General features: G+C 68.0%; 50 protein-coding genes (1 of these 50 running past the window's edge). 17 read left to right on the top strand and 33 right to left on the bottom strand.

Annotation, left to right across the window (positions count from 1 at the left end; translation table 11 throughout):
• On the bottom strand, positions 1-1,255 hold the 5' portion of the coding sequence (locus ACW4E8_RS09645) for an AsmA family protein (RefSeq protein ID WP_456804289.1). It extends 1,067 nt beyond the left edge of the window; only the first 1,255 of its 2,322 coding nucleotides appear in the window; it begins with the start codon at positions 1,253-1,255; the stop codon falls past the left edge of the window.
• Between the two features lie 212 nt (positions 1,256-1,467).
• On the opposite strand from ACW4E8_RS09645, the gene tcdA reads away from it, so the two are divergent.
• Complete coding sequence (tcdA, locus tag ACW4E8_RS09640; RefSeq protein ID WP_456804288.1) at positions 1,468-2,337, top strand: tRNA cyclic N6-threonylcarbamoyladenosine(37) synthase TcdA; 870 nt, start codon at positions 1,468-1,470, stop codon at positions 2,335-2,337.
• Positions 2,338-2,351: 14 nt separating this feature from the next.
• On the opposite strand, the gene ACW4E8_RS09635 is transcribed toward tcdA, so the two are convergent.
• Positions 2,352-2,930, bottom strand: a complete 579-nt coding sequence (locus tag ACW4E8_RS09635; protein ID WP_456804287.1) for an AAA family ATPase — start codon at positions 2,928-2,930, stop codon at positions 2,352-2,354.
• A gap of 122 nt (positions 2,931-3,052) precedes the next feature.
• On the opposite strand from ACW4E8_RS09635, the gene ACW4E8_RS09630 reads away from it, so the two are divergent.
• Positions 3,053-3,493, top strand: coding sequence for a bacteriohemerythrin (locus ACW4E8_RS09630; RefSeq protein WP_456804286.1), 441 nt, complete (start codon positions 3,053-3,055; stop codon positions 3,491-3,493).
• A 6-nt stretch (positions 3,494-3,499) separates the two neighbouring features.
• Here ACW4E8_RS09630 and ACW4E8_RS09625 read toward each other — a convergent pair whose 3' ends face one another.
• Both ACW4E8_RS09625 and trxA read right to left on the bottom strand, forming a co-directional pair.
• On the bottom strand, positions 3,500-3,877 hold the full coding sequence (locus ACW4E8_RS09625; RefSeq protein ID WP_013957582.1) for a cupin domain-containing protein: 378 nt from the start codon (positions 3,875-3,877) through the stop codon (positions 3,500-3,502).
• 69 nt (positions 3,878-3,946) lie between these two features.
• The gene (gene trxA, locus ACW4E8_RS09620) at positions 3,947-4,792 is read right to left on the bottom strand and encodes a thioredoxin (RefSeq protein ID WP_456804285.1); all 846 of its coding nucleotides are present in this window, start codon (positions 4,790-4,792) and stop codon (positions 3,947-3,949) included.
• Between the two features lie 239 nt (positions 4,793-5,031).
• On the opposite strand from trxA, the gene ACW4E8_RS09615 reads away from it, so the two are divergent.
• The gene (locus ACW4E8_RS09615) at positions 5,032-6,747 is read left to right on the top strand and encodes a long-chain fatty acid--CoA ligase (RefSeq protein ID WP_456804284.1); all 1,716 of its coding nucleotides are present in this window, start codon (positions 5,032-5,034) and stop codon (positions 6,745-6,747) included.
• 81 nt (positions 6,748-6,828) lie between these two features.
• Here the strand turns inward: ACW4E8_RS09615 and ACW4E8_RS09610 are convergent, their stop codons facing one another.
• A complete protein-coding gene (locus ACW4E8_RS09610; protein ID WP_456804283.1) occupies positions 6,829-7,629 on the bottom strand; it encodes an ankyrin repeat domain-containing protein in 801 nt (266 codons plus the stop codon).
• A gap of 17 nt (positions 7,630-7,646) precedes the next feature.
• Entirely contained in the window at positions 7,647-8,453 is an 807-nt protein-coding gene (locus ACW4E8_RS09605; RefSeq protein ID WP_456804282.1) for a gamma-glutamylcyclotransferase, read from the bottom strand.
• Positions 8,454-8,659: 206 nt separating this feature from the next.
• Here ACW4E8_RS09605 and ACW4E8_RS09600 point away from each other — a divergent pair, with 206 nt between their 5' ends.
• Complete coding sequence (locus ACW4E8_RS09600) at positions 8,660-8,980, top strand: hypothetical protein (protein ID WP_013957577.1); 321 nt, start codon at positions 8,660-8,662, stop codon at positions 8,978-8,980.
• A gap of 80 nt (positions 8,981-9,060) precedes the next feature.
• On the opposite strand, the gene ACW4E8_RS09595 is transcribed toward ACW4E8_RS09600, so the two are convergent.
• From ACW4E8_RS09595 to ACW4E8_RS09565, 7 genes are all read right to left on the bottom strand, one after another.
• Positions 9,061-9,408: an FKBP-type peptidyl-prolyl cis-trans isomerase gene (locus tag ACW4E8_RS09595; protein ID WP_456804281.1), complete on the bottom strand. Its 348-nt coding sequence runs from the start codon at positions 9,406-9,408 to the stop codon at positions 9,061-9,063.
• Positions 9,409-9,467: 59 nt separating this feature from the next.
• On the bottom strand, positions 9,468-10,016 hold the full coding sequence (locus ACW4E8_RS09590; RefSeq protein WP_456804280.1) for a YaeQ family protein: 549 nt from the start codon (positions 10,014-10,016) through the stop codon (positions 9,468-9,470).
• A gap of 111 nt (positions 10,017-10,127) precedes the next feature.
• Complete coding sequence (locus ACW4E8_RS09585; protein WP_456804279.1) at positions 10,128-10,436, bottom strand: hypothetical protein; 309 nt, start codon at positions 10,434-10,436, stop codon at positions 10,128-10,130.
• 108 nt (positions 10,437-10,544) lie between these two features.
• A complete protein-coding gene (locus ACW4E8_RS09580) occupies positions 10,545-11,132 on the bottom strand; it encodes a YceI family protein (protein WP_456804278.1) in 588 nt (195 codons plus the stop codon).
• Positions 11,133-11,146: 14 nt separating this feature from the next.
• A complete protein-coding gene (locus ACW4E8_RS09575; protein WP_456804277.1) occupies positions 11,147-11,530 on the bottom strand; it encodes an MAPEG family protein in 384 nt (127 codons plus the stop codon).
• 66 nt (positions 11,531-11,596) lie between these two features.
• Positions 11,597-11,839 (bottom strand): RNA-binding S4 domain-containing protein, encoded by a 243-nt coding sequence (locus ACW4E8_RS09570; protein ID WP_010813694.1) that lies wholly within the window; start codon positions 11,837-11,839, stop codon positions 11,597-11,599.
• Positions 11,839-13,596: a glutamine--tRNA ligase/YqeY domain fusion protein gene (locus ACW4E8_RS09565; RefSeq protein ID WP_456804276.1), complete on the bottom strand. Its 1,758-nt coding sequence runs from the start codon at positions 13,594-13,596 to the stop codon at positions 11,839-11,841. Before ACW4E8_RS09565 ends, ACW4E8_RS09570 begins: the two co-directional genes overlap by 1 nt.
• A 254-nt stretch (positions 13,597-13,850) precedes the next feature.
• Here ACW4E8_RS09565 and ACW4E8_RS09560 point away from each other — a divergent pair, with 254 nt between their 5' ends.
• Positions 13,851-15,290, top strand: coding sequence for a CoA transferase (locus ACW4E8_RS09560; RefSeq protein ID WP_456804275.1), 1,440 nt, complete (start codon positions 13,851-13,853; stop codon positions 15,288-15,290).
• Here the strand turns inward: ACW4E8_RS09560 and ACW4E8_RS09555 are convergent.
• The 4 genes from ACW4E8_RS09555 to ACW4E8_RS09540 form a co-directional block, all read right to left on the bottom strand.
• Positions 15,287-15,904 carry a pyridoxamine 5'-phosphate oxidase family protein gene (locus tag ACW4E8_RS09555; protein ID WP_456804274.1) on the bottom strand — a complete coding sequence of 206 codons (618 nt, stop codon included), beginning with the start codon at positions 15,902-15,904 and terminating at the stop codon, positions 15,287-15,289. The genes ACW4E8_RS09560 and ACW4E8_RS09555 overlap by 4 nt on opposite strands.
• Before the next feature lie 56 nt (positions 15,905-15,960).
• Positions 15,961-16,845 carry a PhzF family phenazine biosynthesis protein gene (locus ACW4E8_RS09550; protein WP_456804273.1) on the bottom strand — a complete coding sequence of 295 codons (885 nt, stop codon included), beginning with the start codon at positions 16,843-16,845 and terminating at the stop codon, positions 15,961-15,963.
• Between the two features lie 174 nt (positions 16,846-17,019).
• On the bottom strand, positions 17,020-18,645 hold the full coding sequence (gene ggt, locus ACW4E8_RS09545; protein WP_456804272.1) for a gamma-glutamyltransferase: 1,626 nt from the start codon (positions 18,643-18,645) through the stop codon (positions 17,020-17,022).
• 52 nt (positions 18,646-18,697) lie between these two features.
• Positions 18,698-19,675 carry a Bug family tripartite tricarboxylate transporter substrate binding protein gene (locus tag ACW4E8_RS09540; RefSeq protein WP_456804271.1) on the bottom strand — a complete coding sequence of 326 codons (978 nt, stop codon included), beginning with the start codon at positions 19,673-19,675 and terminating at the stop codon, positions 18,698-18,700.
• 163 nt (positions 19,676-19,838) lie between these two features.
• On the opposite strand from ACW4E8_RS09540, the gene ACW4E8_RS09535 reads away from it, so the two are divergent.
• Together ACW4E8_RS09535 and katG are read left to right on the top strand one after the other, a co-directional pair.
• Positions 19,839-20,723: a LysR substrate-binding domain-containing protein gene (locus ACW4E8_RS09535; protein WP_456804270.1), complete on the top strand. Its 885-nt coding sequence runs from the start codon at positions 19,839-19,841 to the stop codon at positions 20,721-20,723.
• 228 nt (positions 20,724-20,951) lie between these two features.
• Positions 20,952-23,207, top strand: coding sequence for a catalase/peroxidase HPI (gene katG / locus ACW4E8_RS09530; protein ID WP_456804269.1), 2,256 nt, complete (start codon positions 20,952-20,954; stop codon positions 23,205-23,207).
• A gap of 144 nt (positions 23,208-23,351) precedes the next feature.
• On the opposite strand, the gene ACW4E8_RS09525 is transcribed toward katG, so the two are convergent.
• From ACW4E8_RS09525 to ACW4E8_RS09515, 3 genes are all read right to left on the bottom strand, one after another.
• Positions 23,352-23,825 carry an aminoacyl-tRNA deacylase gene (locus tag ACW4E8_RS09525; RefSeq protein WP_456804268.1) on the bottom strand — a complete coding sequence of 158 codons (474 nt, stop codon included), beginning with the start codon at positions 23,823-23,825 and terminating at the stop codon, positions 23,352-23,354.
• 179 nt (positions 23,826-24,004) lie between these two features.
• The gene (locus tag ACW4E8_RS09520) at positions 24,005-25,507 is read right to left on the bottom strand and encodes a tripartite tricarboxylate transporter permease (protein WP_456804267.1); all 1,503 of its coding nucleotides are present in this window, start codon (positions 25,505-25,507) and stop codon (positions 24,005-24,007) included.
• Positions 25,508-25,519: 12 nt separating this feature from the next.
• Entirely contained in the window at positions 25,520-25,981 is a 462-nt protein-coding gene (locus ACW4E8_RS09515) for a tripartite tricarboxylate transporter TctB family protein (protein ID WP_456804266.1), read from the bottom strand.
• A 352-nt stretch (positions 25,982-26,333) separates the two neighbouring features.
• On the opposite strand from ACW4E8_RS09515, the gene ACW4E8_RS09510 reads away from it, so the two are divergent.
• Positions 26,334-28,130: a potassium/proton antiporter gene (locus ACW4E8_RS09510; protein ID WP_456804265.1), complete on the top strand. Its 1,797-nt coding sequence runs from the start codon at positions 26,334-26,336 to the stop codon at positions 28,128-28,130.
• A gap of 33 nt (positions 28,131-28,163) precedes the next feature.
• On the opposite strand, the gene ACW4E8_RS09505 is transcribed toward ACW4E8_RS09510, so the two are convergent.
• The 3 genes from ACW4E8_RS09505 to ACW4E8_RS09495 form a co-directional block, all read right to left on the bottom strand.
• Positions 28,164-29,159, bottom strand: a complete 996-nt coding sequence (locus ACW4E8_RS09505; RefSeq protein WP_456804264.1) for a Bug family tripartite tricarboxylate transporter substrate binding protein — start codon at positions 29,157-29,159, stop codon at positions 28,164-28,166.
• A gap of 28 nt (positions 29,160-29,187) precedes the next feature.
• Positions 29,188-29,643 (bottom strand): DUF2214 family protein, encoded by a 456-nt coding sequence (locus ACW4E8_RS09500; RefSeq protein ID WP_456804263.1) that lies wholly within the window; start codon positions 29,641-29,643, stop codon positions 29,188-29,190.
• Positions 29,644-29,739: 96 nt separating this feature from the next.
• Positions 29,740-30,960, bottom strand: coding sequence for a CaiB/BaiF CoA transferase family protein (locus ACW4E8_RS09495; protein WP_456804262.1), 1,221 nt, complete (start codon positions 30,958-30,960; stop codon positions 29,740-29,742).
• Positions 30,961-31,253: 293 nt separating this feature from the next.
• On the opposite strand from ACW4E8_RS09495, the gene alaS reads away from it, so the two are divergent.
• A complete protein-coding gene (alaS, locus tag ACW4E8_RS09490) occupies positions 31,254-33,878 on the top strand; it encodes an alanine--tRNA ligase (protein ID WP_456804261.1) in 2,625 nt (874 codons plus the stop codon).
• Positions 33,879-33,942: 64 nt separating this feature from the next.
• Here the strand turns inward: alaS and ACW4E8_RS09485 are convergent, their stop codons facing one another.
• From ACW4E8_RS09485 to ACW4E8_RS09475, 3 genes are all read right to left on the bottom strand, one after another.
• Entirely contained in the window at positions 33,943-34,710 is a 768-nt protein-coding gene (locus ACW4E8_RS09485; RefSeq protein WP_035824280.1) for a slipin family protein, read from the bottom strand.
• Positions 34,711-34,712: 2 nt separating this feature from the next.
• Positions 34,713-36,212 carry an NfeD family protein gene (locus tag ACW4E8_RS09480; protein ID WP_456804260.1) on the bottom strand — a complete coding sequence of 500 codons (1,500 nt, stop codon included), beginning with the start codon at positions 36,210-36,212 and terminating at the stop codon, positions 34,713-34,715.
• A gap of 100 nt (positions 36,213-36,312) precedes the next feature.
• The gene (locus ACW4E8_RS09475; protein WP_456804259.1) at positions 36,313-37,206 is read right to left on the bottom strand and encodes a LysR substrate-binding domain-containing protein; all 894 of its coding nucleotides are present in this window, start codon (positions 37,204-37,206) and stop codon (positions 36,313-36,315) included.
• A 129-nt stretch (positions 37,207-37,335) separates the two neighbouring features.
• Here ACW4E8_RS09475 and ACW4E8_RS09470 point away from each other — a divergent pair, with 129 nt between their 5' ends.
• From ACW4E8_RS09470 to ACW4E8_RS09445, 6 genes are all read left to right on the top strand, one after another.
• Positions 37,336-38,595, top strand: a complete 1,260-nt coding sequence (locus tag ACW4E8_RS09470) for a YbfB/YjiJ family MFS transporter (RefSeq protein WP_456804258.1) — start codon at positions 37,336-37,338, stop codon at positions 38,593-38,595.
• Positions 38,596-38,746: 151 nt separating this feature from the next.
• Positions 38,747-39,523, top strand: a complete 777-nt coding sequence (locus ACW4E8_RS09465) for a class II aldolase/adducin family protein (RefSeq protein WP_456804257.1) — start codon at positions 38,747-38,749, stop codon at positions 39,521-39,523.
• A 52-nt stretch (positions 39,524-39,575) separates the two neighbouring features.
• Positions 39,576-39,764, top strand: a complete 189-nt coding sequence (locus tag ACW4E8_RS09460) for a 4-oxalocrotonate tautomerase (protein WP_010813672.1) — start codon at positions 39,576-39,578, stop codon at positions 39,762-39,764.
• 28 nt (positions 39,765-39,792) lie between these two features.
• Positions 39,793-40,824, top strand: coding sequence for a threonine aldolase family protein (locus ACW4E8_RS09455; RefSeq protein WP_456804256.1), 1,032 nt, complete (start codon positions 39,793-39,795; stop codon positions 40,822-40,824).
• 47 nt (positions 40,825-40,871) lie between these two features.
• Entirely contained in the window at positions 40,872-41,456 is a 585-nt protein-coding gene (locus tag ACW4E8_RS09450; protein WP_010813670.1) for an NUDIX domain-containing protein, read from the top strand.
• A gap of 50 nt (positions 41,457-41,506) precedes the next feature.
• Entirely contained in the window at positions 41,507-41,734 is a 228-nt protein-coding gene (locus ACW4E8_RS09445) for a sulfurtransferase TusA family protein (RefSeq protein WP_010813669.1), read from the top strand.
• An 87-nt stretch (positions 41,735-41,821) separates the two neighbouring features.
• Here the strand turns inward: ACW4E8_RS09445 and galU are convergent, their stop codons facing one another.
• Both galU and ACW4E8_RS09435 read right to left on the bottom strand, forming a co-directional pair.
• Positions 41,822-42,712: a UTP--glucose-1-phosphate uridylyltransferase GalU gene (gene galU, locus ACW4E8_RS09440; protein ID WP_456804255.1), complete on the bottom strand. Its 891-nt coding sequence runs from the start codon at positions 42,710-42,712 to the stop codon at positions 41,822-41,824.
• 129 nt (positions 42,713-42,841) lie between these two features.
• Complete coding sequence (locus ACW4E8_RS09435; RefSeq protein ID WP_456804254.1) at positions 42,842-45,709, bottom strand: valine--tRNA ligase; 2,868 nt, start codon at positions 45,707-45,709, stop codon at positions 42,842-42,844.
• A 219-nt stretch (positions 45,710-45,928) separates the two neighbouring features.
• Here ACW4E8_RS09435 and ACW4E8_RS09430 point away from each other — a divergent pair, with 219 nt between their 5' ends.
• A complete protein-coding gene (locus ACW4E8_RS09430; protein WP_456804253.1) occupies positions 45,929-48,277 on the top strand; it encodes a UvrD-helicase domain-containing protein in 2,349 nt (782 codons plus the stop codon).
• Between the two features lie 43 nt (positions 48,278-48,320).
• Here the strand turns inward: ACW4E8_RS09430 and ACW4E8_RS09425 are convergent, their stop codons facing one another.
• The 3 genes from ACW4E8_RS09425 to sauS all read right to left on the bottom strand — a co-directional run bounded on the left by ACW4E8_RS09425 (position 48,321) and on the right by sauS (position 52,836).
• Positions 48,321-49,613, bottom strand: a complete 1,293-nt coding sequence (locus ACW4E8_RS09425) for an MFS transporter (RefSeq protein WP_456804252.1) — start codon at positions 49,611-49,613, stop codon at positions 48,321-48,323.
• Positions 49,614-49,828: 215 nt separating this feature from the next.
• Positions 49,829-51,358: an acyl--CoA ligase gene (locus ACW4E8_RS09420; RefSeq protein ID WP_456804251.1), complete on the bottom strand. Its 1,530-nt coding sequence runs from the start codon at positions 51,356-51,358 to the stop codon at positions 49,829-49,831.
• Positions 51,355-52,836: an acylating sulfoacetaldehyde dehydrogenase gene (gene sauS, locus ACW4E8_RS09415; protein WP_456804250.1), complete on the bottom strand. Its 1,482-nt coding sequence runs from the start codon at positions 52,834-52,836 to the stop codon at positions 51,355-51,357. Before sauS ends, ACW4E8_RS09420 begins: the two co-directional genes overlap by 4 nt.
• A 207-nt stretch (positions 52,837-53,043) precedes the next feature.
• Here sauS and ACW4E8_RS09410 point away from each other — a divergent pair, with 207 nt between their 5' ends.
• Positions 53,044-53,802, top strand: a complete 759-nt coding sequence (locus ACW4E8_RS09410; protein ID WP_456804249.1) for an IclR family transcriptional regulator — start codon at positions 53,044-53,046, stop codon at positions 53,800-53,802.
• 117 nt (positions 53,803-53,919) lie between these two features.
• On the opposite strand, the gene ACW4E8_RS09405 is transcribed toward ACW4E8_RS09410, so the two are convergent.
• Positions 53,920-54,726 (bottom strand): BPSS1780 family membrane protein, encoded by an 807-nt coding sequence (locus ACW4E8_RS09405; RefSeq protein ID WP_456804248.1) that lies wholly within the window; start codon positions 54,724-54,726, stop codon positions 53,920-53,922.
• 5 nt (positions 54,727-54,731) lie between these two features.
• Positions 54,732-55,727 carry a homoserine kinase gene (locus ACW4E8_RS09400; protein ID WP_456804247.1) on the bottom strand — a complete coding sequence of 332 codons (996 nt, stop codon included), beginning with the start codon at positions 55,725-55,727 and terminating at the stop codon, positions 54,732-54,734.
• Positions 55,728-55,842 lie beyond the last annotated feature (115 nt).

The following is a 55,842-nucleotide window of genomic DNA, read 5'->3' as shown; positions in this document are numbered from 1 at the left end:
ACGGGGCCACCGGCAGCGCCTTGTCGGAGGGCTGGGCTACCGGGCTGTCCTTGGCGGGGCGGCCGGGTTTGGCATCGGCGCCGATCAGCGGGGCCAGGTCGACAAAGCGCAGCTGGTTCGACACCAGGTTGCCCGCCAGCAGCGGACGCGGGTCACGCTTGGTGAAGGTCAGCGTGCCGGACAGGTCGCTGCCGCCGACGCGGCCGGTGAACTTCTGGTACTCGTAGACCGAGCCTTGCTTGCGCAGCGTTGCCATCAGCCGGCCGCGGGTCTCATACGGCGGCGTGGACGGCAGCACCACGCCGGTCAGCGCATAGAGCCTGGCCATGCTGTCGCCGGCCAGCGTCAGGTGCACGTCCAGCGCGGCCAGGTGGGCGGGATTGGTCACCGTGCCTTCGATCACCGCGCGGGTGGTGCCCACGCGCACGTCGGCCTGGATCGGGAAGGGCGTGTTGGTATTGCGCAGGCTCAGCACCGTGCCGGCCTTGCCGCTGGCGTTGATGGTGGCATCGTTGTAGCGGCCGGTGGCTTTCCAGCGCACGCCGTAGCGGCCGTTGGCGGCGGTGGCCGAGGCCGGCGGACCGGAGGCGCCGGGTGCCGAAGCCGCCACCGCGCTGGCGGGCGGGCCTGGCGCCACCGCGGGCGCTTCCGGCGTCACCAGCGCGCCGTCGCGGGCCTTGTCATAGAGCGGGCGCTCGCCGATGGTGTCGAGCTCGGCCTGCAGTTCGATCTTCTCCAGCTGGTCCGACAGCGTCAGGTTGCCGCGCGCCAGCACCACCTCGCCGATATCGAGCTCCCACTCGGAGGTGCCCTGCTTGGGGCCAAATTCGAAGGTCCAGTTGTTGCGGGCGTCGGGCAGCCGCTCCAGCCACACCGCGGGGCTGTCGATGACGATGGTGGGTACCGCGATCTGGTGGGTCAGCAGCGGCACCGGGCGCAGCACGAAGATCAGCTCGCGCACGGTGGCGATACTGGGCTGCTTGGCCCAGTCGGGATTGCCGATGGTGATGTCGCGCGCCGACAGCCGCGGCCACGGCACAAGGGTGTGCCAGCCTTTCTCGCCCTCGCCGTGGCGCCAGGTCACGGTCAGGTCGCCGTTGATGGCAAAGGGCCGGCTGATGGCCTCCGAGACGCGGTCGTTGAGCCAGGGCTTGAGGCGGTTCCAGTCGAAGGTCAGGATCACGACCACCAGCAGCGCGATCAGCGCAACCGGTGTCAGCACACTCCACAGAACAACCTTGCGGCGCACGGGCATGAGGCGGGCTCTCCTGTCTGGCGGGGGGCAGGTCCGGGGCCGCCCACGCCAGCGCGGGGCGGCGAACGGACCACTGCACGTCTATTGTATAGTTGCGCGCTTCCTGTCTTTGTCGGGGATTGGCTGACATCGCCGCCGGAAAACGCCGGATTCTTGCCCCGGCGCAGCCGGGCGCCGACCCTGCCGATCTCCATCGACCCGATTCCTCCAGCATGAACGATGCCGCACACGACCTGGCCGGCCTGCCCGAGCCGCTGACCCACGAAAGCCCGGCCGAAGATGACTACCACCGCCGCTTCGGCGGCGTGGCACGGCTCTATGGCGCCGCCGGCCTGGCCCGCCTGGAGGCGGCCAGCGTGTGCGTGGTCGGCATTGGCGGCGTCGGCAGCTGGGCGGCCGAGGCACTGGCGCGCAATGCGGTCGGGCGCATCACGCTGATCGACCTGGACCATATCGCGCTGTCCAACACCAACCGCCAGATCCATGCGCTGGGCGATGCCTACGGGCGCGCCAAGGTCGAGGCGATGGCCGAGCGCATCGTGGCCATCAACCCGCGCTGCCAGGTGACGCAGGTCGATGATTTCGTCACGCCGGACAACGTGCCCGAGCTGCTCGGCGCCGGCTATGACTACGTGATCGACGCCATCGATGCGGTGCGCGTCAAGACCGGGATGCTCGGCTGGGCCCGGCGCCAGGGCGTGCCGGTGATCACCTGCGGCGGCGCGGGTGGCCAGCTCGACCCCACGCGCGTGCGTATCGACGACCTGGCGCGCACGATCCAGGACCCGCTGCTGTCCAAGGTGCGCGCCGGCCTGCGCAAGCAATGGGGCTTTACGCGCGACCCGAAGAAAAAGTTCGGCATTGCGGCGGTCTATTCGGACGAGCCGCTGCAATATCCCGAACCCGAGCAGCAGGCCTGCGAGATCGACGAGGCGCCGCCGGTGGACGGGCAGCCGGGCCAGACAGCCATGCGCGGCCCGCAGGGGCTGGCGTGCGCGGGCTTTGGCTCGTCGGTGGCGGTGACGGCGGTGTTCGGCTTTGTCGCGGCGTCGGCGGTGATCGGCGAGATCGCGCGCGGCTGAAGCCGCTCGGCCGCTCAGGCGCTCAGCGCGCGCAGCAGCCCGTCGATCTCGGCGTCGCCGGGTGCCTGGTTGTCGAAGAAGATCAGTTCCGGATAGTCCTCGGGTGCCGGCATGAAGCGCCGGGTGCGGTAGGCCTCCCAGTGGCCCAGCTTGTAGGCGTCGTTGGGATTGCCGCGCCGGACGATGCGCGCATGGGCCTCGTCTTCCGGCAGGTGGACCCAGACCGTGCGCGCCGTGGTGCCGGCGGGCACGTGCAGCCAGTCGGGGTCATGCAGCAGGTGGGCCTTGACCTCGCGCGACAGCGGGCCGATCACGATCACGCTGATGCCCAGCGCCAGGTTCTCGCGCGCGGTGTCGAGCAGGCCCTGGTATTCCGGGTCGCGCAGGTTGTCCAGGTAGGCCGGGCTGTCGCGGTCATTGGGGTCGCCGGTGATGGCCGCCATGGCCGCGGCGCTGTAGCGGCCGTAGAGGGTGTCCTTGTCGAGCAGGCAGAAGGGCTCGCCGGTGGCCTGCATCAGCGGGCCGATCAGGCGGTGGGCGAGGGTGGTCTTGCCGGTGCCGGCATGGCCGCAGAAGAAGATCAGTCGTGGCATGAGGGATAGGTGTAGCGGACAGGGCGCATCGCCCACAGCATACCCCTGGCTTGCGCCAGATCAGGCCCGGGCCGCGCCGATTCGGTATCCTTGCCGTTTTCCCCACGATTGCCGTCGATCCCATGGACGCCAAAGACCAGCTTTCCTCCGCCGCCCTGCCGGACCACCTCCATCTGGGCGAACCGGTCACCGACGCCACCCATGCCGAGTTCGTGCAGCTGCTGGCCGCGGTGGCCGGCGCCGACGACGCCGGCTTCCTGGCGGCGATGGACGAATGGATCGACCATACCCGCCATCATTTCGCCCAGGAAGAGCAGTGGATGGAGGCGATGGGCTTCGGCCCGCGCCATTGCCACGCGGGCGAGCACCAGCAGGTGCTGGCCGTGGCCGCCGCGGTGCGCGACAAGGTGCACACCGATGCCGAGTTCCAGCTGGGCCGCCGGCTGGTGGCCGAGCTCTCAGGCTGGTTCGACCATCACGTCAAGTCGATGGACGCGATGATGGTGGAGCATATGCGCGAGCACGGCTTCACGCTGGTCGAAGGCCCCGTCACCGCGGCCTGAGCGCAGTCAGGCCGGGTGGGCGGCGTCGCGGTCGATCACCACGAAATACTTGCGCACCGGTGCCAGCACCTCGAACAGCCCGGTAAAGCCAGCCGGGATCACGCAGGCGTCGCCGGGGCCGAAGTCGCTGGCCTGGCCGGCATCGTCGCTGATGCGGATCCGGCCGCTGATGACATGGAAGAACTCTTCCTTGCCGGCCGGGAAGGCGATGCGCCACGCGCCGGGCTCGCACGCCCAGATGCCGCAGTCGAAATCGCCGTGCTGCGCGCTGTAGTGCGTCCAGGTGGTGCGGTCGGGGTTGCCTGACACCAGCCGGTCTGGGCGCGGGCGGTCGTGGCTGGGGGCGGGCTCGGTCTTGAAGTCGATCAGGCGGGGCGCTGGCATGGCGGATGGCAAGAAAAATGGCGGAACTGAGTCCGCCAGTTTACCGCGCCGGGGCCGCAGCCCGGCCGCTCAGTTCAGCGCCGTGCTCAGCTGGCGGCGCCAGCGAGACACCACGTCGGGCCGGTCGGCCAGCATCTCGAACACCGACAGCATGGTCATGCGGCCGATATCGTCCTCGAAGGTGCGGTCGGTGCGCACGATTTCCAGCAACTGCTCCAGCGCCGGCTCGTACTGCTGGCGCGCGATCAGCAGCCTGGCCAGGTCCAGCCGCGCCGCCAGGTCGCGCGGGTCGGCGGCAATGCGCCCGCTCAGGGTGGACTCGTCTGGCAGGCCGGACAGGCTCTCCATCGCGTCCACGCGCATGCGCAGCGCGGCATAGGCGTCCTGCTGCGCGGCCTGCGGCGACAGGGCCTCGAACTGCGACTTGGCCTCGGTGATCGCATTGCCGTCCAGCAGGAAGCCGATATAGGCCAGCCGGGCGGCGTCGGTATCGGGGTCGAGCGCAATGGCTTCGTCGAACTTCGCCTCGGCGCCGGCCCGGTCGCCCTCGGCGGCCAGTTGCAGCGCGTCATGCAGGGCCGCCTGCGCGGGCTTGGGCATCAGCCGCCCCAGGAATTCACGCAGGCCGGACTCGGGCAGCACGCCGATGAACTGGTCCACCGCCTGGCCGTCGGCAATCGCCACCACGTGCGGGATGCTGCGCACGCCGAAGTGCGCGGCCAGGTCCTGGTTCTCGTCGACATTGACCTTGACCAGCTTCCACTGGCCGCCGGCCTCGGTCTCCAGCCGTTCCAGCATCGGGCCCAGCGTGCGGCAGGGGCCGCACCACGGCGCCCAGAAGTCGACCAGCACGGGCGCCTGGCGCGAGGCCTCGATCACTTCGGTTTCGAAATTCTGCAGGGTGACGTCGCTCATGGGAAATCCTGGATCGGGGAGAGGCGGGTGCGGCCAGCCTGGGCGGGCCGCCCGCAGGGGCAAGTCAGGGCAATCTGTACCCCTATTGTGAGGGCGAAGGCGCCGAATGCAACGCCCTGTGCCAATACCGCGCCCGCAGTGTCCGGGAAAGTCTGTGGTTGAAAATAGAACGATCGTTCAGTTATAGTCCTTGACCATACCGAAAGACCCGGTCCGCGAGACCGCACAGGAGACGTTGCATGCAGACCCCAGCTCGCCCGCATTTCCAGTTCTGGCCGAAGCGCCTGCCGACCGCCATCGTGCTGCCGGAAACCTCGCTGTGGGCCAACCTGGAAGTCTCGGCGCTCCGCTATGCCGACAAGGCCGCGATCCGCTACTTCGGCAATGCCATCACCTTCCGTGAACTGGAGGCGCAGGCCACCGCGCTGGCCGGCTGGCTGCAGGAGAAAGCGGGCGTGAAGAAGGGTGACCGGGTGCTGCTGTACATGCAGAACTGCCCGCAGTTCATCGTCAGCTACTACGCCATCCTGCGCGCCGACGCGGTGGTGGTGCCGGTCAACCCGATGAACCGCGCCGAGGAATTCAAGCATTACGTGACCGATGCGCAGGCGCGCGTGGCGATCTTCACCGCCGACCTGGCCGCCGGGGTCGAGCAGGCGCAGGCGGAGCTGGCGCCGGCCGAGCGCCTGCAGCATTTGCTGGTGACCCAGTATGCCGATGCACTGCCGCCCACCCACGAACACCCGGAAGACGCGCCGCCGGCCTGGCTGACCACGCCGCATCCGCTTCCCGCGGGCGCCACCGCGTGGCGCGAGGCGCTGGGCGCCGGCCTGCAGCCCGGCCCGCACACCGCCGGCCCGGACGACATGGCGGTGATGCCCTACACCTCGGGCACCACCGGCTTCCCCAAGGGCTGCATCCATACGCACCGTTCTGTGATGCACAACATCGTCGGCGGCGCGACCTGGTCGGGCTCGGGCGCCGAATCGGTGATCCTGTCGGTGCTGCCGCTGTTCCACGTCACCGGCATGCAGTACGGCATGAACGGTCCAATCTACAGCGGCGCCACCGTGGTGATGCTGCCGCGCTGGGACCGCGAGGTGGCCGGCCGCCTGATCTCGCGCTACCAGGTCACGCACTGGACCAATATCCCGACCATGGTGATCGACTTCCTGGCCAGCCCCAACATGGCCCAGTTCGACCTGTCCAGCCTGCGCTATATCGGCGGCGGCGGCGCGGCCATGCCGCAGGCCGTGGCCGAGCGCCTGCGCGAGCAGTTCGGGCTGAACTACCTGGAAGGCTACGGCCTGTCCGAGACCATGGCGCCGACGCACAGCAACCCGTCGGACCGGCCCAAGCTGCAGTGCCTGGGCGTGCCGACCTTCAACACCGACGCGCGCGTGGTCGATCCGGTCACGCTCAAGGAACTGCCGCCCAACGAGATCGGCGAGATCATCGTCAGCGGCCCGCAGGTGTTCAAGGGCTACTGGGGCAAGCAAGACGCCACCCGCGACGCCTTTATCGAGTTCGAGGGCAAGACCTTCTTCCGCACCGGCGACCTGGGCCGCATGGACGAGGAGGGCTACTACTTCATCACCGACCGCCTCAAGCGCATGATCAATGCGTCGGGCTTCAAGGTGTGGCCGGCCGAGGTGGAGAACCTGCTGTACAAGCATCCGGACGTGCAGGAGGCCTGCATCATCGGCACGCGCGACCCGTACCGCGGCGAGACCGTCAAGGCGGTGGTGGTGCTGCGCGCCCATGCCAAGGGCAAGACCACGCCGGAAGCCATCATCGAATGGGCCAAGGAGAACATGGCCGCCTACAAGTACCCGCGCGTGGTGGAGTTCGTTGAGGCGCTGCCGAAGTCGGGCACCGGCAAGGTGATGTGGCGCCATCTGCAGGAAAGCGAGAATGCGCGCAACACCGGCGCAGGGGAGAAGCCCGCGGCCTGAGGCAGCCGGGGTAGCCAATGAAAAAGGCTGGTCGATCGACCAGCCTTTTTTCGTTCACGCGGTGCCGGCCCTCAATTGGCCTCAATGCCCCCGCACCCGCATCAGCATCCTCACCATCGTCTTGTAGCCCCGCTCGCGCGCATGGCGCGTGGGCGTCACGCCTTCGCGGTCGGCGAGGTTGGCGTCAGCGCCGGCATCCAGCAGCAACTGCACCGTTTCCTCGTAGCGGGTGCTGCCATCGCCCAGGACCACCGCCTCGAGCAGCGCGGTCCAGCCCAGGTCGTTGACATGGTCCACGGCAACGCCGGCCTTCAGCAGCAGCTTCACCACTTCCACATGGCCGTGCTGGCTGGCGGCGATCAGCGCGGTGCCGTCATAGCGGTCGGTGCTGGCCAGGTCGGCGCCGTGCGCCAGCGCCAGGCGCACCATGTCGGCCTGGCCGGTGGCGGCTGCCAGCAGGAAGGGGCTGTTGGCATCGGCGTCCTTCAGGTTCACATCGGCGCCGGCCAGCAGCAGCGTGCGCGCGACTTCGGCGTGCCGGTTCTGCACGGCCGCCAGCAGGGCGCTGCGCCCGCGCTCGTCGGCCGCGCGCGCCGAGGCGCCGGCGGCCAGCAGGCGCGCCACCAGTTCCTGGTCGCCGGCGCTGGCGGCGGTGATCAGGTTGCGGTCGAGCGTGCCGATGGCGTCGCGGCGTAGCGGCGGCTCCATGGCCGCGCTGCGCGGCGGGCGGGCGGCGGGCTGGCTGGCCGCGCCGCCGGCGGGCCGTGCCGCCAGGGTCTGCCCGCCCTGGGCCGCCAGCAGGCCGCCCCCCATCAGCAATCCCATCAGGCCCAGCAGCTCGTTGAGTGCCTGTCTGCGGGTGCGGGCGGCGGGGCGCGTCATGGCGGCAGCTCCTTGGCTCAGACGATTTCGTGGGGGCTGGCCGGCAGGGGCGCTGTGTCGTCGAGGGCGGCGTGCGCAGCGCGCTCGGCGTCGGCGGCATCGTCGGCCTGCAGCTGGCGCCAGAGCCGGCCCAGGTAGGGATCGTCGACACCGTTGGTGGCCAGGCCCAGCAGGGTTTGCTGCAGGTATTCGCGCGCGGGGCCGTACAGTCCGGCAGCGTGGCGCAGGCGCTCGACCACGCTGAGATCCGGCAGCCGGCCAGCGTAGGCCTCGTGCGAACGGTTCATGACGAAGGCGAGGGCGCGCTGCTCAGGCGCGCAGCCATCCCCGATGCGGATGCGCAGCCAGCGCGGATGGTAGGCCCCGGTCAGCATCTCGCGGCGCCACAGCACGCGGAATTCCTGCTCGACCACATGGCTGGGGATGCGGAACACCATGCCGTGGCAGCAGCCGCCGCGGTCCAGGCCCAGCACCAGGCCCGGGTTGTCCCAGGTGCCCCGGTTGATGCGGGAATAGAGGTAGAAGCCGCGGTGGTAGCCGTGCACCGTGGCGCGCTGGCGCTCGGTGTGCACCACCATCGGGTTCCAGATCAGCGAGCCATAGCCGAACAACAAGACATCGCCGTCAAGCGCGGGATCTTCCGGACGGCGCGCCAGCGTATCGGACAGTGACTGTTCCAGCACGGCTTCCGGCAGCAGCGAGGACGCGACCGGAGTACTGCACAGCGAGGTGCGCAGATGGTCGGATTCAAGGTCCTGTCGCGTGATGGCCATGCTGCAAGCATAAATCAAAGCTGCGCCACGGGAAGGTGGGGGAAATGACATAAGTGCCAGTTTTCCTCGGAATTGGCTGAGCGAGCGGGGCGGGTGTGGGCGCTTCGCAACGGTTGCGGCGGCGTGCCGTCTCTGTCACTCGCGGCGGACGAGCGCTGCCCCACCTTTGTCCGCGATCAGGCAGCCGCGAATTGCTGGCCCGTGCGGCTGCCATGTCCTTACAATGGGGGCCTCAATCCGACCAGGGGGAACCTGCGATGGCACGTACGCTTACGGTGGTGTTCGGCAGCGGCAAGGAATATGACTTCACGATCGGCACGGACGAGCTGGCCGCGGTCACCGAGGACGCCGCGTGGCGCTGGTTCGACCGGGAATACACCGAGCTGGACTGCCAGGCGTCGAGCCCGGTCGGCAAGGTGCTGGTGATCGACAAGATCCTGAATGTCGCCAAGTTTTCCGGAGAAGCGCGCTTCTCCGGCGATCCTGCCTGGGCGCAGGACTATGCCCGCCATGCGGCGCGGCTGCTGGACCGGGACAAGGTCCGCGTCGATGTCGGCAACGCCGCCATCGGGTTCTGAGGCGCGGGCGCGCCAGCAAAACGGGTAGTTGCCGGGGTTGTCGCCCCTGCCTGTGCAGGCGCGACAACCTTCTTGCCGGCTTAGATCGCCAGCAGTTCCACTTCAAACAGCAGGGTAGCGTTCGGCGGGATCACGCCGCCGGCGCCGCGGGCACCGTAGCCGAGGTCGGCCGGGATCACCAGGCGGCGCACGCCGCCCACCTTCATGCCCTGCACGCCTTCGTCCCAGCCGCGGATCACATGGCCGGCACCCAGCGGGAACACGAACGGGTCGTTGCGGTCCTTGCTCGAATCAAACTTGCGGCCAGCCTGGCCGTTCTCGTAGAGCCAGCCGGTGTAGTGCACGGTGACGTGCTTGCCGGCGGTGGCTTCGGCGCCGGCGCCGACGGTGGTGTCTTCGTATTGCAGGCCAGAGGGCGTGGTTTGCATGGCGTATTTCCTTCCGATGGGAACAGACGTGGTGAGAGGAGAACGCAGCGCGGCTGCGTTCAGGCTTGGGCGCGCTGGAGCACATCCAGCGTCAGTTGCACATTGCGGTCGTCGTCGGCCACCCAGATGTCGCCGTCCTGGATCGTCACCGACAGGCGCATGGCGCGCTGCGCCAGCGCGGCCAGGGCTTCGACCGCTTCCGCCGGGACATTGTAGATGGTGACGTTGCGCAGCTTGCCGGCCTTGCCCGCCATGCCCTTCCACCATTCGCGCGCACTGGCGGCGTTGTAGGTATAGACGGTCACGCGCTCGGCGCGGGCCGCGGCGCGCTTCAGGCGCGCTTCGTCGGGCTGGCCCAGTTCGACCCAGTGGGCGATGTCGCCGGTCAGGCGCTTGTCCCACAGGTCGGGTTCGTCGGGTTCGTCCAGGCCGCGCGTGAAGGTCAGCGTTTCGGTGGCTTCGCAGGCAAAGGCCAGCAGGCGCACCATCATGCGCGCGTCATTCTCGGACGGGTGCTGGGCGATGGTCAGGCTGTGGCTGCCGTAGTAGGGCCGGTCCATGTCGGAGACCGACAGGTCAGCTTTGAAGATGGTGGATTTGAGCGCCATGAGGTGAAGTGTGCGGCAGGCGCCCCGGCTGGGGTGCGGGAGACGCAAAAGGCCGCATCATACGCCATTTGCCGGACACGGCTTGCCGGCCCGGCATACTGGCGCCGCGGCTCAGCGCTTGCGGTATTCCTTGAGGTAGAAGCGCAGCAGCGCCGACAGCAGCAGCGTGCTCAGGAAGCCGGCGGCAACGATCAGCGCCTGCCCGGCGGTGGTGTCGATCTGGCCGGCCACCCCGAGGCGGAACAGCCAGGTGCCGACCATCATCGCCAGGAACGGCATCAGCAGCGCGCCGCGGCCGTAGGTCTGCACTGCCCACAGCGGGAAGCGGCGCAGGAAGTCGCCCGGAATGCTGCAGGCCAGGCAGGCACCGGCAGCTGCCAGTGCGGCGGCCACGATGTCGCCGGAATGGATGTCGTACATGGTCTCGGTCTCGCGCGCCCCCATCAGGCACACGCAGGCGAGCGTGGCGGGAATTGGGCAAAGCGCTGATTCTACAAGAGAAATTTGCGCCAAAGGTGACGAATAGGGTTACTGTGGGGTGCTGCCCGCGGGCGATGCCTCGATCGCCACTTGCAGCGTCACGGTGTCGCCTACCTCGGGCAGGAAGCGGGTCATGCCAAAGGCACTGCGCGGCACCTCGGCGCGGAAGTCGCCGCCGCAGACCTGCCGGCTCACGCCGAACAGGGTCACCTCGCCGCAGCGGAAGCGCTCGGCCTGCAGGCGCAGTGGCTGCGTGACGCCGTGCAGCGTCAGCTCACCTTCCACGGCGGCCAACCGGCCGCCTTCCATCAGGAAGCGGTTCGCGCGCAGCCGCGCCACCGGGTGCTGGGCAGTATCGAAGAATTGTGCCGAACGCAGCACGCCGTCCAGGGTGCGGTTGCCGGTATCGACCGAGGCCAGGTCCACGGTCACGTCGAGTGCGCCGGCGCCGCTGTCCGCGTCATAGACGAGGCGCCCGTCGATCTTGCCGAAGCGCCCGCGCACCGAACTGCGCTCGAAATGGCTGGCGGAAAAATAGACGGTGGTGTGCGCCGGATCGATGGTGTATTCAAGCGGCGCCGCCTGCGCAGCGGTGATGCCCAGGGCGGCAGCAAGTGCCAGCGTGCGTGCGGCCATGGCTCAGTCGGCGTTCAGTGGACAAACACGGGCAGCAGGAACATCCCCACCACCGACAGGTAGCTGATGGTCCAGCACAGCGTGCGCAGCGTGGCGCGGTCGGTCACGTAGCACACGGTGTAGAGCAGGCGGGCCACGATGAAAACCACCGCCAGCTCGTCGATGCGGGCCTGCGGCGCCTGCAGTTGGCTGGCGGCCAGCACGGCGGCGGCAAAGAAGGGGAAGGCCTCGAAGTGGTTGCGGTGCGCCATGTCGGCGCGGCGCGCGCGGCCGGACTGCTGCTCCAGCCAGCCGCGCGGGTCATGGTTGTCATAGCCAGGCCCGCTGGCCTTGGCGATGGCCACCGTCGCCAGCGGCAGGATGCCGGCCAGCAGCACGCACCAGAAAGCGATCGGCATAGTCCAGTCCTTTCGGTTGCAATGCCGGCGCCGCCATCACTGGCGCCACCGGCCCGGCCCGCGCAGTCAGGCGGCGACCACGCGGATCTCGATGCCCGCCAGGCCCACCACCTGCCCGGCGCGGATCTTGGCAGTCTTGCGCGATTCGGGCGCGCCGTCCACCGAGACTTCGCCGGCGGCGACCAGCGCCTTGCCGGCGCCGCCGCTGTCGCACACGCCCGCCAGCTTGAGCAGGTCATTGAGCGCGATGAACTCGCCCTCGAGCGGGAAGGTGATGGTTTGCACGGCTGCCTTGCCAGGTTTGGCCATCACTTGCCCCAGCTGTCTTTCAGACCGACGATGCGGTTGAAGACTGGCTTGCCCGGCTGCGAATCGCTGCGGTCGGCAACGAAGTAGCCATGGCGCTCGAACTGGAAGCGGTCTTCCGGCTGCGCCTCGCGCAGGCCCGGCTCCAGGTAGGCGGTGATCACCTGCTTGGAATCCGGGTTGAGCGTATCCAGGAAGTTCTTGCCGCCGGCATCCGGGTTGGGGTCGTTGAACAGGCGGTCGTACAGGCGCACTTCGGCCTCGTACGCGTGCGCCGCGCTGACCCAGTGGATCACGCCCTTCACCTTGACGCTGTCGGCGCCCGGCGTGCCGCTCTTGGTTTCGGGCAGGTAGCTGGCGCGCACGGCGATCACGTTGCCGTCGGCATCCTTGTCCACGCCGGTGCACTCGATGACATAGCCGTACTTCAGCCGCACCTTGTTGCCGGGGAACAGGCGGAAGTAGCCCTTGGGCGGGGTCTCGTTGAAGTCCTCGCGCTCGATCCACAGCTCGCGCGACAGTGGGAACACGCGGCGGCCTAGTTCCGGCTGCTTCGGGTGCACCGGCGCCGAGCACTCTTCGCTCTGGCCTTCGGGGTAGTTGTCGATCACCAGGCGCAGCGGGTCCAGCACGGCCACGCCGCGCGCGGCACGGCCGTCCAGGTCGTCGCGCACCGCGCCTTCGAGGGTGCTCATGTCGATCCAGCTGTCGGCCTTGGCCACGCCCACGCGGTCGCAGAACAGCTGGATCGATTCCGGGGTGTAGCCGCGGCGGCGCACGCCCACCAGCGTGGGCATGCGCGGATCGTCCCAGCCGTCCACGCGCTGCTCGTCGACCAGCTGCTTGAGCCTGCGCTTGCTGGTGATGGCGTAGGTCAGGTTCAGGCGTGCGAACTCATACTGGTGCGGCAGCGGGTCGCGGAACACGCCGCTGTCGCGCAGGTGCTCCAGCACCCAGTCGTACAGCGGGCGGTTGTTCTCGAACTCCAGCGTGCACAGCGAGTGCGTGATGTTCTCCAGCGCGTCCGAGATGCAGTGGGTGAAGTCGTACATCGGGTAGATGCACCACTTGTCGCCCGTGCGGTGGTGATGCGCATGGCGGATGCGGTAGAGCACCGGGTCGCGCATCACGATATTGGGCGCGGTCATGTCGATCTTCGCGCGCAGCACGTGCTCGCCGTCGGCGTATTTGTCGGCGCGCATGTCGCGGAACAGCTGCAGGTTCTCTTCGACGCTGCGGTCGCGGTAGGGCGAGGGCTTGCCCGGCTCGGAGAAATTGCCGCGGCTGGCGGCGATCTGCTCGGCGCTCTGGCTGTCGATATAGGCGGCGCCGCGCTCGATCAGGGTCTCGGCAAAGGCGTAGAGCTGGTCGAAGTAGTCGCTGGCGTAGTACAGGTGCGGCTGTTTGGCGCCGTCCTTGCCCTCGCTGTCCCAGGAAAAGCCCAGCCAGTGCACCGCGTCGATGATCGAATCGACGTATTCGGTGTCTTCCTTGACCGGGTTGGTGTCGTCAAAGCGCAGGTGGCAGCGGCCGCCGTAGTCGCGCGCCAGCCCGAAGTTCAGGCAGATGCTCTTGGCGTGGCCGATATGCAGGTAGCCGTTGGGCTCCGGCGGGAAGCGGGTGATGACGGTCGGCAGCGGCTCGCCGGCCTTGTCCTGGCGGCCGGCATAGGTGCTGGCGGCGAGGTCCTGGTCGATGATGCTCCGCAGGAAGTTGGAGGCGGCGGGGGTGCTGTCGGTAGGCTTGTTGTCGTGGCTCATGATGGCGCCGGTTGGCCGGCCGGAAGCGTCTGGGTGCTTGGGGCCGGGTCGTCAGATTGCGTGGCGGAATGCCAATAACGGGATTTTACCGTGCCGGAGCCGCCGCACGCCGCGAGCCGCCGCGGATTTCCGCCCATATCCCGGATTTGCGCTGCCCGGACGCGCCCGGCTGCGACGAAAGTGATGTGTCGGAGTAGCATGGAAGCGTGCCGGCCCGCAGTGGCCGGCTTTGGTCCATCGCTGCAGGAATGCCCATGAACGCCCAACCCGATGCGGCGCCAGTGCCGCTTGAGCCCTCTGAAGTCGTTGCCGCGCTGTGGCGCGATGCCGGCCTGCCCGCCGATGCGCTGGCGCACCTGAAGCTGGACGGCGCAGAGCCGGTGCTGCCGTCGAGCTTTGCCGTGGGCACCGCCGCCCAGGCCAGCCTTGGCGCCTCGGCGCTGGCCGCGGCCGCGCTGTGGCACAGCCGCACCGGCCGCTGGCAGGACGTCAGCGTCGACATGCGCCACGCCATCACCGAATTCCGCAGCGAACGCTACCTGCGCGTCGACGGCGGCCCCGCGCCCGAACTGTGGGACAAGCTGGCCGGCATCTACCGCTGCGGCGACGGCCGCTGGGTGCGCCTGCATACCAATTTCCCGCACCACCGCGACGGCGTGGTGCGCTTGCTGGGCTGCGCCAATGACAAGGCAGCGGTGCAGGCCGCGCTGGACAAGCGGGATGCCGAGGCCTTCGAGACTGCGGCGTCCGACGCGGGCCTGGTCGTTGCGGCATTGCGCAGCTTTGAGGAATGGGACCGCCATCCGCAGGCGGCCGCCTTGCGCGGCCTGCCGCCGGTGATACTGGAGCGCATCGGCGACGCCCCGCCGCAACCGCTGCCGGCGCCCGCATCCCCGGACGCGCAGCCGCTGTCGGGCGTGCGCGTGCTGGATTTCACCCGCATCATCGCCGGCCCGGTGGCGGGCCGCACGCTGGCCGCGCATGGCGCCGACGTGCTGCTGGTCACCGCCTCGCACCTGCCGTCGATTCCGCCGCTGGTGATCGACACCGGCCGCGGCAAGCGCAGCTGCCAGCTGGACCTGCGCGATCCCGATGACAAGCGCACGCTGCACAAGCTGCTGCATGGCGCCGACGTGATGGTGCAGGGCTATCGCCCCGGCGGCCTGGCTGAACTGGGCGTGGGGCCGGAGGCCGCGGCGCGCGCGCGTCCGGGCATCGTCTATGTGTCGCTGAGCGCCTATGGCCATGTGGGGCCGTGGTCGCACAAGCGCGGCTTCGATTCGCTGGTGCAGACCGCCACCGGCTTCAATGATGCCGAAGCGCAGGCGGGCGGCAGCGACACGCCGCGTCCGTTGCCGGCGCAGGTGCTGGACCACGCCGCGGGCTACCTGCTGGCCTTCGGCGCGATGGCCGCGCTGCACCGGCGCGCGGTGGAGGGCGGCAGCTGGCATGTGCGGGTGTCGCTGGCGCAGGTGGGGCAGTGGCTGCGCGGCCTGGGGCGCGTGCCGGACGGGCTCAAGGCGCCCGAGCAGAAGATCGACGACGTGGCCGACCTGCTAGAGGTGGCGCCGTCGGGCTTCGGCATGCTGACCGTGGTGCGCCACGCGGCGCACCTGTCGGAAACGCCGGCGCGCTGGACCTTGCCGTCCGAGCCGCTCGGCACGCACGCGCCGGAGTGGCTGCCGCGCGGTTAGTAGAGCGTGGTGCGCTGCCGCTCCGGTAGGTCGCGGTCGTAGGCGGCGCCGTCGATGGCGTTGTCGGTCAGCGTGGCCAGGATCTCGCCGTTGCTGGGCAGCGACTGGCGCACCACCTGCGCATCCGCTGCCCACAGCCGCGAGCGGATCAGCGCGCGGGCGCACTGGAAGAACACTGACTGCACCGTGACCACCAGCACCGTGGTCGGGGCCTTGCCGTCGACCACGCAGCGCGCGATCAGTGCCGGGTCGACGCTGATCTGCGCGGTGCCGTTGACGCGGATGGTCTCGTTGATGCCGGGGATCACGAACAGCAGCCCCACGCGCGGATCGGCAACGATATTGCGCAGGCTGTCGATGCGGTTGTTGCCGCGCCGGTCGGGCAGCAGCAGCGTGCGTTCGTCCAGCACCTGCACAAAGCCCGGCGCATCGCCGCGCGGCGAGCATTCGGCCCAGTCCTCGCCCACTGTCGACAGCAGGCAGAAGGGCGCTGCTTCGATAAAGGCGCGGTAGTGCGGGTGCAGGTAGTCGACTTCCTTGGACAGCGACGGGGCCGCCGGTTGCGCGTAGAGCGCTTCCAGTCCGGCCAGCGTGGTGATGGCGTGCGAGGTCATGGCAGGCGGGGCGTGGGTCGGCGGGCGGCGAAACCGTCAATGTAGCGCAGATGCCGTTACACGGTCACGGTACCCCGGCCGATCTCCAGCACGCGGCCGCCCACGTGGATGGCGCCTTCGGCATCGACCGCCAGGCGCAGCCGGCAGGGGCGGCCCACCGCCTCGCCCTGGTCGATCGCGTATTCCGTCAACCCCGCCGCCAACCCCGCGGCCGGCAGCGCGTGGCCGGTGGCCAGTAGCCAGCCGCCCAGGTTGGCGCAGGCCGAGCCCGTGCCCGGATCCTCGGCCACGCCGCCGCCCTGCTTGGTGAAGAAGTAGCGCGACAGCACGCGGCCGGACTGTTCCGGGTCGAAGGCAAAGACGTAGGCGGTCTTGCGGCCCAGGCTGCTCTGCGGCCAGATCTGCAGGCGCGCGCTGTCGGGGTTGGCGCGGCGCACGGCATCGGTGCTGCGCACCGCCACCAGCAGCTGGTCGGCGCCGGTGTCGACCCACATCGGCGACGCCAGCAGGTCGCGTTCCTGCAGGCCGAGCAGGCTGGCCATGTCGGCATCGGGCAGGCCGGTCGGCGCGGTCTTCGGCTTGCCGCTGTGGGGGGCGATGAAGGTCCAGACATCGCCCAGCGCGGTCACCGGCACCACGCCCGCCGGGAACTCCAGCGTCAGCGCGTCGCCGGTGCCGGCCAGTTCGCGCACCACGTGCGCGGTGCCCAGCGTCGGATGGCCGGCGAAGCGCATCTCATAGCCCGGCGTGAAGATGCGCACCCGCGCGCTGGCACGTTCCGACGGCAGGATAAAGGTGGTCTCCGACAGGTTGAACTGCAGCGCCAGCGCCTGCATGGTGGCATCGTCCATGCCGCGCGCATCCTCGAACACGCACAGCGGATTGCCGCCGAAGGTGGATTCGGCAAAGACGTTGAGCAGGCGGAAAGCGTAGGTGGTCATGGCGCGGGGGGCTCCGGAGGCTGGTTGATCACCAGTGTACGGAGCGGGGGCGGACACGCCATGCACAGTTGGGCCGATCGCGGGCGGGCCAGTTGCGGACAGTTCTGCCGCGCCATGAAAAACGCCCGGGCGGACCCGGGCGTATCGCTGGCGAAGGCAACTGAGTCAGCAGGCTCAGAACCCCACCGCCTGGCCATCGCGCCGGCTGTCGCTGGCCGCGACGTAGCCGTGTTCGGCGTCATCCGACAGGCGCCAGATAAACTGGCCCGAGCCGAAGTCCATGTACGGATCGTCCACCGACTTGAGCTGGTGGCCGCGCGCCTTCAGGCCCTCGACCGTGGCCGGGTCCATGGTGCTTTCCACATCCAGCGTGAAGTCGCGGTTGACCTTCCAGCGCGGCGCGCAGCAGGCGGCCTGCGGCTGCTGCTTGTAGTCCAGCATGCGCACCACGGTCTGCAGGTGGCCCTGCGGCTGCATGTCGCCGCCCATCACGCCGAAGCTCATCACCGGCTGGCCGTCCCTGGTCAGGAAGGCCGGGATGATGGTGTGGAACGGACGCTTGCCGCCCGCGACCACATTAGCCGACTTCGGATCCATCGAGAAGCCCACGCCGCGGTTCTGCAGGCTGATGCCGGTGCCCGGCACCACCACGCCCGAGCCGAAGCCCATGTAGTTCGACTGGATGAACGAGATCATCATGCCGCTCTCGTCGGCGGCGGTCAGGTAGATGGTGCCGCCCACCTTGGGCATGCCGAAGTCGAAATGCGTGGCGCGCTGCATGTCGATCAGCTTCGCGCGCGACTTCAGGTACGCGTCATCGAGCATTTCCTCCGGCGTGACTTCCATGCTGCGCGGGTCGGCCACGTAGCGGTAGAGGTCGGCAAAGGCCAGCTTCATTGCCTCGATCTGCAGGTGCTGCGAGTCGACCGAGTCCACCGGGATCGAAGCCATGTCGAACTGGTCCAGGATGCCCAGCGCGATCAGCGCGGCGATGCCCTGGCCGTTGGGCGGGATCTCGTGCAGCTCGTAGCCGCGGTAGGACTTGCTGATCGGCTTGACCCAGTCGGGGCGGTAGTTGCGCAGGTCATCGAGCGTCATGGCGCCACCGCACTGCTGGCTGAAGGCGGCAATCTGCTCGGCGATCTCGCCTTCGTAGTAGGCGCGGCCACGGGTCGCGCCGATCTTGCGCAGCGTTTCGGCGGCAGCCTTCATGGTGAACTTCTCGCCCACGGCGGGTGCGCGGCCATTGGGCATGAAGGTCTCGGCATAGCCGGGCTGGTCCTTCAGCTCAGGCACCGCGGCGGCCCACTTGTGCGCCACCACCGGCGGCACGGCATAGCCGCGCTCGGCGATCTCGATCGCCGGCTCCATCAGGTCGGCGAACGGCAGCTTGCCGAAGCGCTCATGCAGCGCGGCCCAGCCGGCGACCACGCCGGGCACGGTGACCGAGTCCCAGCCGCGGATCGGGCGGTTGGCCAGGCCGTTGGCATCGGTGCCGTATTTGTTCTTGAAGTATTCCGGGCTCCAGGCCGCCGGGGCCACGCCCGACGAGTTCAGGCCGTGCAGTTCCTTGCCGTCCCACAGGATGGCAAAGGCATCGCTGCCCAGTCCGCACGACACCGGCTCGACGATGGTGATCGCGGCGGCCGCGGCGATGGCCGCATCGACCGCATTGCCGCCCTTGAGCAGCATGCGCAGGCCGGCCTGCGCGGCCAGCGGGTGCGAGGTGGAAACCACGTTGCGCGCAAACAGCGGGATGCGCACGGAGGGGTAGGGGTTGGTCCAGTTGAAGTTCTGCATGCTTGTCTGTGTCCTTGTGCTCGGTGCGTCTGTGGCGCAAATTCTGCGGCCCTTATTCTGCCGTGATCTTGCGATCCTTGATCAGCTTGCCCCAGCGCGCGCCGTCCTTCTGCACCATCGCGGCGAACTGCGCCGGCGTGCCGCCGACCGGCTCGGCGCCCAGCTTGCCCAGGCGTTCCTTGACCTCGGGCGACTGGATGGCCTTGTTGAACTCAACATTCAGGCGGTTGACGATATCCGCCGGCAGGCCCTTGGGGCCATAGATGCCGAACCAGGTATCGGACTCGAAGCCGGGCAGGCCCGACTCACTCGCCGTGGGGATTTCCGGCGCCAGCGGCGAGCGCTTGGCGCTGGTCACCGCCAGTGCCTTGAGCTTGCCGTCCTTCACATGCGGCAGGCCCGACACGATGCTGTCGAACAGCACCTGCACCTTGCCCGAGATCAGGTCCGGCACGGCCAGCGCGGTGCCGCGGTAGGGGATGTGGGTGATGAACACGCCTGCCTGCGCCTTGAAGGCCTCGGCGGTCAGGTGCACCACGGTGCCGTTGCCGCTGGAGGCGTAGTTCAGTTCGCCGGGATGCTTCTTGGCGTAGTCGATCAGCTCGCGCACGTTCTTCGCCGGCAGGCTGTTCGGCACCACCAGCAGGTTGGTGGCGATCGCCACCTGGCTGACCGGGGTGAAGTCGGTCTCGGTGTTGTAAGGCAGGCGGGTGTTGATATACGGCCCGATCGAATGCGTGCTGGTGGTGGCGATCAGCAGCGTATAGCCATCGGGCGCAGCCTTGGCGGCCATGTCCGAGCCGATCGCGCCGCCGGCGCCGGGGCGGTTGTCGACCACGATCTGCTGGCCCATGCTGGTGCCCACCTTTTGCGCGATGGCGCGTGCCAGCAGGTCAGTCGCGCCGCTGGCCGGGAAGGGCACGATCAGGCGGATCGGCTTGCTGGGATAGGTGTCGGCCAGTGCGGGCGTGGCGGCCAGGCAAAGCCCACAGCCAAGGCCGATGCCGAAGCGGCGCAGCCAGGATTTCATACTTGTCTCCAGTGTCAGGCGAATGGCCCCGATTCAAGAGCCGGCCTTCATTATTCCGTGCTGCCGGTCACAAAGAAAGCTAATATTTCTTTCCAATGTCACAAGGAAATCTTAAGGATCGCGCCTTGCCGGCATATGCCTGATTCTTCCTTTGTGTGCACCGATGAGCACTGTCCGCTTCCTCCGTACCTTCGTTGCCGTGGCCGAGCACGGCTCCTTTGCCGCCGCCGCCGGGCAGGTGGCGCTGACCCAGGCCGCCGTCAGCCTGCAGATGCGCGCGCTGGAGACCGAGCTGCGCCGCGAGCTGTTCGACCGCAACGGCCGCGTGGCCGTGCTCAATGCCGACGGCCGCGCGCTGCTGCCGCAGGCGCGGCGCATGCTGGCGCTGTATGAGGAGATGCGGCTGCCGCTGGCCTCGGACGAAGCCATGGCGGGTGCGGTGGCGGTGGGGGCGGTGGTGTCGGTGATGGGCGGGCTGTCACATGCGGTGGCGCATATGAAGCGCACTTATCCTGCGCTCGACGTGCGCCTGGTCGGTGCCAAGTCGATCGAGCTGGCGGCGCAGGTCGAGGCTGGCGAGCTGGACGCCGCCATCCTGGTCGAGGGCGCCGCGCGCGTGCCCGGCACGCTGCGCTGGACGCCGCTGTACCAGGAGCCGCTGGTGGCGATCGCGGCACGCGGCAGCCCGGGCCGCGACGCGCGCGAGGCGCTTGCCACCAACCCCTACCTGCGCTTCGACCGCAGCCAGCGCACCGGCGTGCTGGTCGAGCGCGCGCTGCGCCGCGCGCACCTGAAGGTCAACGAGTTCCTGGAGCTGAACGCGATCGAGGCGCTGGTGGAGCTGGTGCGGCAAGAGGTCGGCGTGACCGTGGTGCCGCTGCTGCGCCGCGCGCGCTGGCGCGACGACGAGGCGCTGCGCATCCTGCCGCTGCTGGTCAACGGCGAGCCGGTGATGCGTCACATCGGCATGCTGGAACGGCGCGACCACGGGCGCGGGCAGGTGACCGCGGCGGTACGGGCGGCCTGCAGTGAGCTGTTCGGCGCCTAGCTGCCGCCATGCCATAACCAGGTTCTATCGGGCGGATAGTCAGAAACGCATTCTCCTGAAGATCCCTATTGCATATATTTCGGTTGCGGACGGCCGCTGACGCGGCCCGACTCGCCATGGGCGCCACGACATCCCGCGTTGGCGCACGCTCTCGCGCGTCCGCTGATTGCCCGACCTTTGACGCCATCGCTGCAGGCGTGTTCAGTACGTCCCCAAATGGAGAAACGTATGTCTAACGAAACAAAGTGTCCCTTCAGCCATGCCGCCGGCGGCGGCACGACGAATCGTGACTGGTGGCCGAATCAACTGCGTCTGGACCTGCTGAGCCAGCATTCCAGCAAGTCCAACCCGTTGGACGGCGACTTCAACTATGCCAAGGCCTTCAAGAGTCTCGACTTCGCAGCAGTGAAGAAGGACCTGGCCGCGCTGATGACTGACTCGCAGGACTGGTGGCCGGCGGACTTCGGCCACTACGGCCCGCTCTTTATCCGTATGGCCTGGCACAGCGCGGGCACGTACCGCATTGGCGATGGCCGCGGTGGTGCAGGGCGCGGCCAGCAGCGTTTCGCACCGCTCAACAGCTGGCCGGACAACGCCAGCCTGGATAAGGCGCGCCGCCTGCTATGGCCGATCAAGCAGAAGTACGGCCAGAAGATCTCCTGGGCCGACCTGATGATCCTGGCCGGCAACGTCGCGCTCGAGACCATGGGCTTCAAGACTTTCGGCTTCGGCGGTGGCCGGGAAGACACCTGGGAACCGGATGCGGATGTCTCCTGGGGCAAGGAAAAGACCTGGCTGGGCGGTGACCTCCGCTATGGCAAGGGTGCTGCCGGCAAGGATGAAGGCGTGGTCGTGGCCGACGAGGCCTTGCATGGCGACGAGACCAGCCGCACCGACCCCGGACGCAACCTGGAGAACCCGCTGGCCGCCGTGCAGATGGGCCTGATCTACGTGAACCCGGAAGGCCCCGACGGCAATCCGGACCCGCTCGCCGCGGCGCACGACATCCGCGAATCGTTCGGGCGCATGGCCATGGACGACGAGGAGACCGTCGCGCTGATTGCCGGCGGGCATGCCTTCGGCAAGACCCACGGTGCCGGTCCCGCGGACAACATCGGGCCCGAACCCGAGGGCGCCGGTCTCGAGCGCCAGGGCCTGGGATGGGCGAGCACCTTTGGCACCGGCAAGGGCGCCGACACGATCACCAGCGGCCTGGAGGTGACCTGGAGCAGTACCCCGACGAAGTGGGGCAATAGCTATCTGGAGAGCCTGTTTGGCTACGAATGGGAGCTGACCAAGAGTCCCGCCGGTGCCAACCAGTGGGTAGCCAAGGATGCCGGGGAAACCATCCCGCACGCTTACGATCCTTCGAAGAAGCTGCGGCCGACGATGCTGACCACGGATCTGTCGCTGCGTTTCGACCCGGCCTACGAGAAGATCTCGCGGCGCTTCCTGGAGCATCCTGACCAGCTTGCCGACGCCTTTGCCCGCGCCTGGTTCAAGCTGATCCACCGCGACATGGGCCCGCGCGCCCGCTACCTTGGACCGGAAGTGCCGACCGAAGAGCTGCTCTGGCAGGATCCGATCCCGGCGGTCGATCATCCGCTGGTCAACGAGCAGGACGTCGCCGCGCTCAAGCAGAAGATCCTGGCGTCAGGGCTGCCGGTCTCGCAACTGGTGCAGACCGCGTGGGCTTCGGCATCCACCTTCCGCGGCTCGGACAAGCGCGGCGGCGCCAATGGCGCGCGTATCCGCCTGGCGCCGCAGAAGGACTGGGCAGCCAACCAGCCAGAGCAACTGGCGAAGGTGCTGAAGGTCCTCGAAGGGATCCAGGCCGAGTTCAACGGCGCACAGTCCGGCGGCAAGAAGATCTCACTTGCCGACCTGATCGTGCTGGCCGGTGGCGCGGGGATCGAGCAGGCGGCGCAGAAGGCCGGCCATCGGGTGACCGTGCCGTTTACGCCGGGCCGCATGGACGCCTCGCAGGAACAGACCGACGTGCAATCCGTCGGGGCGCTCGAGCCGATTGCAGATGGCTTCCGCAACTTCCTGAAGGGGCAGTACAACATCCCGGCGGAGGACCTGCTGATCGACAAGGCGCAATTGCTGACCCTGACTGCTCCCGAGATGACGGTGCTCATTGGCGGACTGCGCGTCCTGAACGTGCATACCGGGCAGGATGCGCATGGCGTCTTCACCGACCGGCCGGAAACGCTGAGCAACGACTTCTTCCGCAACCTGATCGACATGCGTACGGAATGGAAGCCGCTGTCGGAGGCCCGGGACGTGTTCGAGGGGCGTGACGGCAAAACCGGTGCGAAGAAGTGGACCGGCACCCGCGTCGACCTGGTGTTCGGTTCGAATTCCCAGCTCCGGGCCCTTTGCGAAGTCTACGCAAGCGAGGACGCGCAGGAGAAGTTTGTCCGTGACTTCGTCGCCGCCTGGGCCAAGGTGATGAACCTCGACCGGTTCGACATCGCCTGAGCGGTCGCGTGGCCCCGTCAGGGCCGTCATCCCTGACGGGGCTTTCTCAATCCGGGTGTGAGCGGCGCAGCGGACGCGTCGCCGACGCAATGACAAGCGGCCGGCAAGCGCCGGCCGCGTGGCCTGCCAGGGCATGTCCCTGGCCTACATCACCCTGTGCGCAAAATGCCCGCGCCGCGCGTCGGCCATCAGGTCGAGGAACTGCCCGGTGCTCATGTGCACCAGTTCCTGGTGGTCGCCCGCCTCGAAGTAGACGTCGGGGTGCGTCAGCAGGCTGTCGTCGAGCCAGGTCTGCGTGCCGTACGCCATGCCAACCGGCGGGATCGCGCCGTGGTCGCAGTCGCGGAACACTTCGCGCACGCCATCCTCATGCGCGAGCGACAGCTTGCGGCCGGTCTGCTCGCAGATCTCCGACAGTTTCAGGTGGTGAGTCGAAGGAATCACGACTGCGACGTAGCCGCTGCCGTCTTCCAGCAGGACGGTCTTGGCCAATCGGTCTCCGGGAATGTGTGCGGCCTGCGCAGTGGCCATGCTGCTGAGGCTGTAGGGGTGCCGAACGGTGTCGAACTGGCTCTGCTTCTTGCTCAGGCATTTCGCCAGCGTGGTAGACATGGTCATGATTTCAACCTCCGACGCGCGTAGCGCGACCGTTGTCCGAGTCCTACCAATATAGGTGGTCGGGGGTCGGGTGGCGGTCGGGCGGAGCCAAAACGTAGTCGGCAAGCACAAAAAAAGGGCACCTTGCGGTGCCCTTAGTGTGTTGTGCCGCCGGCGCCAGGGCCGGCGATATTCCCTGCTTATTCTTCCTGGAACGCTTCCTCGCGCTTGGACTTGATCGACGGCATCGCCACGACCAGCACCAGCACGGCAGCCGCGATCAGCAGGCCCAGCGACAGCGGACGCGTCACGAACACGCTGAAGTCACCGCGCGACAGCAGCAGCGAGCGGCGGAAGTTCTCTTCCATCATCGGCCCCAGCACGAAGCCGAGCAGCAGCGGCGCGGGTTCGCACTTGAGCTTGATGAACAGGTAGCCGATCACGCCGAAGGCCGCGGTCTGGAACACGTCGAAGGTGGTGTTCTGGACCGAGTACACGCCGATGCAGCAGAACGTCAGGATGGCCGGGTACAGGTAGCGGTAAGGCACCTTCAGCAGCTTCACCCAGATGCCGATCAGCGGCAGGTTCAGCACGATCAGCATCAGGTTGCCGATCCACATCGAGGCGATCAGGCCCCAGAACAGCGCCGGGTTGCTGGTCATCACCTGCGGGCCGGGCTGGATGTTGTGGATGGTCATCGCACCCACCATCAGCGCCATCACCGCGTTGGGCGGAATGCCCAGCGTCAGCAGCGGGATGAAGGAGGTCTGCGAGGCTGCGTTGTTGGCCGATTCCGGACCCGCAACGCCTTCGATCGCGCCCTTGCCGAATTCATGCGCGTACTTGGAGGTCTTCTTCTCCAGCGAGTACGCAGCAAACGAGGCCAGCGCCGCACCGCCGCCCGGCAGGATGCCCAGTGCCGAGCCCAGCAGCGTGCCACGCAGCACGGCCGGGATCATGCGCTTGAAGTCTTCCTTGGTCGGGAACAGGTTGGTGATGTGGTCGGTGAAGGTCTCGCGGTGTTCCTTCTGCTCCAGGTTGGCGATGATTTCAGCAAAGCCGAAGATACCCATTGCCACCGAGACGAAGTTCAGGCCGTCGGTCAGTTCCGGCACGTCGAACGAGAAGCGCGCGGCGCCCGAGTTCACGTCGGTGCCGACCAGGCCCAGCAGCAGGCCCAGCACGATCATGGCGATGGCCTTGACCAGCGAGCCCGAAGCCAGCACCACGGCGCCGATCAGGCCCAGCACCATCAGCGAGAAGTATTCGGCGGGACCGAACTTGAAGGCCAGTTCCGACAGCGGCGCGGCAAAGGCGGCCAGGATCATGGTGGCCACGCAGCCGGCGAAGAACGAGCCTAGGCCCGCTGTCGCCAGCGCCACCCCCGCTCGCCCTCGTCTTGCCATCTGGTAGCCATCGATGGTTGTCACCACCGAGGACGATTCACCAGGCAGGTTCACCAGGATGGCGGTGGTCGAACCGCCGTACTGGGCGCCGTAGTAAATACCGGCCAGCATGATCAGCGCGGCCACCGGCGGCAGCGTGTAGGTCACCGGCAGCAGCATGGCGATGGTGGCCAGCGGCCCCAGGCCCGGCAGCACGCCGATCAGGGTACCCAGCACGCAGCCCAGGAAGGCGTACGCGAGGTTCTGGAAGGTCAGGGCGGTGGAAAAGCCCAGACCCAGGTTGGCGAGTAGTTCCATGTTGGCGGCTCCTTAGCTTGCCAGGAAAGCCGGCCATACCGGCATCTGCAGGTTGATGCCGTACACGAACGCACCCAGGCTGATCAGCACCAGGAGGATGGCGTTGAGGATGGCACCCTTCCAGCTGAATTCATGGCTGGCCATCGACGACACCAGCACCAGCACCAGCACCGACAGCACCATGCCCAGCGGCTTGAGCATCAGGCCAAACAGCACGACCGCACCGAGGATCCACAACAGCGTCTTGATGTCCCAGCGGGCCAGGCTGTCTTGTTCCGCCTTGGCAGACAGCGACCCCCACAGCACCAGCGCGCCCAGCAGGGCGAGCACGACGCCGAGCCAGAACGGGAAGTATCCCGGTCCCATTTTTGCGGCGGTTCCCATGGAATAACCGCGCGCGACCCAGGAAAAGCCGAATCCGACCAGGATGAACAACAGGCCGGAGGCGAAGTCCTTTTGGCTACGTATGCGCAAAGTGAATCTCCTCGATAAGACTGCTTGAAATCTAAGGAGGGTTCCCTTCTGCTGCCTTTGCTGCGGTGCATCAATGCGGCAGTTTGCGGGAGCCCTCCTACGGGCAGGGTGGAAGTTAAGGGGGCGACCTTTCAGCTACCTTTCAGATGTCTGCAAACAGGGTCATGCTGAGGGTATCCCCTAGTGAGAGAGCGCTTAAAAGTGCCGCTAAGCCAAGCTGGGGGCGGGCTGGCGGGCAGAAGCGCGAGTCGCTGCGCTATCATCCGGGGCGGTCTTGCGCCGCGTGGCGGTACCCGCCGCTGAAAGGTTTGAAAGGTTCCGCAAGGAACCACTACGCAACGCAAGGAGCGGTTTGGAAAGCATTGACCACGTCATTCTGATTGGCGCCGTCGTGATGTCGCTGGGCATCGTGCTGGGCGCTTTCTCGGCTCGCCTGGGCGTGCCGTTCCTGCTGGTCTTCCTGGCCGTGGGCATGCTGGCCGGCGTGGACGGCCCGGGCGGCATCCGCTTCTCCGACACCTGGCTCAGCTTCCTGGTCGGCAACCTCGCGCTGGCGGTGATCCTGCTCGATGGCGGGCTGCGCACGCGCTTTGCCACCTTCCGGGTGGCGCTGAAGCCTTCGCTGTCGCTGGCGACCGTGGGGGTGCTGGTGACGGCAGGGCTGGTCGGCGTGTTCGCCGCGTGGCTGCTGGGCATCGACTGGCGGCTCGGGCTGCTGCTCGGTGCCATCGTCGGCTCGACCGACGCGGCCGCGGTGTTCTCGCTGCTGCACAGCAGTGGCATCCGGCTCAAGGACCGGGTGGCGAGCGTGCTGGAGATCGAGTCCGGCATCAACGACCCGATGGCCATTTTCCTGACGCTGACCCTGATCGAATGGCTGACGGCACCTGACGGCCTGACGCCGCTGGGCCTGGTCACGCGCCTGCTGGTGCAGTTTGGCCTGGGCGGCGTGCTTGGCGTGGTGCTCGGCTATTGCCTGACCAATGTGCTGGAGCGCATCCGCGTGGCCGAAGGGCTGCAGGCGATCCTGCTGTGCTCGGGCGGCGCGATGGTGTTCGCGATCGTGCAGAGCGCCGGCGGCAGCGGTTTCCTGGCGGTGTACCTGACCGGCATGCTGATCGGCAACCGCGAGCGCGCGGTGACGTCGGACACCATGCGCGCCATGGACGGCATGGCCTGGCTGGCGCAGTCGGCCATGTTCCTGCTGCTGGGCCTGCTGGTGGCGCCGCACCGGATCTGGGAGGTGGCCGGCCCGGCGGTGGCCGTGGCGGCCTTCCTGATGCTGGTGGCGCGGCCGGTGGCGGTGTGGCTGGCGCTGCTGCCGTTCCGCTTCAATGCGCGCGAGACCGGCTTTATCGCCTGGATGGGCCTGCGCGGCGCGGTGCCGATCGTACTGGCGCTGTTTCCGCTGCTGCGCGAGGTGCCGCAATCGGGGCTGCTGTTCCGCATCGCCTTTGCCGTGGTGCTGGCCAGCCTGCTGTTCCAGGGCACCACGGTGTCGGTGGCCGCGCGCCTGGCGCGCGTGCGGCGCCCCGGCTACCCCGAGCCGCTGGCGCGTTCGCGCCTGCGCGGCACGCGCGCGCCGATCCTGGAGGTGATGCAGTTCGAGGTGGGGCCCAATGCGCCCGTGGAGAACGTGCGCGCCGATCAGCTGGAGCTGCCGCCGCGCTGCCGGCTGATGACGGTGGCGCGCGACGATGCGCTGGCGGCGCTGGACCAGACCGTGCTGCGCGCCGGCGACAGCGTCTCGGTGCTGGCGCCGGTGACGACCCTGCCGATGCTGTCGGCGCTGTTCCAGGCGCCGGGCCGCGCGCCCACCTGGGAGCAGGCCTCGCATGATTTCCTGCTGTCGGGCGATGCGTTGCTGCGCGATGTGGCGGCGCTGTATGGCACGCGCGCGCTGACGCCGCGAGAAGCGCCGCTGACGCTGGAGGCTGCCATGCTACGGGCCTTCACCTCGCCGCCGGTGGAGGGCGACAGCGTCGAGATCGCCGGCCTGCCGCTGACGGTGACGCGCATGGAGGGCGCGCAAATCCTGCAGGTGGGGCTGTTGCTGCCGCGGCTGGAGGGGGATTCGGGCGGGCGGCTATGGCCGCGGCGGAAAAAGGATGGCGGCGCCCGCAGTGGCGAGGGCGCCGAAGCGGAGTAGGGACAAGAAAGGCGGCCATGGCCGCCTTTTTCTTTAGTCCACCTTCGCCCCGGACACCTTCACGATCTGCGCGTATTTCTTCAACTCGCGCTGGATCAGCGCCGCGAACTGCTCGGGCGTGGTCGGTGCCGGCTGTGCGCCGATGCGGGCCAGGCGTGCCTTCATCTCGTCGGTCTTCAGGATTGCCACGATCTCATGGTTAAGCCGCTCGACGATCTCGCGCGGGGTGTTGGCCGGCGCGAACACGCCGAACCACGTGGAGATGTCGAAGCCTTCCAGGCCCAGCCCCTTTCCGGCTTCGGCGATGGTCGGCAGTTCCGGGAAGGCCGCGGCGCGGCTGGCAGTGGTGACCGCAAAGGCCTTCAGCTTGCCCGCCTTGATATTGGCCGACGCCGAAGCCAGGTTGTCGAAGATCAGGTCGGTCTGGCCCGACAGCACCGACAGCTGCGCCGGCGACGCGCCGTTGTACGGGATATGGACCATGCTGATCTTCGCCATGCTCTTGAACAGCTCGCCCGACAGGTGGCCGGCGCTGCCGTTGCCGCCCGAGGCGTAGTCCAGCTTGCCCGGGTTCTTGCGCGCGTACGCGACCAGGTCGCGCACATTGTTGATGTGCAGCTCGGCGGCCTTGCCCGGGTGCATCACCAGCACGTTGGGCACGTCGGCCACCAGCGTGATCGGCGCGAAGTCCTTGACCGGGTCGTACGGCATCTTGCTGAACAGCGTCGGGTTGATGGCGTGCGTGGCCACCGCGCCCATGACGATGGTGTAGCCGTCGGCCGGCTGCTTGGCAACGTAGTCCGCGCCCAGGTTGCCGCCCGCGCCGGGCTTGTTCTCGACCACCACCGGCTGGCCCAGGCTCTCGCGCAGCTTCTCGCCGATGGCGCGCGCGACGGTGTCGAGCGGGCCGCCGGCCGGGTAAGGCACCACGAAGCGGACCGGCTTGGTCGGGTAGGCATTGGTGGCCGCCACGGCGGCGGCGGGCAGCAGGGCCGCGGTCAGCGCGGCGGCAAGCAGTTTCTTCAGCATGTCTCGGGGCTTCAGGGGATTGGGATTCTTATCTGGCGCCGATGCCCCGCGCCATCATGACCGCGCACAGCGGCAGCAGGATCAGCAGGTGGGCTTCGATCATGACCCAGCGGCGGGCGGCCTTCAGCTCGGACGGCGGCGGCACATAGTCCGGCAGCCGGCGCGCCTGCTTGCGCCAGCGCGCGATGGCGAAGGTCGGCGGCAGCGAGCACAGCGCGATCAGCACGAACACGCCCACCTTGGCGTGGAACCACGGGTTGTGCAGGTAGAAGTCGACGCCCTTGGCGCCGTAGAACAGGCGCAGCAGGCCGGTGCCCAGCACCACCATCGCGGACAGGAAATAGAACAGGTCGTACAGCGACAGGCGCCGCACCGCGGCCGGCGTGATTTCCGGGCGCAGCACCACGGCCTCGGCGGCCATCAGGGTGATCAGGACGAAGATCGCAAGGAAATGCAGGAAGGACAGTATGGCGTCGGTCAGCATGGGTTCTCCTTTGCCTTTGCTTCAGTGGGGACTGAACTGCTTCGGGAAGGCACCGGTGGCAGGGCACTAGGGCCCGCCGCCGGCAGGAGGAGAATCTTACAGCACACCCTTTGCACGTAGTGCTTCGATCTGCTCAGGGCTGTAGCCCAGCGTGTCGGCCAGCACCGTGTCGGTGTGCTCGCCCAGCAGCGGCGGGTGGCGCAGCGCCTGCGGCGGCGTGGCGCTCATCTTGATCGGGCTGCCCACCAGCTTGACCTCGCCGGCGCTGGGGTGGGGCAGGTCCACGCGCAGGCCGCGCGCCTTGACCTGGTCGTCCTCGAACACGTCGTCGAGGGTGTTGATCGGGCCGCACGGCACGCCGGCGGCCTCCAGGTCGCGGATCCACTGCGCGCGGGTGCGCGGGCGCACCATCTCGGCCAGGATCGGCACCAGCACGTCGCGGTTGGCCACGCGCTGCGGGTTGGTGGCAAAGCGCGGGTCGTCGGCCAGCTCGGGCTTGCCGCCGTCGGTGACGAACTTGCGGAACTGCCCGTCGTTGCCCACCGCCACGATGATCCAGCCGTCGGCGGCCTGGAAGGTCTGGTAGGGGACGATATTCGGGTGCGCATTGCCCCAGCGGCGCGGCGCCTCGCCGCTGGCCAGGTAGTTGGTGTTCATGTTGGCCAGCATCGCCACCTGCACGTCCAGCAGTGCCATGTCGATGTACTGGCCCTCGCCGGTGCGCTCGCGGTGCGCCAGCGCCGCCAGCACGGCGATGGTGGCGTACTGGCCGGTCATCAGGTCGGAAATGGCCACGCCGGCCTTCTGCGGGCCGCCGCCGGGCAGGTCGTCGCGCTCGCCGGTCAGGCTCATGAAGCCGCCCATGCCCTGGATGATGAAGTCATAGCCCGGGCGCGCGGCGTACGGGCCGGTCTGGCCGAAGCCGGTGACCGAGCAGTAGATCAGGTCGGGCCTGACCTGCCTGAGCGACTCGTAGTCCAGGCCGTACTTCTTGAGCTGGCCGACCTTGTAGTTCTCCAGCACCACGTCGCTCTGCGCCGCCAGCTCGCGCACGATCTGCTGGCCTTCCGGCGTGCTGATGTCGCAGGTCACCGAGCGCTTGTTGCGGTTGGCGGCCAGGTAGTAGGCGGCTTCGGCGGTGTCGCGGCCGTCCTCGTCCTTGAGCCAGGGCGGGCCCCAGGTGCGGGTGTCGTCGCCGGCGCCGGGGCGCTCGAGCTTGATCACGTCGGCGCCGAAATCGGCAAGGTTCTGGGCGCACCACGGCCCGGCAAGGACGCGGGTCAGGTCGAGGACGCGGAGATGGCTTAAAGCTCCCATGGCGGTAGTCAATGCAGTGGGTGAGGCGGGGGATCGGTCGGAACAGCGAGGGCGCGGCCCTGGAAACAGAGGCCGGCGCGGGTTGCCTGCACTGTACCACCGGCAAATCGCCGGTGCGGCTTTGAGTGCTTTATGGGGCGCTTATGACGATGGGATTTGGGCGATAGCCGGCCGGCTCCCCGGCGCCATGTCTGACGCGCCCGGCGGGCTGCCTTGCCCGTATAATCAACGGCTTGCAAATCCAATACTGATTCGTCGCGCCCGGCCACGCCAGGGCAAGCGTCCGCCATCCCATGAAAGTCTCAGACATTCGCAGCAAGTTCCTGCAGTTCTTCGAATCGAAGGGCCATACCGTGGTCCGCTCGTCCAGCCTGGTGCCGGCGAACGACCCGACGCTGCTGTTCACCAACTCCGGCATGGTGCAGTTCAAGGACGTGTTCCTGGGCACCGACAAGCGCCCGTACACCCGCGCCACCTCGGCGCAGCGCTCGGTGCGCGCCGGCGGCAAGCACAATGACCTGGAGAACGTGGGCTACACCGCGCGCCACCATACGTTCTTCGAGATGCTGGGCAACTTCTCGTTTGGCGACTACTTCAAGCGCGATGCCATCCTGTACGCGTGGGAGCTGCTGACCAAGACCTACCAGCTGCCGGCAGAGAAGCTGTGGGTGACGGTCTATGCGGAAGACGACGAGGCCTACGACATCTGGGCCAAGGAAGTGGGCGTGCCGGCCGAGCGCATCGTGCGCATCGGCGACAACAAGGGCGCGCGCTACGCGTCGGACAACTTCTGGCAAATGGCCGACACCGGCCCGTGCGGCCCGTGCTCGGAAATCTTCTACGACCACGGCCCGGACGTGTGGGGCGGCCCTCCGGGATCGCCCGAGGAAGACGGCGACCGCTACATCGAGGTCTGGAACCTGGTGTTCATGCAGTTCAACCGCGACGACCAGGGCAACATGACGCCGCTGCCCAAGCCGTGCGTGGACACCGGCATGGGCCTGGAGCGCATTGCCGCGGTGCTGCAGCACGTGCACAGCAACTATGAGATCGACCTGTTCCAGGCACTGATCAAGGCCGCCGCGCGTGAAACGCATATCGACAACCTGAACCAGAACTCGCTCAAGGTCATTGCCGACCATATCCGCGCGTGCGCGTTTCTGATCGTCGACGGCGTGATCCCCGGCAATGAAGGCCGCGGCTACGTGCTGCGCCGGATCATCCGCCGCGCCATCCGCCATGGCTACAAGCTGGGCCAGAAGACCCCGTTCTTCCACAAGCTGGTGCCGGACCTGGTCGCCCAGATGGGCCAGGCCTACCCGGAACTGGCCGAAGCGCAATCGCGCGTGACCGAAGTGCTGAAGGCCGAGGAAGAGCGCTTCTTCGAGACCATCGAAAACGGCATGTCGATCCTGGACGCCGCGCTGGCCGACCTGAAGCTCAAGGGGGGCAAGACGCTGGACGGCGAACTCGCATTCAAGCTGCACGACACCTTCGGCTTCCCGCTGGACCTGACGCAGGACGTGTGCCGCGAGCAGGAAATCGCCGTGGACGAGGCCGCCTTCGACGCTGCCATGAACCGCCAGCGCGAGCAGGCCCGTGCCGCCGGCAAGTTCAAGATGGCCGCCGGCCTGGAGTACACCGGCGACAAGACCGTGTTCCACGGCTACGAGAAGCTGGAACTGCCGCAAGCCAAGGTCACCGCGCTGTATGTGGACGGCGCCGCCGTGAACGCCATGCAGCCGGGACAGACCGGCGTGGTGGTGCTCGACAACACCCCGTTCTACGCCGAGTCCGGCGGCCAGGCCGGCGACCAGGGCGTGCTGACGGCTGGCAACGCCAGCTTCGCCGTGGCCGACACCACCAAGATCCAGGCCGATGTGTTTGGCCACCAGGGCACGCTGCAAGGCGGCGCGCTCAAGGTGGGCGACGCCGTGTCGGCCCAGGTCGACGCGCAGCGCCGTGCGCGCACGGTGCGCAACCACTCGGCCACCCATCTGATGCACAAGGCCCTGCGTGAAGTGCTGGGCAGCCACGTGCAGCAGAAGGGCTCGCTGGTGGATGCGGACAAGACCCGCTTCGACTTCTCGCACAACGCCGCGCTGACGGATGCGCAGATCCGCCAGGTCGAAGAGATCGTCAACGCCGAGATCCTGCGCAACCAGGACACGCACGCCGAGATCATGCCGTTCGACGACGCGGTCAAGAGCGGCGCGATGGCACTGTTCGGCGAGAAGTACGCCGACGACGTGCGCGTGCTGTCGATCGGCACCTCGAAGGAACTGTGCGGCGGCACCCACGTGCACCGCACCGGCGATATCGGCCTGTTCAAGATCGTGGTGGAAGGTGGCGTTGCTGCCGGCATCCGCCGCGTGGAAGCCATTACCGGCGACAACGCGCTGCACTACCTGCAGAGCCTGGACGCCAGGCTGAACGAAGCCGCCGCCGTGCTGAAGGCCCAGCCGTCCGAGCTGGTGCCGCGCATCGGCCAGGTGCAGGACCAGGTGCGCGCGCTGGAGAAGGAACTGGAACGCCTGAAGAGCAAGCTGGCCGCCTCGCAGGGCGACGAGCTGGCCGCGCAGGCGGTCGACATCAAGGGCCTCAAGGTGCTGGCCGCGCAACTGGACGGCGCCGACGTCAAGACCCTGCGCGAGACCATGGACAAGCTCAAGGACAAGCTGCAGAGCGCGGCCATCGTGCTGGGTGCGGTGTCCGACGGCAAGGTCAGCCTGATCGCTGGTGTCACGGCCGATGCCACGGGCAAGGTCAAGGCCGGCGAGCTGGTCAACTTTGTCGCCCAGCAGGTGGGCGGCAAGGGTGGTGGCCGTCCCGACATGGCACAGGCTGGCGGCACCGAGCCGGCCAAGCTGGCGCAGGCGCTGGCTGGTGTCAGCGAGTGGGTGGCGGGCAAGATCTGACTGGCTGAGGGGGGCACCCCCCTCGGGCCTGGCAACTGCTAATGGCGCTTCGGCGCCATTTTTTCTATGGGCGCTCGTCGCCGGGCGGCTTGCCGGCCAGCCGGGTGAGAATGTCGATCGGCAGCGGGAAGACGATGGTAGAGCTCTTGTCCCCGGCAATCTGGGTCAGCGTCTGCAGGTAGCGCAGTTGCATGGCCTGCGGCTCGCGCGCCAGCATCTGGGCCGCTTCAAGCAGCTTCACCGAAGCCTGCAGTTCGCCCTCGGCATGGATCACCTTGGCGCGCCGCTCGCGTTCGGCCTCGGCCTGCCGCGCAATGGCGCGGATCATGGTTTCGTTCAGGTCGACATGCTTGATCTCGACGTTCGATACCTTGATGCCCCAGCCGTCGGTCTGGGCGTCCAGCGCCTGCTGGATGTCCAGATTCAGCTTCTCGCGCTCGGCCAGCATCTCGTCCAGCTCGTGCTTGCCCAGCACCGAGCGGAGCGTGGTCTGCGCCAGCTGGCTGGTGGCCTCGAGGAAATTTGCCACCTGGATGATGGCGCGTTCCGGATCGACCACGCGGAAGTACACCACCGCATTGACCTTCACCGAGACGTTGTCGCGCGAAATCACATCCTGCGGCGGCACGTCCATCACCACCGTGCGCAGGTCCACCCTGACCATCTGCTGCACGGCGGGGATCAGCAGCACCAGGCCCGGGCCCTTGACCCGCCAGAAGCGTCCGAGCATGAACACCACGCCGCGTTCGTATTCACGCAGCACGCGGAACGAGGTGATCACCAGCAGTGCCAGCAGGAAGATCAAACCGCCGAAGCTGAATCCGTAGGCCATGGTCAGGCTCCCTTGTCTGGAGTCGGTTGGGATGGGGGTGTCGGGACAAGCGGGGCGTTGCCGGCGGCGATCACGTCAAGCACCAGGCCGTGCCGTGCGGTGACGACCACCGGCGTGCCGCGCGCCAGGGGGCTGGCGCTGCGCACGCGCCAGTTCTCGCCGCGCACCGAGGCCCAGCCTTCGCCGCGCAGGTCGTCCAGCAGTTCGCCGCGGGTGCCGACCAGGGTGTCGGCACCGCTGACCACCGGGCGCTTGCGCGAGCGCACCAGCATCGCCGACATGCCGAACACGAAGATCGCGGACAGCGCCGACATGGCCGCCACCATCGGCACCGGCACGCCGAAGCCCGGCACGTCGGTGTCGATCAGCATCACCGCGCCAAAGGCGAAGGCGATGATGCCGCCCACGCCCAGCGCGCCGAAGGTCGGCAGGAACAGCTCCGCCACCATGCAGCCGATGCCCAGCGCCACCAGCGCCAGCCCGGCGTAGTTCACGGGCAGCATGTGCAGCGCGAACAGCGCCACCAGCAGGCAGATCGCACCGGCGACGCCGGGCACCACCATGCCCGGCGTGGAGAATTCGAAGATCAGCCCGTAGATGCCGATCATCAGCAGCAGCAGCGCCACGCTGGGCTCGGTGATCACGGCCAGGAAGCGGTCGCGCCAGTCGGGTTCCAGTGCCACCACCGGCGCATTCGCGGTGTGCAGCACGCTGGCCTTGCCGCCGACGGCGGTGATCTTGCGGCCTTCAACCTGGCGCAACAGCGCGGGCAGGTCGGGGGCGACCAGGTCGACCACGCGCTGGGCCAGGGCCTCGTCGGCAGACAGGCTGACCGACTCGCGCACGGCGCGCTCGGCCCATTCGGCGTTGCGTCCGCGCAGTTGCGCCAGGCCGCGGATATAGGCCGAGGCGTCGTGCATCTGCTTGCGCGCCATGGCATCGCCCCCGGCGGGCTCGCTGGCGGGGGCCGAGGCGGGCTTGGCGCCGGGCAGGGCGTCGGGCTTCTGCGGCCCGCCAATGCCGACCTGCACCGGGGTGGCCGCGCCCAGGTTGGTGCCCGGCGCCATGGCCGCGATATGGCTGGCGTAGAGGATGTAGGTGCCGGCACTGGCCGCGCGCGCGCCGCCGGGATAGACGTAGCTGGCCACCGGTACCGGCGAGGCCAGGATGGCCTGGATGATTTCACGCATCGACGCGTCCAGCCCGCCCGGCGTGTCCATTTCCAGCACCACCAGCTGGGCGCCGCCCTCGCGCGCGCGTTCCATGCTGCGCAGGATAAAGCTGGCGCTAGCCGGGCTGACTGCACCCTTGAGCGGAATCACGTAGACCGGGGCGGTTGCCGTGGTCGTGACGGTGGCGGCGGGCGCCGAGGCGCCGGAGGCCGGTGCCGCACTGGCGCCGGCACCGACGAGGGCAATGGCGCCGCACGCCAGCGCCAGGCCGGCCAGCAGCCGGCCGGACATCGGCCGAAGGGCCCGCAGCAGCGCGGAAGCAGGTTTCATGACAGGGGCGGGCACGCGAGGTGCAGTGATGGCGCCACTTCAAGTGTAGGCCACCGGGCACATCTTGCACGCCGCCTGCCGCGGCGCCTGCGCCAGGCGCTCAGGCCGCCGCCAGGCCAGGCTTGGCCGAAGGGCCGGGTGATTGGGCGGTGAGGGTGTCGACCAGCGCATGCAAGGCCGCGCTGGCCATGGACGGATGCCAGGCCAGCAGCGTGCGCACGCGACCCGCCGCGCCCAGGCTGTGCTGGCGGATGGCGGGCAGGTCGCGGTACAGCCCCAGCACCGAGCGTGGCACGATCGCCGCGCCGATGCCGGCCGCCACGCAGGCGACGATGGCATGGTACGAACTCAGTTGCAGCACGCGCGGCGTCGGCGCATCGCCGATCACATACCAGTTCTCCAGCCGGGCGCGGTAGTTGCAGCCGGGCTCGAACGCCAGCAGCGTCGGCACCTCCAGGTCGGCCGAGGTGCGCACCGGGCGATGGCGATCGCGCGTGATCACCACCAGCTCTTCCTCGAACACCGGGACGGCGCTCAGCGCCGGGTCGGTCAGCGGCTCGGCGACAAAGGCGCATTCCACCTCGAAGCGCGCCAGCGCATCCAGGGCCTGGCGCGTGGCCAGCGTGACCAGTTCCAGCTGCACGTCGGGCCAGGCCTGGTGGTATGCGGCCAGCACATTGGGCAGGCGGCTGGCGGCGGTGCTCTCCATCGAGGCAATGCGCAGCCGGCCGTGCGGCCGCGCCGGCAGCACCGCCTGGCGTGCCTCTTCAGTCATGCTGAGGATGCGGCAGGCATAGTCGAACAGGGTCTGCCCGGATGGCGTCAGCACCATGCGCCGGCCGTCGCGCACGAACAGGTCGACCCCGAGCGACTGCTCCAGTTGGCGGATGCGCGTGGTGACATTGGACTGCACCCGGTGCAGCCGCTCGGCCGCACGGGTAATGCCGCCGGCTTCGACGACGGCGCGGAAGATCTCGAGGGCGGCAAGGTCCATGTGGGACTCCTGTGGCTATCCATCTCTTATCAAGATGCATGGCATCTTGATAATTCATTTTTGGGGATGATAAAGCCAGCGTAGCATACAGGCATCGCAATGCAACCGCTGCCCCCGCCAGCCCCAGCCATGCCGAACCCCCACAGCCTCGACCCTGAACACCCCGCCGCTGCGCGCCTGGCCACCCGGGCGTCGGCACGGCGCGAAGCCGGCGCGGTGGCGGTAGCCATGGCCGGCCTGGTGTCGCTGGCGGTGGTGATGGGCATTGGCCGCTTTGCCTTCACGCCGCTGCTGCCGATGATGCTGCATGACGGCACCGTCACGCTGCACGAGGGCGGCTGGCTGGCCACGTTCAACTACATCGGCTACTTCGCCGGCGCCGCCGTGTGCATGTTTATCCGGCCCGACGCGGTGCGCATGGTGCGCTGGGGCCTGGTTGCGACGGTGCTGCTGACGCTGGGCATGGCCCTGCCGGGCGGCATGCCGGCATGGTCGCTGTGGCGCGCCGCCGCGGGCGTGGCCAGCGCGGTGGTGCTGGTCTATACCTCGGGCTGGTGCCTGCAGCGGCTGGCGGAACTGGGCAAGCCAGAGCTCGGCGGGCTGATCTTCTGCGGGCCGGGGCTGGGCATTGTCGTCACCGGGCTGGGCGCGTCCGGCATGGTCGGCGCGGGCTGGCATGCGGACTATGGCTGGCTCGCGTTCACGGCGCTGGCGGTGGTGCTGGTGGCGGCGGTCTGGCGGATCTTCGTAGCGCAGCCTGCCGTGTCGATGACGGCGACGACGGCGGCATCCCAGGCGGCAGCCGACACAGGCGCCGCGCGGCTCGATGCCCAGACCTGGGCGCTGACCTTCGCCTACGGCCTGGCCGGCTTTGGCTACATCATCACCGCGACCTTCCTGCCGGTGATTGCGCGCGAGGCGCTGCCCGGCACGGTCTGGGCCGACCTGTTCTGGCCGATCTTCGGCGCGGGCGTGGCGGTGGGCGCGTTCCTGGCCACGCGGGTCGGCATGGCGCACGACAACCGCAAGCTGCTGACGCTGCTGTACGGCATGCAGGCGCTGGGCGTGGCGATCGCGGTGGTGTTCCCGACCGTGGCCGGCTTTGCCCTCAGCAGCCTGCTGGCGGGGCTGCCGTTCACCGCGCTGGTGGCGTTTGCGATGCGCGAGGCGCGGCGCCTGTGGGGGCCGCACGCGCCGCGGCTGATGGGCCTGATGACGGCATCCTACGGCCTGGGCCAGATCGCCGGGCCGCCGCTGGCGACCGCGCTGGTGGCGCGCACCGGGGGCTTTGCCAGTTCGCTGGCGTGCGCGGCGGCGGCGCTGCTGCTCGGCGCGCTGGTGTTCGCCTGGATGCGCCGCGCCTGGCCGCCGGGGGCCGCCCGGAGCTGATCGGCAAGGTGCGCTAAAGTATGGCCTTTGCCGCCTGGCGCGCCACGCGAGCGGCTGCCGCGCCTGGTCCACTAGCGTGCAGCCCGTGGCGCGGCACAGAAGGCCGGGGCCGTACCCGGCACGCGCGACCGGGCGGCGCAGGAGCGACCCCATGTCTTTTGCCTTGCAGCCCGCGCGTGCCGCGGGTGCCCCCATCCAGCCCGTTTCCGCCGAAGAACAGCGCGTGCGCGTCGACCTTGCCGCCGCCTACCGCCTGGCCGCGCGCGAGGGCTGGGATGACCTGATCTACACCCATATCTCCGCCACGGTGCCGGGCGAGCCCGAGCACTTCCTGATCAATCCCTTTGGCTTTGCCTTCGACGAGATCCGCGCCAGCGACCTGGTCAAGATCAACGGCCGCGGCGAGGTCGTCGGCGAGACCGTGCATCCGGTCAATGTGACCGGCTTTGCGCTGCACGCCGCGGTGCATGCGGCGCGCGCCGACGCGATGTGCGTGATGCACCTGCATAACACCGCCGGCATCGCCGTATCGGCGCAGGCCGCGGGGCTGTTGCCGCTGTCGCAGCATGCGATGCGCTTCCACGGCCGCATGGCCTACCACGACTACGAAGGCCTGGCCTTCACGCCAGCCGAAGGCGCGCGGCTGACCGCGTCGCTGGGTGCGCATCCGGCCATGCTGTTGCGCAACCACGGCACGCTGACGGTGGGCCGCACCGTGGCCGAGGCCTATGTGCTGATGGCGACGCTGATCAAGGCCTGCGAGGTCCAGATTGCCGCGCAGGCGGGCGGTGCGCTGGTGCAACCCGGCGCGGCCGTGGCGGACAAGACCTCCGGGCAGCTCTACGACAACGGCGCCGTCGAAGGCGTGATGGAGTGGCCCGCGCTGCTGCGCAAACTGGATAGAATCGATCCTTCATACCGGGACTGAGCGGGACTGATTCCCCGCCGCGACTCAACCACATTCATCAAAGGAGCATTGCATGCCGACTTTCCACGTCGAAATGTTTGAAGGCCGTACCATCGAGCAGAAGCGCAAGTTTGTCGAGGAAGTGACCCGCGTCAGCTGCGAAACCCTGGGCTGCTCGGCCTCGGCCGTCGACATCATCATCACCGACATCAAGCGCGAGAACTGGGCCACCGGCGGCGAGCTGTGGGCCGACAAGAAATAAGGTTCCACGCAGCCTCACACTGAACACCATGCAGCACTTCGCCTCTGACAACTACGCCGGCTTCTGCCCGGAATCGCTCAAGTATTTCCTGGAAGCCAACGCCAGCGGCCATGAACAGGCCTACGGCGACGATACCTGGACCCAGAAGGTCTGCGACCGTATCCGCGACCTGTTCCAGACCGACTGCGAAGTGTTCTTCGTGTTCAACGGCACGGCGGCCAACTCGCTGGCGCTGTCGGCGCTGTGCCAGTCGTACCACTCGGTGATCTGCCACGAGCTGGCGCATATCGAGACCGATGAATGCGGCGGCCCGGAGTTCTTCTCCAACGGCTCCAAGCTGCTGACCGCGCCCGGCGCCGACGGCAAGCTCACGCCCGACGCGGTCGAGGCGCTGGTCACGCGCCGCTCCGATATCCATTACCCCAAGCCCAAGGTGGTGTCGCTGACGCAGTCGACCGAAGTCGGCACCGTCTACAGCGTGGAAGAGGTGCGCGCGATTGCCGCCATCGCCAAGCGACGCCAGCTGCGCGTGCATATGGACGGCGCGCGCTTTGCCAATGCGGTGGCCTCGCTGGGGGTGCATCCGTCCGAGATCACCTGGCGCGCCGGCGTCGATGTGCTGTGCTTCGGCGGCACCAAGAACGGCCTGCCGGTGGGCGAGGCGGTGGTGTTCTTCGACCGCCGCCTGGCCGAGGACTTTGCCTACCGCGTCAAGCAGGCCGGGCAGCTGGCGTCGAAGATGCGCTTTATCTCCGCGCCGTGGCTGGGTTTGCTCGAGAACGACGTATGGCTCGCCAACGCGCGCCATGCCAATGCGATGGCGCAGTTGCTGCAGCAGCGCATCAGCGATATTCCGGGCGTTCGCATCATGTTTCCGACACAGTCCAACGCCGTGTTCGCCGAGCTGCCGCTGCCCGCGATCGAGGCGCTGCGCGCGAAGGGCTGGCGCTTCTATACCTTTATCGGCGCCGGCGGCTGCCGTTTCATGTGTTCATGGGACCTGCAGCCGCAGACGGTTGAGGCGCTGGCCGCCGATATGCGCACGGCGTGCGGCGCCTGACCGGCATCCCATACCTATAACGACGAGACCCCTTCAGGAGCCCCCAAATGCAATACCGATTCTGCCCGCAGTGCGGCGCGCCGCTGGAGGTGCTGCCGCTGTCCGGGCGCGAACGCCACGCCTGCGTGCAGCAGGAATGCGGCTTCGTGCACTGGAACAACCCGCTGCCGGTGCTGGCGGCGGTGGTGGAGTACCAGGACAAGCTGCTGCTGGCGCGCAATGCCGCCTGGCCGGAGACCATGTTCGCACTGGTGACGGGCTTCCTGGAGCGCGACGAGCCGCCCGAGCTGGGCGTGGCGCGCGAACTGAAGGAAGAGACCAACCTCGATACCGAGTCGGTGTCGCTGATCGGCGTCTACGAGTTCATGCGCAAGAACGAGCTGATCATCGCCTACCACGTCAAGGCGACCGGCACTGTGGCGCTGTCCGAAGAGCTGGCCGACTACAAGCTGGTGGCGCCGGAGGATGTGCGCGTCTGGTCGGCCGGCACCGGCTTCGCGGTGGCCGACTGGCTGGCCGCGCGCGGCTATCCGGTGCGCTTCTTCGACCGCCAGACCGGCGCGGACATTCCCGACCCGCGCCGCCCGCACGACTTCAGCCTGGTCGGGGGTTCGCTACAATACCGGTGGTGAGGCTGGCCCCCGGCCAGCCGCCCAGCCCCCAGAATCGAAGGAAGAGACGAATGGAGTTCCAGAAAGAAGTGGATGCGCGCGGCCTGAACTGCCCGCTGCCGATCCTGCGCACCAAGAAGGCCCTGGCCGACATGGCCAGCGGCGATGTGCTCAAGGTGCTGGCCACCGATCCCGGCGCCACGCGCGATTTCCAGGCCTTTGCCAAGCAGACCGGCAATGAGCTGCTGTCGCACTCCGAAGTGGACAAGGTCTTTGTGTTCTACATGCGCCGCCGTTGACCGGCATACGGCTCCCGCACCTGGCGGGGCTGCACAAGGAAAAAGCCGCTCGAAAGCGGCTTTTTCCTTGTTTGCAGGCCAGCGCGATCAGCTGCCGATGCCGGTCAGGTGCTCGCGCGATTCCAGGTAGGCGCTGAAGTCAGCCCCGACTTCCGGGTGCTTCAAGGCAAATTCAACGGTTGCCTTCAGGTAGCCCAGCTTGCTGCCGCAGTCATAGCGGCGGCCCTGGTAGCGGTAGGCCAGCACCTGCTCCTGGCCCAGCAGCGACTGGATCGCGTCGGTCAGCTGCAGCTCGCCGCCGGCGCCCGGCTTCAGGTCGCGCAGGTGGTCGAAGATGCGCGGGGTCAGGATGTAGCGGCCGACCACGCCCAGGTTGGACGGCGCGTCTTCCGGCGCCGGCTTCTCGATGATGCCCGAGACCTTGATCACGTCCGCATCCCACTCGCGGCCGTCGATCACGCCGTAGGAGCGGCTTTGCTCCGGCGTGATCTCCTCGACGCCCAGCACCGAGCAGTTGTAGTGGTTGAAGGTATCCACCATCTGCTTCATCACCGGTGGGTTGCCGTCGATCAGGTCATCGGCCAGCATCACCGCGAACGGGGTGTCGCCGACCAGCTTGGCCGCGCACAGCACCGCATGGCCCAGGCCCAGCGCTTCGGGCTGGCGCACGTAGAAGCACTCCACGTTGGCGGGCTTGATCGAGCGCACCACGTCCAGCAGCGCCTGCTTGTTCTTGGCCTCAAGCTCCACTTCCAGCTCGAAGGCCTTGTCGAAATGGTCCTCGATGGCGCGCTTGGAGCGGCCGGTGACAAAGATCATCTCGGTAATGCCGGCGGCCATGGCTTCTTCCACGGCGTACTGGATCAGCGGCTTGTCCACCACCGGAAGCATTTCCTTGGGGCTGGCCTTGGTGGCCGGCAGGAAGCGAGTGCCCAGGCCCGCAACCGGGAACACAGCCTTGGTGACGCGATTTTCCATATCAGGTGTACCTCTCAGATTCCAGTCCATAACCCTGCCAGCCATTGCGGGCGCCGTCTGTCCGGTTCTGTCCGACGAAGCCGGACAGAACCCCCGGCAGGCAGGGGCGTGAATGCGGCCGCCGTGCCGTCAGGCCGGCAGCCGTTGCAGCTGGCCCTGCAGCTTGGCCAGCGTTTGCTCGAAATCGGCCAGGCGCTGCGTCTCTTGCGCCACCACGGCAGGCGGTGCCTTGGCGACAAAGCTCTCGTTGGACAGCTTGGCGCGGCACTTGCCGATTTCGCCACCGATGCGCTCGACTTCCTTCGACAGGCGCACGCGCTCGGCGCCGACATCGATCTCGATCTTCAGCAGCAGGTGGTTGCCCCCGGCAATGGCGACCGGCGCGCCGGCGCCTTCAGCCTGCAGGGCAGCTTCATCTTCGAAGACGCGCACCTCGGAAAGTTTCGCCAGTGCCTGGATATGTGCGCTCGCCGCCTTCAGGAAGGTGGTGTCACCCTCAGCATAGAGCGGGATGCGCTGGGCCGGCGAGATGTTCATCTCGCCGCGCAGGTTGCGGCAGGCATCGATCACTTCCTTCAGGCGCGCAACCCATTGCTCGGCATCTTCGTCGATCTTGGCGACCGCCGGCAGCGGGTAGGGCTGCAGCGCAATGGTCTCGGAGCCATCACCCTTGGCGCGGCCGGCCAGCGGGGCCACCTTCTGCCACAGCTCTTCGGTGATGAAGGGGATGATCGGGTGCGCCAGGCGCAGCACGGTCTCGAGCACGCGCAGCAGCGTGCGCCGCGTGGCGCGCTGCTGGGCCTCGGTGCCGTTCTGGATCTGCACCTTGGCCAGCTCCAGGTACCAGTCGCAGTATTCGTCCCAGACGAACTTGTAGATCGCGTTGGCGATATTGTCGAAGCGGTATTCGGCAAAGCCCTTCTCGACGTCGGCTTCCACGCGCTGCAGCAGCGACACGATCCAGCGGTCGGCCTGCGAGAAATCCAGGTAGCCGTCCGGGCCGCAGTCGTTGCTGCACGGGCCCATGCCGCAGTCATGGCCTTCGGTGTTCATCAGCACGAAGCGGGTCGCGTTCCACAGCTTGTTGCAGAAGTTGCGGTAGCCCTCGCAGCGGCCGGTATCGAAATTGACGTTGCGGCCCAGCGTCGCCAGCGACGCGAAGGTGAAGCGCAGCGCGTCGGCGCCGAAGGCGGGAATGCCCTCGGGGAATTCCTTTTTCGTCTTCTTCTCGATCTTGGGCGCGTCCTTGGGGCGGCGCAGGCCGGTGGTGCGCTTCTGCAGCAGCGTGTCGAGATCGATGCCGTCGATCAGGTCCACCGGGTCCAGGGTGTTGCCCTCGGACTTGCTCATCTTCTTGCCTTCCGAATCGCGCACCAGTCCGTGCACGTAGACGGTATGGAAGGGCACCTTGCCGGTGAAGTGCTTGGTCATCATGACCATGCGCGCCACCCAGAAGAAGATGATGTCGTAGCCGGTCACCAGCACCGACGACGGCAGGAAGTGCTGGATCTCGGGGGTTTCTTCCGGCCAGCCCAGCGAGGAGAAGGGTACCAGCGCCGACGAGAACCAGGTGTCGAGCACGTCTTCCTCGCGGCGCAGGCTGCCGGTGCTGCCGGCGGCCTTTGCCTTGGCCAGCGCTTCGTCTTCGGTGCGGCCGACAAAGCAGTTGCCGGCATCGTCGTACCACGCCGGGATCTGGTGGCCCCACCACAGCTGGCGCGAGATGCACCAGTCCTGGATATTGCCCAGCCACTGGTTGTAGGTGCTGATCCAGTTTTCCGGCACCAGCTTGATCTCGCCGCTCTGCACGGCTTCCAGCGCCACCTCGGCGATCGAGCGGCCCGGGTAGAAGGTGCCTTCCGGCGCCGGCTTGCTCATGGCGACGAACCACTGGTCGGTCAGCATCGGTTCGATCGCGCTGCCGGTGCGCTCGCTGCGCGGGGTCATCAGCTTGTGCTTCTTGACCTCGGCCAGCAGGCCACGCTTGTCCAGGTCCTCGACGATGGCCTTGCGCGCGTCGAAGCGGTCCAGGCCGGCGTAGGCGGCGGGGGCGTCGGCAACGATCTTCGCGTCCAGCGACAGGATCGACAGTTGCGGCAGGTTGTGGCGCTGGCCCACCGCATAGTCGTTGAAGTCATGGCCCGGGGTCACCTTGACCACGCCGGTGCCGAACTCGCGGTCGACGTATTCGTCGGCAATCACCGGGATCTGGCGCTCGGTCAGCGGCAGCTGCACGAACTTGCCGATCAGGTGCGCATAGCGCTCGTCTTCCGGGTGGACCATCACGGCCACGTCGCCCAGCATGGTTTCCGGGCGGGTGGTGGCCACGGTCAGGTGGGTCAGGCCGCCCTTGGCGTCAGCCTCGACCAGCGGATAGTGGATATGCCACAGCGAGCCTTCTTCCTCGACGCTGTCGACTTCCAGGTCCGACACCGCGGTGCCCAGCACCGGGTCCCAGTTGACCAGGCGCTTGCCGCGATAGATCAGGCCCTGCTCGTGCAGGCGCACGAAGGCTTCGGTGACCGCCGTCGACATCTCGGGCGACATCGTGAAGTACTCGCGGCTCCAGTCGATCGAAGCGCCCATGCGCCGCACCTGGCGGGTGATGGTCGAGCCCGACTCTTCCTTCCAGGCCCACACCTTCTCGGTGAATTTCTCGCGGCCCAGCTCATGGCGCGACACGCCCTGCGACTCGAGCTGGCGCTCCACCACGATCTGGGTGGCGATGCCGGCGTGGTCGGTGCCCGGCACCCACAGCGTATTGGCGCCGGTCATGCGCGCATGGCGCGCCAGGCCGTCCATGATGGTCTGGTTGAAAGCGTGGCCCATATGCAGCGTGCCGGTCACATTGGGCGGCGGCAGCTGGATCGCAAAGTCCGGGCGGGCAGGGTCGAAGGTCGGCTGGGCGATGCCGCGCTTCTCCCACTCGGGGCCCCATTTCGCCTCGATGGCGGCGGGTTCGAAGCTCTTGGCAAGGGACTGGTCTTGGGCGGTCATGCTGGGATGTGGATATTGGCGTCGGGGGTCGTCGCAGGGTGCTTCGGCCTGCGCCTGGCGAGGCGGCGGCCGTCGGCAGCCGGCATTGCGCCAGTAAAACGTTAAATTATACGGGGGTGGCAGGCTGGTGCCTATTTCCTGGTCATCCGCACCCGCCGGATGTGACTTGCGGGACAGGGCCCACCGGTATAATTGCCGTGATTCCACTAGGCCTCTCCGATGTCCGATCTGCTCGCCAACCTGAACGCCGAACAACTAGCCGCCGTCACCCTGCCTGACGAACCGGCGCTGATCCTGGCGGGCGCGGGCAGCGGCAAGACCCGCGTGCTGACCACGCGCATCGCCTGGCTGATCCAGAACGGCCGGGTCTCGCCGGCGGGCATCCTGGCGGTGACCTTTACCAACAAGGCCGCCAAGGAAATGCAGACGCGGCTGTCGTCGATGCTGCCGATCAACACCCGCGGCATGTGGATCGGCACCTTCCACGGCCTGTGCAACCGCATGCTGCGCGCGCATTTCCGCGACGCCGGCCTGCCCCAGACCTTTGCCATCCTGGACAGCCAGGACCAGCTCTCGGCGCTCAAGCGGCTGCTCAAGTCGCTCAATGTCGATGATGAGAAGTACCCGGCCAAGAACCTGCAGTACTTCATCAACAACGCCAAGGAGCAGGGTCTGCGCCCGGCCGACGTCGAGGCCAACGACGACTTCAACAAGCGCTTTGTCGACCTCTACGCCGCCTATGACCTGCAGTGCCAGCGCGAAGGCGTGGTCGACTTTGCCGAGCTGCTGCTGCGCTGCTACGAGCTGCTGCGCTACAACGACGCCATCCGCCAGCACTACCAGCACCGCTTCCGCCACGTGCTGGTCGACGAGTTCCAGGACACCAACGTGCTGCAGTACCAGTGGCTCAAGCTGCTGGCCGGCTACGGCACGCAGAACCCGGCCGCGGTCTTTGCCGTCGGCGACGACGACCAGAGCATCTATGCGTTCCGTGGCGCCAACGTCGGCAATATGCGCGACTTCGAGCACGAGTTCCGCGTGCGCCGGCTGATCAAGCTGGAGCAGAACTACCGCTCGCATGGGCATATCCTGGATTCGGCCAACCACCTGATCTCGCACAACGCGCGCCGCCTGGGCAAGAACCTGCGCACCGACGCCGGCCACGGCGAACTGGTGCGGGTGTTCCAGGGCGGCTCGGACGGCCAGGAAGCCGCCTGGATCATCGAGGAGATCCGCGACCAGATCGCGCAGGGCGCCAGCCGCGCCGAGATCGCCATCCTGTACCGCAGCAACGCACAGTCGCGCGTGATCGAGCATGCGCTGTTCTCGGCCGGCATCGCGTACCGCGTCTATGGCGGCCTGCGCTTCTTCGAGCGCGCCGAAATCAAGCACGCGCTGGCCTACATGCAGCTGCTGGAGAATCCGCGCAACGATGCCGCCTTTGGCCGCGTGGTCAACTTCCCGGCGCGCGGCATCGGCGCGCGCTCGCTGGAAGTGCTGCAGGACATGGCGCGCCAGTACGACTGCGCGCTGGCCGAGGCGGTGGCCTACGTACCCGGCGCGGCCGGCAGCAAGCTGGCGGCCTTTACGCGCCTGGTCGACAAGATGCGCGACGATACCCGCCGCATGACGCTGGCCGAGACCGTCGAGTACGTGATCAACCACAGCAGCCTGATCACCCACTACCAGGGCGAGAAGGAAGGCCAGGACCGCATCGAGAACTTGCAGGAACTGGTGACCGCCGCGCAGGCCTTCGTGGTCGAGGAAGGCTACGGCCTGGAAGCGCTGGCCGCGGTGATCCCGGTTGACCGCAGCCCCGCCGCCCCGGCACTGGCCGACGGCGACCAGGCCCAGCAGGTGCTGGATCCGGAAGCGCTGCCGGTGGTGATGACGCCGCTGGTCGCGTTCCTGACCCATGCCTCGCTGGAAGCCGGCGACAACCAGGCCCAGGCCGGCCAGGACGCGGTGCAGATGATGACCGTGCACGCGGCCAAGGGGCTGGAGTTCGACGTGGTCTTCATCACCGGGATGGAAGAGGGCCTGTTCCCGCACGAGAACAGCATGATGGACCCGGACGGCGTGGAAGAAGAGCGCCGCCTGATGTACGTGGCGATCACGCGCGCGCGCAAGCGGCTCTATATGTCGTTTGCGCAAAGCCGCATGCTGCACGGCCAGACCCGCTACCACGTGCGCTCACGCTTCTTCGAGGAGCTGCCCGAGGCCTCGCTCAAGTGGCTGACGCCGCCGGCGCAGGGCTACGGCGGCGTGCGCCGCCAGGAGCGCGACAGCGCCTGGGGCCGCGACTGGTTCCGCAAGCCCGAGGACGTGCCCTATACCGGCACGCGCCCCACCGGGGGCATGGACAACGGCAACGGCTATGCCGATGCCAAGCGCGAGGCCGGCACCGGCTTCCGGGTGGGGCAGTCGGTGTTCCACAACAAGTTTGGCGAAGGCGTGATCACCGCGCTGGAAGGCGAGGGCACGGACGCACGCGCCAATATTAACTTCAAGCGCAACGGGGCCAAGTGGCTGGCGCTGTCGGTGGCGAAGCTGGACGCGATCGACTGAGCGGGTCCAGCTTCGCTGCGCGCCATGCCGCGCCCCGGGCGGCTCAGGGCAGGGCGTGGCGGACCTCGCCAGCCTTTTCGTCGGGACTGTCCACCGTCAGCAGCGGATTGATGAACAGCGAGGCCAGCGCGCCAACCCCGAGCAGCGCCCCCGAGATCATGAACGGCAGGTCATAGCTGCCGGTCCGCTCGATCAAGTAGCCGAACACCACCGGCGACACCATGCCGGCCACGCCGAAGCCGGTGTTCATCATGCCGCCCGCGGTGCCGGCGTACTTGCCGGCGATGTCCAGCGGCAGGCTCCACAGCACCGCGTTGGTCAGCTCCAGGAAGAAGAACGACAGCGACAGCAGGATCACCGCGTTGACGGCATCGGCCGTGAAGGTCATCGGCGCGATGAACATCAGCGAGCCGGCCAGCCCCACGAACAGGATCGCGCCGCGCGCCCGGCGCAGGTTGCCGGTGCGCCTGTAGATGCGGTCCGACAGCACGCCGCCGAGCGTGTCGCCGACCACGCCCGCCATCAGTGGCAATGCCGTGAACAAGGCCAGCTGCTTCAGGTCGAAGCCGCGCGCCTCCTTCAGGTACGAAGGCAGCCACGTCAGATAGACCCACAGCGACCAGCCGTAGCAGAAGTCGACGAAGGTCACCAGCCACATGCGCCGGAACAGGCGCCGCCACGGCGTGGCCGCCTTGGCTGCCTGCTGGCTATCGCCGCGCCGGTAGCCGATCTCCTGCAGCTCCTGCGCGGTCACGCGGCTGTGCTTGTCGGGCGAATCCTTGAAAAAGAAGGCGTACAGCAAGGTCCAGCCGAGGCTGATCGCGCCCAGCACGATGAAGGCTTCGCGCCAGCCGGCGGCGGCCACGATGACCAGCACGATCGGCGGCGTGATCGCACCGCCCAGCCGCGCGAAGCTGTGGGTGATGCCCTGCGCGAAACCGCGCTCCGCCACCGGCATCCAGTAGGTGAAGGCGCGCGTCGCGGTCGGGAACGCGCCGCCTTCGCCGATGCCCAGCACGAAGCGCAGCACCACCAGCATCAGCACGCTGCCCGCGAAGCCGGTCAGCACCGTGGCCACGCCCCAGATCAGCGACAGCACGATCAGCACCTTCTTGGGCCCGAACTTGTCGGCCATCCAGCCGCCGAGGATCTGCATGGCGGCATAGGGGTAGGCAAAGGCCGAGAACACCAGCCCCAGCTGCGATGCGGTCAGCCCCATTTCCTCGCGGATCAGGGGGGCGGCGACCGAGATGTTGACGCGGTCGATGTAGGCGATGAAATACATCAGGCACATGACGCCCAGGATCATGTGCCGGGTCTTGATGCGTTGCTTCATACCACCTCCTTTGTGCGGCGCGCGCACGTGGCGTTGACGGGGCGGCGGCCGGCGCATGGTCCGTAGCCATGCGCTTGCGGCGCGCCGGGGGCGCGGCGCCGGCCGCGCTGCCCGTCCTTGAGCAATCTGTCTGTGGTCTTGAGTCGTGTCTCCTGGTCTGGTGGATTCTGGTCGGGCAGGCTCCTTGGCGAGGGTTGTGGAAAGGGAGGGAAGGTTCAGGCGTGGTCGAGCAGCTTCAGCCGCTGCACCTTGCCGGACGGGCCGCGCGGCAGCTCGGCGACAAAGCGGAACTCCTTCGGCGTCTTGTAGCGGCCCAGCTCGCGCAGGCAATGCGCGCGCAGCGCCGCGTCATCGCAGCGCGCGGCCTCGCGCATGACCACGTAGGCGACGATCTCCTGCCCGTAGGCCGGGTCCGGCACGCCGACCGCTGCGGCTTCGAGCACGGCCGGATGGCGCAGCAGCGCCTCGTCGATCTCGCGCGGGGCAATGTTCTCGCCGCCCTTGATGATCAGTTCCTTGGCGCGCCCGGTAATGTAGAAATAGCCATCGGCGTCGCGGTAGCCGAGGTCGCCCGTGCGCAGCCAGCCATCGTGCGTAAAGGCCTCGCGCGTGATGTCCGGCGCCTTGTAGTAGCCCGCCATCACGCTCTCGCCCTGCAGCACGATTTCGCCGACCTGTCCGTCGGGCACCGGCATTCCGTCGCCACCGAGCACGCGTGCGCGCGTGCCAGATGGCTGGCCGATGCTGCCGATGCGCCGCCGGCCCGGGTCGAGCGGATTGCTGAATGCCGGTGCGGCAGTCTCGGTCATGCCCATGGTCTCGATCACGCCGATGCCGAAACGCGCTTCGAAGGCGCGGTGATGCTCGGGCGGCAGCGCCGCCGAGGCCGAGCGGCAGAAGCGCACGCCGGCCGGGGCCTGGCCGTGCGGATCGTTGAGCAGGTAGGCGATGATGGTCGGCACCACGTTCAGCCAGGTGCAGCCGTGGCGCGCACTGTCCTGCCAGAACGCGCTGGCGGAAAAGCGCATCGGCATCACCACCGAGCCGCCGTGCACCAGCGGCGCGATCGCGGTCACGACCAGGCCGTTGATGTGGTACAGCGGCAGCGTCGCCAGCACCCGGTCGGCCGGCCCGAGGCAGTGCTCGCGGCTGACGTTGGCGCCGTTGGCGACCAGGTTGCGCTGCGTCAGCAGCACGCCTTTGGGCGTGCCGGTGGTGCCGGACGTGTACATGAGCAGCGCGGGCGCGTCCGGCTGCGGTGGGGGCAGTGGCGACGCAGCGTCATGCGTGGCGGGCAGTGCCGGCAGGCTGTTGGCATCGGGCGCGGTGACGAGCACCGGCACGTCCAGCCCGGCCTCGCGCAGCGCCTCGCGGATGGCGGCTTCTCCGTCGGGCCAGGTGAAGACCAGCCGCGTGTCCGAATGCGCAAGGATGTAGCGCAGCTGCGCCGGCTGGCACAGCAGGTTGATCGGATTGACGACCAGCCCGCAGGCCATGGTGCCGAGCAGGAGCCGCGCGGTCTGCTCGCCGTTGGGCAGGTACACCGACACCGTTTGGCCGCTACCGAGGCCGGCTGCCGCATAGCAGCGGCCCAGCGTGCCGGCGTCGGCCGCCAGCGCGCCGAACGTGAGCGCATGGCCGCTGTCCGGGGACAACAGGTAGAGCTTGTCGGGCCACTGCGCGGCACGCACGGCCACCAGCGCGGCGAGGGTGTCGAACACTTCGGGTTCCGTGCGCGCGTTCATTTGCCGACCCTCGCGAAGTAATCGCCCAGCAGGTCCGCTTCATCGGGCACGTGCTCGGCGATGGGCACGGCAATGCGGGTGATGTTCAGGTATTGGCGCCAGCCGAGGTTGTCCGAGAAGTTGTTGCCGCCCCAGGTGCCGCAGCCCATGGACAGCGAGAACGGCAGGCCGTTGTCGAAATTCCCGCCGGTGGCGAAGCAATGCGCCTGGTTCACGATCACGCGCGCCACCGGCAGCTCCTGCCCGAGTTGCAGCGCATGACGCGGATTGGACGAATGCAGGCTGACCGAATGCCCGGCGCCCATATAGGCGTACAGGCACGCCACGCGCTCGACTGCCGCCGCAAAGTCGGCGGCGCGGTAGAGCGTCAGCACGGGCGAGAGCTTTTCGCCAGAGAAGGGGTAGTCGCTGCCGACACCGGCTTCTTCCACCAGCAGCATCGCGGGCTGCAGCGCGCGCACGCGTTCCAGCCCGGCGAGCTCGGCAATTCGCGTTGCGTTCTGTCCCGTGAAGGTGCCGGCGAGCTTGCCGTCGCGCCACATCAGCGCCTGCAGCCGCGCTTTCTCCGAAGCCGTGAGCATCACGCCGCCGACTGCCGCCAGGGCGTCGAGCATGGGCGTGTAGACGGCGTCGAGCACGACCAGGCTGTTCTCTGAAGAGCAACTGGTGGCATTGTCGAAGGTCTTGGAGCGCACCACCTTGGCCGCGGCATCATCCAGCGCGGCGCTGGCGTCGATGATCGATGCCACATTGCCGGCGCCCACGCCGAAGGCCGGCGTGCCGCAGGTGTAGGCCATGCGCACGTTGGCCTGCGAGCCGGTCGCGACCACCAGGTCGGCCTGCCGCATGAGCTCCGCCGTCGCGGCCTTCGAGACCGGCGCGGGCAGCATCTGGACCAGGTCGGCAGGCAGGCTGGCGCGGGCAAACTCGGCGTGGATGAACGACAGCAGCAGCACGCAGGTGTCCTGCCCCTTCGGCGACGGCGCCACGATCACGCTGTTGCCGCACTTGAGCGCGTTGATGATCTTGTTGGCCGGCGTGGCCGCGGGATTGGTCGACGGAGTAATGGCCGCCACCACGCCCACGGGCCGGGCGATCTCGGTGAGGCCGGCTGCCGCATCCTGCGCGATCACGCCCACCGTCTTGCGGCCATGCAGGTCGCGCAGCAGGCCCAGCGTCTTGCGGTGGTTCTTGCGGATCTTGTCGTCGACATTGCCCAGGCCGGTGTCGGCGACGGCGCGCTCGGCCAGCTGGCGGTTGCGCGCGGGCTCCATGATGGCCCAAGCAGCAGCGGCGACTGCCGTGTCGACGGTGGCCTGGTCGGCACGCGCGAACTCGCGCTGCGCCTGCCTGGCCCGGGCCACGACCGCAGCGACGGCTTCGGCCGCGGCTTGCGCTGGCTGCGCGGGCAGGGATGCCGTCGGTAGGGGCAAATCGGAATTGTTGGACTGCCGGCGATGCAGTATTTGCACACTCATGGATTCGACTCCGCGGTTTGGACGGTTAGGACCGCCGCGCTTTGTCGTGCACTTCGCGGCACCGTCGGCGGCCCTGGATCGAATCTAGTGAAGCGGGACAGACAGGCCGTCCCAATTTGTGCGCTTTCGCGAGCGCGCAGCCGGGGTGCGATCCAGAATTCAGTTTTCGGGACGGCCATGCGTCCCGGAATCCTTTAAATTTGATCCATGAGCAATCACTCGAATGCCGCCGCGGTGCGCGCCTTCCGCATTCTCGAGATCCTGTCCGCGGCCGACGGGCCCCTGTCGCTGGCGGCCATCGTGCAGGCGATCGAGTTGCCGAAGCAGACCGTCCACCGCATCCTCAAGCAGCTGGAAAGCACGTGGCTGGTGTCGCGCACGGCCGGCAACCGCCACTACGAGTGCTCATCGCGCGTGCGGCAGCTCGCCGTCAATGTGCTGATGCAGGCGGGTCCCGCGGCGGCGCGCCATGCGATCCTGCAGCAACTGGTCGACAAGGTCGGGGAGACCTGCAACCTGACCATGCTGTCCGGTGACGACGTGGTCTACCTGGACCGCGTAGAAACGCAATGGCCGCTGCGCATGCACCTGCAGCCGGGCTCGCGGGTGCCGCTGCACTGCACCGCCAGCGGCAAGCTGCTGCTGGCGTTCCTGCCGAGCGCGCAGCGCCAGCGCCTGGTTGCCAGCCTGCCGCTGCGCGCGCACTCGGCGCACACCATCACCGACGCCGGGGCGCTACACACGGAACTGTCCGAGACGCGGCGGCGGCGCCTGGGGGTCAACAATCAGGAAAACCTGGAAGGCATGATCGCGGTCGCGGTGCCGGTGATGCGCAACCGGAACCGCGCCTGCGCGGCGATTGCCGTGCAGGTGCCGATGGCGCGCATGACGATGGACCAGCTGATGGGATTCGTGCCGGACCTGCGCCTGGCAGCGGACGAGATGGTGAAGACGTTCTGCGAATAGCTCGTGACGCGAGAGGCAAGCGCAGGCCTTGATCGATTGAGGCAAAAAAACCGGCACGCTGCCGGTTTTTTTGCCTGTCCCACAAGCGGGAGAGGGAGCGTAGCGAACGCCCGTGGTTCAGGCGCCCGGCGCTGCCGGCGCAGCCGGATCCACGCCCGGCGGCGTCACGTTGAAGCAGCCGCGGTACGTGGCATAGAACGAGCAATACAGGATCGCCAGCATCAGCAGCGAATACGGCGTGACCAGGAATGACAGCACCGTCTCGGCGCCGAAGGCGCTGAACACCGCCTCCAGGAGGAACGGGATCGCCACCAGCAGCATCGCGAACAGCACCGCGTAGGTGAAGAACGCGCCGCGGTTGCGCCAGCACGCGGTCCAGCTGAAGAACAGCGCCTTGACCGGCGGCACGCCGTGCCAGGCCGCCAGCAGCGGCGCGAACCAGAACATCATCGCGATCGGCGTGTACAGCAGCGCGCCGATCAGCATGGCGTAGTACAGCTGGCGCACCGCTTCGGCGGTCGGCGCTTCTTCCTTCAGCACGATCGGCACCAGCGCGCTCATGTCGACCACCGATCCGGCGATCAGGCCCAGCACGAACACCAGCCCGGCGTAGATGCCGCCCAGCACCAGCAGGTTGCGCGTGGCTTCCTTGCCGTTGGCGCGGAAACCCGCCAGCAGCACGGTGGGCATCACCCGCTTGTTCTGGATCACGTCGCGGCATGCGGTCATCACGCCGACCGACAGGCCCGGCGTGACCACCAGCAGCGCGATGATGCCGATCAGCGGCACCACGATGGCCAGCTGCGCGGCGATCAGGTAGACGAACAGCAGCATCAGGAAGGTCAGCGGGTTCTTGCGGAACAGCCAGATGCCCTGGCGGAACCAGGTGTAGCCTTCCTTGGCAGGGACTTCCAGTAGTTGCATACGGATCAGATCCAGGGGAGCGGGGCGCTTGCAGGGTCCGCGCCGATGCGCCGGCGCAGGATGCGTTCGAAATGGGTCGGGTCGTGCGGTTGCAGCATGTCGGCCTCGCGCGGCAGGTAGAAGTCCCACAGTCGCGACACCCAGAAGCGCAGCGCACCCGCGCGCAGCATGTCCTGCCAGTGCGCGGCCTCGGTGGCGGTCAGCGGCCTGACGGCATGATAAGCCCGCAGCAGGGCCTGCGTGCGCGCGGGGTCGAGTTCGCCGCTGGCCAGGTCGATGCACCAGTCGTTGACGGTGACCGCCACATCGAACAGCCACTTGTCGTTGCCGGCGAAGTAGAAGTCGAAAAAGCCGCCCAGGCGGTGGCGTCCGCTGCCGTCTTCCTCGAACAGCGCGTTGTCGCGGAACAGGTCGCAGTGGCACGGGCCTGCGCCCAGGCCGGCGTAGTCCGCGCTGGCGAAGACGGCGGCCTGGTGGGCGATCTCCTGCTGCAGCAGCGCGCGCTGGCCGGCATCCAGGAAGGGCAGGATCTCAGGCTCGGTCTGCTGCCACCAGGCGAGGCTGCGCAGGTTGGGCTGCTGGCGCGGATAGTCCTGGCCGGCCAGGTGCATGCGTGCCAGCATGTCGCCCACTTCAGCGCAGTGCTGCGCGTCGGGCGCCAGTTGCGACGCCCCGGGCAGGCGCGTGACGATGGTGGCAGGCTTGCCCTTGAGCGGGCGCAGGATCTCGCCGTCGCGCGCCGGGATCGGCGCGGGCACGCGGATGCCGCGCTCGGCCAGGTGCGCCATCAGGTGCAGGTAGTAGGGCAGCTGCGCGAACGTGAGCCGCTCGAAAATGGTCAGCACGTACTGGCGCGTCTGGCCATCGTGCTCCATGGTGAGGAAGAAATTGCTGTTCTCGATGCCCGAGGCGATGCCGCGCAGCTCGCGCACTTCGCCAAGGTTGAAATCCAGCAGCCAGCGGGCGATCTCGTCCTGCGAGACCGTGGTGAATACGGCCATACTCGTTGTGTGAAGCGAATCGGAAAGCGGCGGGGACCAGTTTCGGACAAAGTCCGGGCCGCCGCCGCGGCATGACACTGCCGGAGGGCCGGCGCGGCCTGGAGCTTACGCCAGG

The organism is Cupriavidus sp. CP313 (assembly GCF_054072015.1).
The sequence above is the reverse complement of the archived record's forward strand: the minus strand, read 5'-3'. Positions and strand labels throughout refer to the sequence as shown.

Excerpts from the sequence above, each read along its gene's own strand:
- ACW4E8_RS09500 (WP_456804263.1), bottom strand. The coding sequence starts at position 29,643 with ATGCTGACCGACGCCATACTGTCCTTCCTGCATTTCCTTGCGATCTTC.
- ACW4E8_RS09595 (WP_456804281.1), bottom strand. The coding sequence starts at position 9,408 with ATGCAAACCACGCCCTCTGGCCTGCAATACGAAGACACCACCGTCGGC.
- ACW4E8_RS09630 (WP_456804286.1), top strand. The coding sequence starts at position 3,053 with ATGGACGCCAAAGACCAGCTTTCCTCCGCCGCCCTGCCGGACCACCTC.
- ACW4E8_RS09625 (WP_013957582.1), bottom strand. The coding sequence starts at position 3,877 with ATGCCAGCGCCCCGCCTGATCGACTTCAAGACCGAGCCCGCCCCCAGC.
- ACW4E8_RS09520 (WP_456804267.1), bottom strand. The coding sequence starts at position 25,507 with ATGGAACTACTCGCCAACCTGGGTCTGGGCTTTTCCACCGCCCTGACC.
- ACW4E8_RS09600 (WP_013957577.1), top strand. The coding sequence starts at position 8,660 with ATGGCACGTACGCTTACGGTGGTGTTCGGCAGCGGCAAGGAATATGAC.
- ACW4E8_RS09460 (WP_010813672.1), top strand. The coding sequence starts at position 39,576 with ATGCCGACTTTCCACGTCGAAATGTTTGAAGGCCGTACCATCGAGCAG.
- ACW4E8_RS09610 (WP_456804283.1), bottom strand. The coding sequence starts at position 7,629 with ATGACGCGCCCCGCCGCCCGCACCCGCAGACAGGCACTCAACGAGCTG.
- ACW4E8_RS09455 (WP_456804256.1), top strand. The coding sequence starts at position 39,793 with ATGCAGCACTTCGCCTCTGACAACTACGCCGGCTTCTGCCCGGAATCG.
- tcdA (WP_456804288.1), top strand. The coding sequence starts at position 1,468 with ATGAACGATGCCGCACACGACCTGGCCGGCCTGCCCGAGCCGCTGACC.
- ACW4E8_RS09540 (WP_456804271.1), bottom strand. The coding sequence starts at position 19,675 with ATGAAATCCTGGCTGCGCCGCTTCGGCATCGGCCTTGGCTGTGGGCTT.
- ACW4E8_RS09565 (WP_456804276.1), bottom strand. The coding sequence starts at position 13,596 with ATGAGCCACGACAACAAGCCTACCGACAGCACCCCCGCCGCCTCCAAC.
- sauS (WP_456804250.1), bottom strand. The coding sequence starts at position 52,836 with ATGAGTGTGCAAATACTGCATCGCCGGCAGTCCAACAATTCCGATTTG.
- ACW4E8_RS09550 (WP_456804273.1), bottom strand. The coding sequence starts at position 16,845 with ATGACCACCTACGCTTTCCGCCTGCTCAACGTCTTTGCCGAATCCACC.
- katG (WP_456804269.1), top strand. The coding sequence starts at position 20,952 with ATGTCTAACGAAACAAAGTGTCCCTTCAGCCATGCCGCCGGCGGCGGC.
- ACW4E8_RS09580 (WP_456804278.1), bottom strand. The coding sequence starts at position 11,132 with ATGGCCGCACGCACGCTGGCACTTGCTGCCGCCCTGGGCATCACCGCT.
- ggt (WP_456804272.1), bottom strand. The coding sequence starts at position 18,645 with ATGCAGAACTTCAACTGGACCAACCCCTACCCCTCCGTGCGCATCCCG.
- ACW4E8_RS09465 (WP_456804257.1), top strand. The coding sequence starts at position 38,747 with ATGTCTTTTGCCTTGCAGCCCGCGCGTGCCGCGGGTGCCCCCATCCAG.
- ACW4E8_RS09590 (WP_456804280.1), bottom strand. The coding sequence starts at position 10,016 with ATGGCGCTCAAATCCACCATCTTCAAAGCTGACCTGTCGGTCTCCGAC.
- trxA (WP_456804285.1), bottom strand. The coding sequence starts at position 4,792 with ATGAGCGACGTCACCCTGCAGAATTTCGAAACCGAAGTGATCGAGGCC.
- ACW4E8_RS09570 (WP_010813694.1), bottom strand. The coding sequence starts at position 11,839 with ATGGCCAAACCTGGCAAGGCAGCCGTGCAAACCATCACCTTCCCGCTC.
- ACW4E8_RS09485 (WP_035824280.1), bottom strand. The coding sequence starts at position 34,710 with ATGGCCTACGGATTCAGCTTCGGCGGTTTGATCTTCCTGCTGGCACTG.
- ACW4E8_RS09560 (WP_456804275.1), top strand. The coding sequence starts at position 13,851 with ATGAACGCCCAACCCGATGCGGCGCCAGTGCCGCTTGAGCCCTCTGAA.
- ACW4E8_RS09635 (WP_456804287.1), bottom strand. The coding sequence starts at position 2,930 with ATGCCACGACTGATCTTCTTCTGCGGCCATGCCGGCACCGGCAAGACC.
- ACW4E8_RS09435 (WP_456804254.1), bottom strand. The coding sequence starts at position 45,709 with ATGACCGCCCAAGACCAGTCCCTTGCCAAGAGCTTCGAACCCGCCGCC.
- ACW4E8_RS09410 (WP_456804249.1), top strand. The coding sequence starts at position 53,044 with ATGAGCAATCACTCGAATGCCGCCGCGGTGCGCGCCTTCCGCATTCTC.
- ACW4E8_RS09555 (WP_456804274.1), bottom strand. The coding sequence starts at position 15,904 with ATGACCTCGCACGCCATCACCACGCTGGCCGGACTGGAAGCGCTCTAC.
- ACW4E8_RS09585 (WP_456804279.1), bottom strand. The coding sequence starts at position 10,436 with ATGTACGACATCCATTCCGGCGACATCGTGGCCGCCGCACTGGCAGCT.
- ACW4E8_RS09420 (WP_456804251.1), bottom strand. The coding sequence starts at position 51,358 with ATGAACGCGCGCACGGAACCCGAAGTGTTCGACACCCTCGCCGCGCTG.
- ACW4E8_RS09535 (WP_456804270.1), top strand. The coding sequence starts at position 19,839 with ATGAGCACTGTCCGCTTCCTCCGTACCTTCGTTGCCGTGGCCGAGCAC.
- ACW4E8_RS09605 (WP_456804282.1), bottom strand. The coding sequence starts at position 8,453 with ATGTCATTTCCCCCACCTTCCCGTGGCGCAGCTTTGATTTATGCTTGC.
- ACW4E8_RS09405 (WP_456804248.1), bottom strand. The coding sequence starts at position 54,726 with ATGCAACTACTGGAAGTCCCTGCCAAGGAAGGCTACACCTGGTTCCGC.
- ACW4E8_RS09615 (WP_456804284.1), top strand. The coding sequence starts at position 5,032 with ATGCAGACCCCAGCTCGCCCGCATTTCCAGTTCTGGCCGAAGCGCCTG.
- ACW4E8_RS09400 (WP_456804247.1), bottom strand. The coding sequence starts at position 55,727 with ATGGCCGTATTCACCACGGTCTCGCAGGACGAGATCGCCCGCTGGCTG.
- ACW4E8_RS09525 (WP_456804268.1), bottom strand. The coding sequence starts at position 23,825 with ATGACCATGTCTACCACGCTGGCGAAATGCCTGAGCAAGAAGCAGAGC.
- ACW4E8_RS09430 (WP_456804253.1), top strand. The coding sequence starts at position 45,929 with ATGTCCGATCTGCTCGCCAACCTGAACGCCGAACAACTAGCCGCCGTC.
- ACW4E8_RS09495 (WP_456804262.1), bottom strand. The coding sequence starts at position 30,960 with ATGGGAGCTTTAAGCCATCTCCGCGTCCTCGACCTGACCCGCGTCCTT.
- ACW4E8_RS09480 (WP_456804260.1), bottom strand. The coding sequence starts at position 36,212 with ATGAAACCTGCTTCCGCGCTGCTGCGGGCCCTTCGGCCGATGTCCGGC.
- galU (WP_456804255.1), bottom strand. The coding sequence starts at position 42,712 with ATGGAAAATCGCGTCACCAAGGCTGTGTTCCCGGTTGCGGGCCTGGGC.
- ACW4E8_RS09470 (WP_456804258.1), top strand. The coding sequence starts at position 37,336 with ATGCCGAACCCCCACAGCCTCGACCCTGAACACCCCGCCGCTGCGCGC.
- ACW4E8_RS09575 (WP_456804277.1), bottom strand. The coding sequence starts at position 11,530 with ATGCCGATCGCTTTCTGGTGCGTGCTGCTGGCCGGCATCCTGCCGCTG.
- ACW4E8_RS09475 (WP_456804259.1), bottom strand. The coding sequence starts at position 37,206 with ATGGACCTTGCCGCCCTCGAGATCTTCCGCGCCGTCGTCGAAGCCGGC.
- ACW4E8_RS09425 (WP_456804252.1), bottom strand. The coding sequence starts at position 49,613 with ATGAAGCAACGCATCAAGACCCGGCACATGATCCTGGGCGTCATGTGC.
- ACW4E8_RS09445 (WP_010813669.1), top strand. The coding sequence starts at position 41,507 with ATGGAGTTCCAGAAAGAAGTGGATGCGCGCGGCCTGAACTGCCCGCTG.
- ACW4E8_RS09450 (WP_010813670.1), top strand. The coding sequence starts at position 40,872 with ATGCAATACCGATTCTGCCCGCAGTGCGGCGCGCCGCTGGAGGTGCTG.
- alaS (WP_456804261.1), top strand. The coding sequence starts at position 31,254 with ATGAAAGTCTCAGACATTCGCAGCAAGTTCCTGCAGTTCTTCGAATCG.
- ACW4E8_RS09505 (WP_456804264.1), bottom strand. The coding sequence starts at position 29,159 with ATGCTGAAGAAACTGCTTGCCGCCGCGCTGACCGCGGCCCTGCTGCCC.